Annotated in this window: 50 protein-coding genes; 31 read left to right on the top strand and 19 right to left on the bottom strand. The window is 42.7% G+C overall.

The genetic code is table 11. The features are described 5' to 3' along the window. The first annotated feature begins 184 nt into the window (after positions 1-184). The gene (locus tag ACFOHL_RS14760; RefSeq protein ID WP_376921010.1) at positions 185-940 is read left to right on the top strand and encodes a hypothetical protein; all 756 of its coding nucleotides are present in this window, start codon (positions 185-187) and stop codon (positions 938-940) included. A gap of 25 nt (positions 941-965) precedes the next feature. Here ACFOHL_RS14760 and ACFOHL_RS14765 read toward each other — a convergent pair whose 3' ends face one another. Then, a complete protein-coding gene (locus ACFOHL_RS14765) occupies positions 966-1,901 on the bottom strand; it encodes a LysR family transcriptional regulator (RefSeq protein WP_376921011.1) in 936 nt (311 codons plus the stop codon). A 333-nt stretch (positions 1,902-2,234) separates the two neighbouring features. Here ACFOHL_RS14765 and ACFOHL_RS14770 point away from each other — a divergent pair, with 333 nt between their 5' ends. The 4 genes from ACFOHL_RS14770 to ACFOHL_RS14785 all read left to right on the top strand — a co-directional run bounded on the left by ACFOHL_RS14770 (position 2,235) and on the right by ACFOHL_RS14785 (position 7,729). Further along, a complete protein-coding gene (locus ACFOHL_RS14770) occupies positions 2,235-2,939 on the top strand; it encodes a FadR/GntR family transcriptional regulator (protein ID WP_376921012.1) in 705 nt (234 codons plus the stop codon). Positions 2,940-3,085: 146 nt separating this feature from the next. Then, complete coding sequence (dgoD, locus tag ACFOHL_RS14775; RefSeq protein ID WP_376921013.1) at positions 3,086-4,243, top strand: galactonate dehydratase; 1,158 nt, start codon at positions 3,086-3,088, stop codon at positions 4,241-4,243. Positions 4,244-4,529: 286 nt separating this feature from the next. Next, complete coding sequence (locus tag ACFOHL_RS14780) at positions 4,530-6,413, top strand: methyl-accepting chemotaxis protein (protein ID WP_376921014.1); 1,884 nt, start codon at positions 4,530-4,532, stop codon at positions 6,411-6,413. A 44-nt stretch (positions 6,414-6,457) separates the two neighbouring features. Continuing rightward, complete coding sequence (locus ACFOHL_RS14785; RefSeq protein WP_376921015.1) at positions 6,458-7,729, top strand: porin; 1,272 nt, start codon at positions 6,458-6,460, stop codon at positions 7,727-7,729. Positions 7,730-7,800: 71 nt separating this feature from the next. Here the strand turns inward: ACFOHL_RS14785 and ACFOHL_RS14790 are convergent, their stop codons facing one another. Further along, positions 7,801-8,265, bottom strand: a complete 465-nt coding sequence (locus ACFOHL_RS14790) for an Lrp/AsnC family transcriptional regulator (RefSeq protein WP_376921016.1) — start codon at positions 8,263-8,265, stop codon at positions 7,801-7,803. 138 nt (positions 8,266-8,403) lie between these two features. On the opposite strand from ACFOHL_RS14790, the gene ACFOHL_RS14795 reads away from it, so the two are divergent. Further along, positions 8,404-9,240, top strand: coding sequence for a PhzF family phenazine biosynthesis protein (locus ACFOHL_RS14795; protein WP_376921017.1), 837 nt, complete (start codon positions 8,404-8,406; stop codon positions 9,238-9,240). A 192-nt stretch (positions 9,241-9,432) separates the two neighbouring features. Here ACFOHL_RS14795 and ACFOHL_RS14800 read toward each other — a convergent pair whose 3' ends face one another. Then, positions 9,433-12,747: a S41 family peptidase gene (locus ACFOHL_RS14800; protein WP_376921018.1), complete on the bottom strand. Its 3,315-nt coding sequence runs from the start codon at positions 12,745-12,747 to the stop codon at positions 9,433-9,435. 210 nt (positions 12,748-12,957) lie between these two features. Here ACFOHL_RS14800 and ACFOHL_RS14805 point away from each other — a divergent pair, with 210 nt between their 5' ends. Then, a complete protein-coding gene (locus tag ACFOHL_RS14805) occupies positions 12,958-13,905 on the top strand; it encodes a hypothetical protein (RefSeq protein WP_376921019.1) in 948 nt (315 codons plus the stop codon). Between the two features lie 17 nt (positions 13,906-13,922). After that, a complete protein-coding gene (locus tag ACFOHL_RS14810; protein WP_376921020.1) occupies positions 13,923-14,861 on the top strand; it encodes an alpha/beta hydrolase fold domain-containing protein in 939 nt (312 codons plus the stop codon). Between the two features lie 34 nt (positions 14,862-14,895). Here ACFOHL_RS14810 and ACFOHL_RS14815 read toward each other — a convergent pair whose 3' ends face one another. The 3 genes from ACFOHL_RS14815 to ACFOHL_RS14825 form a co-directional block, all read right to left on the bottom strand. After that, complete coding sequence (locus ACFOHL_RS14815) at positions 14,896-17,556, bottom strand: sensor domain-containing protein (protein ID WP_376921021.1); 2,661 nt, start codon at positions 17,554-17,556, stop codon at positions 14,896-14,898. Positions 17,557-17,765: 209 nt separating this feature from the next. Then, positions 17,766-19,736, bottom strand: coding sequence for a methyl-accepting chemotaxis protein (locus ACFOHL_RS14820; RefSeq protein WP_376921022.1), 1,971 nt, complete (start codon positions 19,734-19,736; stop codon positions 17,766-17,768). Between the two features lie 108 nt (positions 19,737-19,844). Further along, positions 19,845-20,462 (bottom strand): GGDEF domain-containing protein, encoded by a 618-nt coding sequence (locus tag ACFOHL_RS14825; RefSeq protein ID WP_376921023.1) that lies wholly within the window; start codon positions 20,460-20,462, stop codon positions 19,845-19,847. Between the two features lie 116 nt (positions 20,463-20,578). Here ACFOHL_RS14825 and ACFOHL_RS14830 point away from each other — a divergent pair, with 116 nt between their 5' ends. Both ACFOHL_RS14830 and ACFOHL_RS14835 read left to right on the top strand, forming a co-directional pair. After that, positions 20,579-21,016, top strand: coding sequence for a BLUF domain-containing protein (locus tag ACFOHL_RS14830; protein WP_376921024.1), 438 nt, complete (start codon positions 20,579-20,581; stop codon positions 21,014-21,016). Positions 21,017-21,090: 74 nt separating this feature from the next. Beyond that, positions 21,091-21,540, top strand: coding sequence for a YHS domain-containing (seleno)protein (locus ACFOHL_RS14835; RefSeq protein WP_376921025.1), 450 nt, complete (start codon positions 21,091-21,093; stop codon positions 21,538-21,540). A gap of 174 nt (positions 21,541-21,714) precedes the next feature. On the opposite strand, the gene ACFOHL_RS14840 is transcribed toward ACFOHL_RS14835, so the two are convergent. The 3 genes from ACFOHL_RS14840 to ppnP all read right to left on the bottom strand — a co-directional run bounded on the left by ACFOHL_RS14840 (position 21,715) and on the right by ppnP (position 24,632). Continuing rightward, positions 21,715-23,250, bottom strand: coding sequence for a hypothetical protein (locus tag ACFOHL_RS14840; RefSeq protein ID WP_376921026.1), 1,536 nt, complete (start codon positions 23,248-23,250; stop codon positions 21,715-21,717). Between the two features lie 68 nt (positions 23,251-23,318). Next, complete coding sequence (locus ACFOHL_RS14845) at positions 23,319-24,260, bottom strand: DUF547 domain-containing protein (protein WP_376921027.1); 942 nt, start codon at positions 24,258-24,260, stop codon at positions 23,319-23,321. An 87-nt stretch (positions 24,261-24,347) separates the two neighbouring features. Continuing rightward, positions 24,348-24,632, bottom strand: coding sequence for a pyrimidine/purine nucleoside phosphorylase (gene ppnP, locus ACFOHL_RS14850; protein ID WP_376921028.1), 285 nt, complete (start codon positions 24,630-24,632; stop codon positions 24,348-24,350). Positions 24,633-25,006: 374 nt separating this feature from the next. On the opposite strand from ppnP, the gene ACFOHL_RS14855 reads away from it, so the two are divergent. Then, entirely contained in the window at positions 25,007-25,525 is a 519-nt protein-coding gene (locus tag ACFOHL_RS14855; protein ID WP_376921029.1) for a DUF2058 domain-containing protein, read from the top strand. A 36-nt stretch (positions 25,526-25,561) separates the two neighbouring features. Then, the gene (locus ACFOHL_RS14860; protein WP_376921030.1) at positions 25,562-25,825 is read left to right on the top strand and encodes a hypothetical protein; all 264 of its coding nucleotides are present in this window, start codon (positions 25,562-25,564) and stop codon (positions 25,823-25,825) included. A gap of 21 nt (positions 25,826-25,846) precedes the next feature. Here the strand turns inward: ACFOHL_RS14860 and ACFOHL_RS14865 are convergent, their stop codons facing one another. Further along, on the bottom strand, positions 25,847-26,140 hold the full coding sequence (locus ACFOHL_RS14865) for a hypothetical protein (protein ID WP_376921031.1): 294 nt from the start codon (positions 26,138-26,140) through the stop codon (positions 25,847-25,849). Between the two features lie 153 nt (positions 26,141-26,293). Between ACFOHL_RS14865 and ACFOHL_RS14870 the strand changes: the two genes are divergently transcribed. From ACFOHL_RS14870 to ACFOHL_RS14915, 10 genes are all read left to right on the top strand, one after another. Next, the gene (locus tag ACFOHL_RS14870) at positions 26,294-27,415 is read left to right on the top strand and encodes an S-(hydroxymethyl)glutathione dehydrogenase/class III alcohol dehydrogenase (RefSeq protein WP_376921032.1); all 1,122 of its coding nucleotides are present in this window, start codon (positions 26,294-26,296) and stop codon (positions 27,413-27,415) included. Continuing rightward, positions 27,408-28,250, top strand: coding sequence for an S-formylglutathione hydrolase (fghA, locus tag ACFOHL_RS14875; RefSeq protein ID WP_376921033.1), 843 nt, complete (start codon positions 27,408-27,410; stop codon positions 28,248-28,250). The genes ACFOHL_RS14870 and fghA overlap by 8 nt, the downstream gene beginning before the upstream one ends. Positions 28,251-28,775: 525 nt before the next feature. After that, entirely contained in the window at positions 28,776-29,342 is a 567-nt protein-coding gene (locus ACFOHL_RS14880) for a hypothetical protein (RefSeq protein ID WP_376921034.1), read from the top strand. Between the two features lie 72 nt (positions 29,343-29,414). Next, on the top strand, positions 29,415-30,740 hold the full coding sequence (locus tag ACFOHL_RS14885; protein ID WP_376921035.1) for a hypothetical protein: 1,326 nt from the start codon (positions 29,415-29,417) through the stop codon (positions 30,738-30,740). Positions 30,741-30,748: 8 nt separating this feature from the next. Further along, the gene (locus ACFOHL_RS14890; RefSeq protein ID WP_376921036.1) at positions 30,749-32,185 is read left to right on the top strand and encodes a hypothetical protein; all 1,437 of its coding nucleotides are present in this window, start codon (positions 30,749-30,751) and stop codon (positions 32,183-32,185) included. 42 nt (positions 32,186-32,227) lie between these two features. Continuing rightward, entirely contained in the window at positions 32,228-34,249 is a 2,022-nt protein-coding gene (locus tag ACFOHL_RS14895; RefSeq protein ID WP_376921037.1) for an SUMF1/EgtB/PvdO family nonheme iron enzyme, read from the top strand. 17 nt (positions 34,250-34,266) lie between these two features. Continuing rightward, entirely contained in the window at positions 34,267-34,398 is a 132-nt protein-coding gene (locus tag ACFOHL_RS14900; RefSeq protein WP_376921038.1) for a hypothetical protein, read from the top strand. Between the two features lie 72 nt (positions 34,399-34,470). Then, entirely contained in the window at positions 34,471-35,238 is a 768-nt protein-coding gene (locus tag ACFOHL_RS14905; protein ID WP_376921039.1) for a MotA/TolQ/ExbB proton channel family protein, read from the top strand. Between the two features lie 58 nt (positions 35,239-35,296). Beyond that, on the top strand, positions 35,297-36,367 hold the full coding sequence (locus ACFOHL_RS14910) for a VWA domain-containing protein (protein ID WP_376921040.1): 1,071 nt from the start codon (positions 35,297-35,299) through the stop codon (positions 36,365-36,367). Further along, on the top strand, positions 36,364-37,320 hold the full coding sequence (locus ACFOHL_RS14915) for a hypothetical protein (RefSeq protein WP_376921041.1): 957 nt from the start codon (positions 36,364-36,366) through the stop codon (positions 37,318-37,320). The genes ACFOHL_RS14910 and ACFOHL_RS14915 overlap by 4 nt, the downstream gene beginning before the upstream one ends. Before the next feature lie 77 nt (positions 37,321-37,397). Here ACFOHL_RS14915 and nagA read toward each other — a convergent pair whose 3' ends face one another. Next, a complete protein-coding gene (gene nagA / locus ACFOHL_RS14920; RefSeq protein WP_376921042.1) occupies positions 37,398-38,531 on the bottom strand; it encodes an N-acetylglucosamine-6-phosphate deacetylase in 1,134 nt (377 codons plus the stop codon). A gap of 85 nt (positions 38,532-38,616) precedes the next feature. Here nagA and ACFOHL_RS14925 point away from each other — a divergent pair, with 85 nt between their 5' ends. Both ACFOHL_RS14925 and ACFOHL_RS14930 read left to right on the top strand, forming a co-directional pair. Next, entirely contained in the window at positions 38,617-39,480 is an 864-nt protein-coding gene (locus tag ACFOHL_RS14925) for an ATP-grasp domain-containing protein (protein WP_376921043.1), read from the top strand. Positions 39,481-39,494: 14 nt separating this feature from the next. Then, positions 39,495-40,460 carry a carbon-nitrogen hydrolase family protein gene (locus tag ACFOHL_RS14930; protein WP_376921044.1) on the top strand — a complete coding sequence of 322 codons (966 nt, stop codon included), beginning with the start codon at positions 39,495-39,497 and terminating at the stop codon, positions 40,458-40,460. A 37-nt stretch (positions 40,461-40,497) separates the two neighbouring features. Here ACFOHL_RS14930 and ribA read toward each other — a convergent pair whose 3' ends face one another. The 4 genes from ribA to ACFOHL_RS14950 are packed head-to-tail and all read right to left on the bottom strand — an operon-like array spanning position 40,498 to position 45,935. Further along, positions 40,498-41,115, bottom strand: a complete 618-nt coding sequence (gene ribA, locus ACFOHL_RS14935; protein WP_376921045.1) for a GTP cyclohydrolase II — start codon at positions 41,113-41,115, stop codon at positions 40,498-40,500. 54 nt (positions 41,116-41,169) lie between these two features. Beyond that, on the bottom strand, positions 41,170-44,085 hold the full coding sequence (locus ACFOHL_RS14940) for an EAL domain-containing protein (protein WP_376921046.1): 2,916 nt from the start codon (positions 44,083-44,085) through the stop codon (positions 41,170-41,172). Between the two features lie 54 nt (positions 44,086-44,139). Then, a complete protein-coding gene (locus tag ACFOHL_RS14945) occupies positions 44,140-44,493 on the bottom strand; it encodes a DUF3630 family protein (protein WP_376921047.1) in 354 nt (117 codons plus the stop codon). Continuing rightward, complete coding sequence (locus ACFOHL_RS14950; protein WP_376921048.1) at positions 44,481-45,935, bottom strand: protein adenylyltransferase SelO; 1,455 nt, start codon at positions 45,933-45,935, stop codon at positions 44,481-44,483. Before ACFOHL_RS14950 ends, ACFOHL_RS14945 begins: the two co-directional genes overlap by 13 nt. 142 nt (positions 45,936-46,077) lie before the next feature. Here ACFOHL_RS14950 and ACFOHL_RS14955 point away from each other — a divergent pair, with 142 nt between their 5' ends. Both ACFOHL_RS14955 and ACFOHL_RS14960 read left to right on the top strand, forming a co-directional pair. Then, complete coding sequence (locus ACFOHL_RS14955; protein WP_376921049.1) at positions 46,078-46,455, top strand: c-type cytochrome; 378 nt, start codon at positions 46,078-46,080, stop codon at positions 46,453-46,455. Between the two features lie 4 nt (positions 46,456-46,459). Next, positions 46,460-47,131 carry a glutathione S-transferase family protein gene (locus ACFOHL_RS14960; protein ID WP_376921050.1) on the top strand — a complete coding sequence of 224 codons (672 nt, stop codon included), beginning with the start codon at positions 46,460-46,462 and terminating at the stop codon, positions 47,129-47,131. A 229-nt stretch (positions 47,132-47,360) separates the two neighbouring features. Here the strand turns inward: ACFOHL_RS14960 and ACFOHL_RS14965 are convergent, their stop codons facing one another. After that, positions 47,361-48,242, bottom strand: coding sequence for a LysR family transcriptional regulator (locus ACFOHL_RS14965; protein ID WP_376921051.1), 882 nt, complete (start codon positions 48,240-48,242; stop codon positions 47,361-47,363). A gap of 127 nt (positions 48,243-48,369) precedes the next feature. Here ACFOHL_RS14965 and ACFOHL_RS14970 point away from each other — a divergent pair, with 127 nt between their 5' ends. Together ACFOHL_RS14970 and ACFOHL_RS14975 are read left to right on the top strand one after the other, a co-directional pair. Further along, a complete protein-coding gene (locus ACFOHL_RS14970; RefSeq protein WP_376921052.1) occupies positions 48,370-49,044 on the top strand; it encodes a type 1 glutamine amidotransferase domain-containing protein in 675 nt (224 codons plus the stop codon). Between the two features lie 105 nt (positions 49,045-49,149). Beyond that, positions 49,150-49,776, top strand: a complete 627-nt coding sequence (locus ACFOHL_RS14975; RefSeq protein ID WP_376921053.1) for a glutathione S-transferase family protein — start codon at positions 49,150-49,152, stop codon at positions 49,774-49,776. Here ACFOHL_RS14975 and dcm read toward each other — a convergent pair. Next, positions 49,773-51,071: a DNA (cytosine-5-)-methyltransferase gene (dcm, locus tag ACFOHL_RS14980; protein WP_376921054.1), complete on the bottom strand. Its 1,299-nt coding sequence runs from the start codon at positions 51,069-51,071 to the stop codon at positions 49,773-49,775. The two genes, ACFOHL_RS14975 and dcm, sit on opposite strands and share 4 nt — an antisense overlap. 107 nt (positions 51,072-51,178) lie before the next feature. Between dcm and ACFOHL_RS14985 the strand changes: the two genes are divergently transcribed. Continuing rightward, positions 51,179-52,192, top strand: a complete 1,014-nt coding sequence (locus ACFOHL_RS14985) for a hypothetical protein (protein ID WP_376921055.1) — start codon at positions 51,179-51,181, stop codon at positions 52,190-52,192. Positions 52,193-52,264: 72 nt separating this feature from the next. Here the strand turns inward: ACFOHL_RS14985 and recQ are convergent, their stop codons facing one another. Further along, entirely contained in the window at positions 52,265-54,106 is a 1,842-nt protein-coding gene (recQ, locus tag ACFOHL_RS14990) for a DNA helicase RecQ (RefSeq protein ID WP_376921056.1), read from the bottom strand. A gap of 144 nt (positions 54,107-54,250) precedes the next feature. Then, positions 54,251-54,619 (bottom strand): YbaN family protein, encoded by a 369-nt coding sequence (locus ACFOHL_RS14995; protein WP_376921057.1) that lies wholly within the window; start codon positions 54,617-54,619, stop codon positions 54,251-54,253. A 220-nt stretch (positions 54,620-54,839) separates the two neighbouring features. Between ACFOHL_RS14995 and ACFOHL_RS15000 the strand changes: the two genes are divergently transcribed. Continuing rightward, the gene (locus ACFOHL_RS15000) at positions 54,840-55,340 is read left to right on the top strand and encodes a DUF6491 family protein (RefSeq protein ID WP_376921058.1); all 501 of its coding nucleotides are present in this window, start codon (positions 54,840-54,842) and stop codon (positions 55,338-55,340) included. A gap of 193 nt (positions 55,341-55,533) precedes the next feature. After that, entirely contained in the window at positions 55,534-55,716 is a 183-nt protein-coding gene (locus ACFOHL_RS15005) for a response regulator (protein WP_376921059.1), read from the top strand. Positions 55,717-55,830: the final 114 nt, after the last annotated feature.

Genomic DNA, 55,830 nt, shown 5'->3' on the forward strand with positions numbered 1-55,830 from the left:
AGATGGAAATGACATATTTTTATGGCTCTCAAAAGAGAGTAATAGATCAAGAATGGGGATCTGTGTCAAGAGAAAAGTTTAAAAAAGAGCAACATCACATCCAATCAGTTTGAAATCCTGAAAGTGAGTGCGGAATGACAGCTACCTGCAACACGGGAAATAATTAATTTAAGAGGAGTTAGTGATGAAGAAAAGCTTGGTGTTTTTACTAAGTGCTATGTTTGTATGTTGTTCGACAACGCTTTTGGCTCAAGACCAAGTATCGGGTAAGGATACGAAATCTAATAAAATGACAAAAGACGATTACGATAACTATTGGAAAGGAAAGGGCAATCCAGACATGTCCGCTGCTGCAGTAGCTATCACTTCGCCAAAATCTGTGTATTTAGAAGAAGATGGGTACATTGTACTTGAATGTGAAGATGCTCAACACAACGAAAATTGGGTGCGCATGGATTCAGGCAAAGGGTATTTTGGGAAAGCTTACTTAAAATATGTGGGTAAAAATCTGCAGGGTAACTTTGACGGACACAATACCGATGTAAACGTCAAATATCAGCAAGACATAGAGGATAGGCTGGTTTTTCCAATACGCATTACCCATCCAGGTACCTACCGCGCTAGATTGCACTTGATTCACCATGATGCTGATGGAGACAATGATGCTTGGGTAAATTTAATGCGCACGCCGCGCCGAGCGACTCGCCTTGGTGGCAAGCAACCCAGTGTTTTCCATTGGAACAAGTTTGGTTGGGATGGCGAAAATCTTTGGAATGGGAAATTTAATACCTTTGAATTTACTGTGCCAGGAGATTACTTTATTTATATTGCGGGTCGTTCAACAGGATTAGGTGCGGATCGTCTTGTGCTTCATCTGGATGATAAACAAGAAATAGCAATGAGCAAATCAACACCGCCGTCTAAGCGAGTAGCTAAGTAGTGGCAGCTTAGGCGCATATGCTGTTTTATTTACTCTCAAGCGCGTCGATATTTTTTTGCACAGACAATTGAATATCTGTAAATACTTGCCGCCAATAACTCAGGCGGGAGGATTTATTGTGGCGCGCATTCCAATACAAGGCTAGTTCTAATTTTTTGTCATCCCACGGTACGGGACTAGTTTGATAATTCTTAAATGCACCTAATTGACAAAACGATGGCAAGGTTGCAATGGTGTCGGTGTCTTTTATCAGGCTTGCTAATGATTCAAAGTCGGATACTTCTAGACGAATAAAACGCTTTGTTCCGATGCGAGCGAGGCGTTCATCTATGCTTGATTTTGGATTCGGACCAAACAGAATACGAGCGTGTGGGCGCAAGCAATATTTTTCGAGCGTGTTGGGTGGAGCGCCAAAGTTGGGATCAGAAAAGATGACATTGCTGGCTCGAATAACCACCTTTTGCATTAGGCCGTCGCCTTTCAGTAAATTAGTGGGAAACAAGGCGAAGTGAACATGGTCATTTTTCAAATTATCAGATAGTTGAAATGCAGAGCCAGTCGGTTCAATGCGCAACTTAAGTTTGGGTGCTCGAATCGCCATTTGTGTCATAAAGGGTTTGATTAATACGTCACGCTCGGCACTATTGGCGGCAATACAAAGTTCACCTTCATCTGTTTTGGGTTCATATTCCTCAGGCTCAGAAAACTCGCTCAGTGTTTGAATCAACATACGTGCTTTGGGGATAAGTGTTTCTGCGCGAGGTGTGGCGATGATCCCTTGTCCTTTTCTGATGAACAAAGGGTCGTTAAAGCGCGTACGCAGCTTTTCTAACCAATAACTGACGGTTGATTGGTTTATTTCTAGCAATTCGGCTGCACGCGTTAATGAACCGCTGTCGTATATTGTCACAAACAGCAGGAGTTGTTTGCCGTCAATATCGAGTCGATTAATTGCTAACATATGGTAGGTATTTTAGGTTACATGACTTAGCCTAATATACACAAATTTGTGCATTCCTAGCAGTATTTTTTGGCTAGGGTTTCAGCGTAATCTAAGACGGGATTGTCGTTGGCAGGTTTGTGGGTGGGCTGGGGGATGGCGAATCAAAATTTGTTTTTCTTGGATGAAAAACCAACGCGTATATGGATATACTTGCCGCGGTTTTGATTCCTCATCCCTCAGCTCACCCTCAAACCTACCTCGACAATCCCATTATAAGCGCTAACAATTATGCTACAGCCACATATTGTGATAACTTTCGGTATCTTCTAATTCGTAAATCAATACTGTTAAATGCCACTCACCAAAACCGATATTGCCATTAATCACATCGCACGCGACGTGGTTAGTGAAAAAATACAAGCTGGTAGCTTGTTAAAAAGCGAGAATGAACTTGCGCTAAGTATTGGTGTGTCCAGAACTTCTATTCGTAGCGCCTTACAAACCCTATCAAACAAAGGCTTGATAAACATCGTCCCTAAGGTGGGTAGCCTTGCTAATGCTGCAGAACAATGGAACTGGCTGGATCAAGATGTATTGCGCTGGGTAACTAAACTGCTTCCAATGGATACGTTTTTGCCTCATTTATTGCAGATTCGCTTGATGATAGAGCCTAAAGCTGCGGCGTTAGCGGCCAGCCATGCAGCAGGGCAAGATTTAGCAAACTTAGAACGTGCGTATGAAGACATGGCGCTTGGTCTTCGGGAAAATGACAGAGTACGGATTAATAGCGGCGATATGGCATTTCATAAGTCTATACTTGCTGCCACCAAAAACCCTTTCTTAATTTCTTTGGGAGATACCCTTACCACTACAATGGCAGTGTCTTTTTCAAATACGCTCGAAAAAAATCTGCAACTGAGTCAGCCTGCGCTACAGGCGCATTTTGTCGTACTTGATGCAATCAGGATGCGCAATGCAGAGTTGGCCAGAGAAACGATGCAAGATATTGTCCTCAGTGCCGCCAATAAATTGGGGCACTCTCTCCAAGCTTCTTAAATTCATATTACGGAAATCGTTTTAGCTTTGATTCGCTTGCCAAACATTGCAATCGCAATTCGTTTGGCATAATTGCTAAGTATGTGAATATCTTGTAATACATGCTAATGTATATGTATTACTAAAATGTTTGTGCAAGGAAAAAAATGAAAATCACAGGTTATCAAACTTACATTGTGCCTCCCCGGTGGGGCTTCATCAAAATTACGACGGATGTGGGTATCGATGGTTGGGGAGAGCCTTGTTTAGAGGGGCGAACCCACACCGTACATGCATGTGTGGACGAACTGATGGAGTATCTAGTGGGTAAAGACCCTCGTGATATAGAGCTGCACTGGAATTATATGCACCGTTCGAGCTTTTACCGCGGCGGGCCAATCATGATGAGTGCGCTAGCCGGCATAGACCAAGCGCTTTGGGACATTAAAGGCAAAGCACTCGATGCGCCTGTTTATCAGTTATTGGGCGGAAAGTGTAGAGATAAAATTCAAACCTATTCTTGGATTGGCGGAGACCGACCAGATGATGTTGTGCGGATGGCACAAGAACGCAAAGCATTAGGGTTTAATGCAGTAAAAATGAACGGTACTGAAGAGCTAAATTTTATTGATGAGTTCTCTAAAGTAGACGCATTGTTGGATCGCGTACAAAGTGTCAGAGATGCAATGGGGAAAGATTTTGGGATTGGCGTTGATTTTCATGGACGTGTGCACAAAGCAATGGCAAAAGTGTTGATGAAAGAGCTTGAGCCTATGCATCTTATGTTTGTTGAAGAACCCGTACTTGCTGAGCATTTTGAAAGTATTCACGAAATTGCTAAGTATGGCGCGATTCCTATTGCCACTGGCGAACGTATGTACTCTCGTTGGGAGTTTAAAACACTGCTTGAACGCGGTGGCGTCGATATTATTCAGCCCGATGTCTGTCATTGCGGGGGCATTACAGAATTGAAAAAAATTGCCTCTATGGCAGAAGCATACGACGTGGCACTCGCTCCCCATTGCCCATTAGGACCCATTGCTCTTGCGTCTTCAGTGCATGTCGATACCACCTGTCAAAATGCGATAATTCAAGAGCAGAGCATTGGTATTCACTATAACAAGGGAAGTGACGTACTTGATTATATTACAAACAAAGAGGTTTTCGCCTTTGACCAAGGGTACTGCCACAATATCGAAGGTCCGGGACTTGGGATTAATATTGATGAAGCATTTATGCAGTCTCAGCACGAATTAGCTAAGACACAAGCTAAGTGGCGCAACCCTTATTGGACAAACGAGGACGGCTCATTTGCAGAATGGTGAGTTAAAAAGTTAAGAGCAGGAGTGGTGCAGTTATTCAGTGAAGCGCACCGACTCCGCAGTGATTTTTCTTTCCCTATTTTTTATACAAAACACCTCAGTAAAACGCTTTGTAGGCCGAATACCTATATTAGTACGGAAACTTTCATGCGCTCGTTCTATTTTTGAGTGCAATTATCTTCACGGATGGCGGCGACTGAGCTAAAAAAGTACATAAGCCCCTTTCATGTGTAGCTTGTCACTTTTTTGTTCAAAGTAATATTCACGTTACGAACAGAGTGAAAGATTGATGACTGCAAAAGCAAAAATATTGGCAAGCATTACTGCGTTGCTATCCATTATCGTCATAAGTATGGCGACGATCAGTTTTATAAACTTCCGATCAAACTCCTTAGAAAACCATAGCCAAAGTTTAACAAACAGCGCAAATTTGATTGCCAGTTCTGTTGAACAGAATATGGGGCGCTACTTTACCACGCTCAATCTTGTCGCCTCACTTTTACCGATTGACGCTAGCGGGAGCATAGACGTAGATTCTACTGTTGAAAAGCTGATATCTACTCAGTCTGAATTGGCTTCGCTAAATGCCTATGTAGGGCTTAAAAGTGGTGTTACTTACTCCGCTGTTAAAAAAGGGGTGATCCCAGATTTTAATGCTAAATCGCTAGGTCGTGAATGGTATACCCGTGTATTTGGTGGAGAAAGCGCCATCATTACTACGCCCTACAAGAGCGCTGCGGGAAATTTGATTATGGCGGTTGGTGTGCCGGTGGTCAGGGATGGTCAAACTGTTGCCGTCTTGTGCGTAAATATTGCTTTAGATACCTTATCAAACTTTATTTCTGAACTGTCGCCAAACAACCAAGTGTATACCACTCGAGGCGACGGCTTTGTGCTGTCGTCTCAGCGAGGTGGCGATATCGGTAAAAATATCTTTGAGATGCTGCCCACTTATCAACAGTACAAAAACGAAACAAACAGCGAACACGAGTATGTGTTTGAAGAGCAGGAACTATTTGTTATTTCCTCAACGCTTGAGCAGTTAAATTGGAAAGTGTGGGCGTGGGACTACAAAGAAAATATTACGGCGCCTTCTCGAGAGAACTTAGTGCTCACTTTTTCAATAGCGGTATCTTTGATATTGGCATCACTTGCCATTACTTATTTTATTGTTATTAAACTGATGTATTTACCTATTGGTGGAGAGCCGAGTGAGATAGAAAGCACGGTTGCCACTATTGCTAAAGGCAACTTGGCTGCCCGCGAAGCAAATGCATCAGATACCGGCATCTTTAGTGAAATATTAACCATGGCTGCCAGTTTGCGGACGATGGTGTCAGCCATCAATCATTCGGCAAAAGAAATTACAAAGGGCAGCGACAGCATGAGTGGCTCTACTCAAAATGTCGCGGATCGCGCCTGTGAACAAATGGAGATGCTGGAAAAAACTAAAGTCGCCATGGACGAAATGGCAATCACCATAAACGAAATCGCCAAAAATGCCAGTAAGGCCTCTGACGTGGCGAACGAAACCTCTGATCACGCGGCCAAAGGCGGCGTGGTTGTTGATAACATGAATGTCAGTTTAGATACCTTATTGGGCACGATTGATAAAGTAGTCGCGGTGACCAAACGCTTGGAAGAAGAAACGCAGAGTATTGGCAGTATTCTTGATGTGATTGACAGTATTTCTGAGCAAACCAACTTACTAGCACTCAATGCTGCGATTGAAGCGGCTCGCGCAGGTGAGCATGGTCGTGGATTTGCGGTGGTGGCAGATGAAGTAAGAAATTTGGCAACCAAAACCAAAGAGAGTACCAGCGAAATTCAGTCAATGATTGGTAAGTTACAAAGTGAGTCAAGTAACTCTTCATCGTTAATGACTGTCATAATTAATGATGCCAACAACACCAAAGAGCAATCATCCGCAGTGAATGCTTCTTTGTCATCTATTCAGGCATCTATCTCAGATATTCTCGATATGAACTTGCAAACGGCTACCGCAGCGGAAGAGCAATCCCATGTGGCAAAAGAGATCAATCAGACCATTTCCAGCACTCGTGATTTAGCAGAGATCACACAACAGATATCGATAGAAACTAAAGAGGAGTCTGCGCATTTAACTACTGTTGCACAAAACCTCAAAGATTCCGTGGTGATATTTAAGTTCTAAGCATGCTGTTCAGCATTTTTAGGCACTCAGAAAGGTATAAAAGAATGATCAACACACGCATTAAAAAACTTGCTGCATGTACTTTGTTGACAGGGATTGTTGCGTGTCAATCTATGGGATATGCACAACAAAGTGAAGACTTAGAAGCCCGAGTAGCGGTGCTAGAAAAGGCACTGGCTGAGCATCAAGACAAGAAAAATGGCTTACATATATCCAATAACCTGCGCTTTGCTGGCTTGGTGCAAATGGATGCCAACTTGTTTGACGGCGTTTACAACACCGACGCTGAGGGTGCGAATGCCTCGGATATCTTTGTTCGTCGCGTACACATTCGATTGTTCCACAAGTTAAATGATGATTTGGATTATGTATTATTGCTATTGGCTGATGACGACAATACCGAGTTTTTGGTCGGCTTTATACGTTACCAGTTGGGCAATAATACCGAATTTCGACTGGGTAAAATTAAAGAAGATAGAAGCTTTTCTGTCGCCTACATTGGTGAAGAACTCACCGGTGAACGGCCGATGGTGACCAATGCATTTGCGACGGCTTTTCAATGGGGCGCACAAGTTCACAGGCTATTCGATAACGGTTTGAGAGTTTCTTTTGGCGCGTTCAAGGACAGAAAATTCAACACCGAAAGGGATGGTTTAGATGAAAATAATTCATTGTTGCTGTCATATAACACGCGTCTTACATGGTCAAAGGCTCGTGAAGACTGGTTGATTCACCTTGGAGCTTCTTATGGCTTAAGGGACGTGGCTGGCGACGGTTTATCTATTAATATGCGGGGCGACGTGTGGAAATCAAATACGCCACTTGCACAGTCGGGTACGCTGCTCTCGGTTGACCATGCTGACATTCTGATGAGTGAGTTTGTGGTGCAAAAAGGCGCGTTTCGTTTTGAGAGTGAATACGGCAGCTTGCAAGCAGAGAGCCTTGACGCAAGCCAAGATGATGCATCTTACAGTGGTTATTACTTTGGTGTGCACTACTTCTTAGATGGTAGAACGCAACAAAGTTACGACAGTAAAAACGCGAGATTTAGGCGCCCCACCAACGAAAACAACGTATGGGAAGTATATGCTCGCTACAGTTCATTGGACTTAGTTGGCAATAATATGGGCACCAAAGCGAATGTAGCAATGCTAGGAGCCACTTACTTCTTAAATCCAAATTTGCATTTTCAGGTGCAGGTGTATGATGCCGAGGTATCAGGCCCAGGGCTGAGCAACGCGCCATTTACTTTACAAGATGGTCGCGTGTTAGACCAAGGTAATGCTATTGCCGCCAGAGCTTCTTATCGTTTTTAAATCAGCTTCACTATGGAGTGTAGTTAGCGTATTCGTTCCATCTAGATTGATTATGCTGCTAAATGAGTCTCTTATTTGGGGATAAGGGGCGGTAGCCGAAAGTCAATTAATGACGACTTTATAATAGACGTGTCTGTGTCTGCGATTTTGTGCAAGGTACTGAGTATATCGTCGAGTTCAGCAACATTCACCAGTGCTAATTTTGCAACATAGCAATCACTACCCGTAACGCGATCGCATGACATAAATCGCGTTTGTTGACAGATGGCTTTTTCGACTGCTTTATGTTGACCGCTTATTGGTTTTATGCGTACTAGAGCGACAATAGAATAGCCTAAAGTTTCGAGATTTATTCGTACGCCAAATCCGTCAATAACTTGCTTGTCCTTGAGACGTTTGACTCTTTCTCCTACCGCTGGCCCAGAGATCTCTAGTTTTTTACCAATATAGCTAAAACTCACCCTAGCATTTTTCTCTAGTGCATTGATGATATCAGTATCAATGTAATCAACCATTCGTGATTTTTCTTTTATCATGTAAGTTACTACTTAAAAGTAAAATATTAAAATTTATAACATATCAAAGGCTAAATAAAAAATATGCTTTTTAAATCGCAGTGAAATTGGAGTTTGTCAAGATGTATAATAAATTTAACAATAGCTACGGGGAAAACAATGGAATTACAACGCATAGCAGCATTCTGTGAAGGTCAACTAGGTGGAAACCCAGCTGGCGTCATGTTGTTGGACACACCGCTATCAAGCAAAGAAATGGCTCGGATTGCAGCCGATGTAGGTTATTCTGAAACCGTATTCGCTACACCATTGTCATTAGATAGAAAAAGCTGGAAGGTTCGTTATTTTTCACCAGAATCCGAAGTCCCATTTTGTGGGCATGCAACTATCGCACTTGGTGCAGCTCTGGGTGAGCGTGAAGGGGAGGGAACTTACCAGTTAGTGCTAAATGATGCACATATAAGTGTAGAGACAGAGCAGACGGAACAAGGGTTTTCCGCTCGACTCCAATCACCAAACACTCACAGTCAAGCCTTGCAAAAGGACGCGTTGTTGAATGTGCTAAATTTATTTTCACTTTCGATTTCAGATCTTGACCCGAGATTAGCGCCTAGTCTCATTCATGGTGGTGCTAACCATATTGCTATAACACTAAAATCCAGACAGCGGTTGAAGTCGATGAGCTATAACTTAGATGAAGGACGGTCGCTCATGCGAGAGTTGGGGATTGTTACGGTGATGCTAGTTTTTATTGAAAGTGAGCAAATATTTAACGTTAGGAATGCGTTTGCTTCTGGTGGTGTATTTGAAGATCCTGCAACCGGCGCAGCTGCCGCAGCATTTGCTGGTTATTTGAGAGACATAAATTGGCCTCACGGAGGTAGCTTTACCATTAAACAAGGGCAAGATATGGGGCAACCTTCGATTATTCAGGTTGATTTAACAAATCAACAAGGCAGTCCTGTATTTGTGTCAGGCTTAGCTCGAACAATATAATGCTGGCTGAAATGTGGTTTTTTCTTAAACGAGATTCGGGTTAACTAAGTCTGCTAGGATAGGTTATCAAAAGGCTATAGATTTGTTCAACAGATTGCAGATAGATTGATAGCAGTCAACAACCAATGTGTTGAAATCAAGCCCGCTTCAGCGGGCTTGGTATTTTGGGGACTTGCGGATTTAATTTAAAACCTACTTCACTATATCATCTGCAGGCACAAGACCTTTGGGGAAGGCTTCTGCCTTTGTAGGTTTCACAGGGTTTTTCTTTATTTTTTGTTTCAACAACTTAATCGCTTCGGCAAGTTGCGCATCTTCACCATTAAAGGTTTGATGCGGTAAATTATCGACTTCAATATCGGGTGAAATCCCTCTGCCCTCTGTAATCCATCGACCATCCATTGCAAAGACTGGGAACTCTGCGACTCGCGCCATGCCGCCATCACTTTGCCTATTTCGACCTGTTAACCACACACCTGCACCTGCTGTTTGTTTTCCGATTACGGTGCCAAGATCTAAAGCTTTAATACCCGCGGTGAAGGTTTCACCATCAGAATAGGTGTACTGGTCGGCCAGCACAACTAAGTGCCCTCTAAAGGTTTGCTGCATGTTGGTGTAGCTTTCTCCATTGGTAAGTTGCCAAAATGACCATGCGCGTCTTAGCAGTTTTTCAATAATCCAGCTGTCTATGTTGCCACCGTTATTGCGCCTTACGTCGATAATCAACCCTTGTTTTTGGTACTGTGCATAAAAGTCTCGGGCAAAGTTTTCAATATCGTTGGCGCCCATTGCTCGAATATGCAGGTAGCCTAGGTTGTCGCTGGCAGCCGAAACCTTTTTCAAATTTTGATTAGTCCAGTCGTAGTATCTGCTGTAATAATCATTCAGTGTAGAAGTGGGTCTCACTATTGTGTTTATCTGTTCATCGCCTCGTATTAGCGTCAATAATACTTGCTTACCTGCTTGATTTTGCAAGGCTTGAACTAGATCGGCGCGGTGTTTAATGGGTTGACCGTTGACCTTGCTGATGATGTCCCCCACTTTTGCATCAACCCCTGGTTTGGCAAGAGGAACCATGCGACTAACTAGTTCGGGGTCACTCGAATAAATTCGGCGTATTTTGAGTCCTTTATCAGTTTGTTGATACTCGGCACCTAATGTCGCTGCACTGGGCATATCTTTGTCGCGCGGGATATCTCCACCTCTTACCTGCGAATGCAATATACTGAGCTCACCTAACATTTGTTTGAACACATCATTTAGTTCGTTACGGTGGGTCAGTCGAGTTAATAGAGGTTGATACTTCTCTTTTACTGCTTGCCAATCGACACCACGCATATCTTTGTCGTATAGCGAGTCGCGGTGCATCAACCAAGCATCGTGGAAAATTTGTTGCCATTCTTTTGCGGGTTCAATTTTGAGTCTCCAACCGCCAGTGAGGACTTTGGTCTCTTTTTCACCTTTTGAAAAGCTGGCTTTTGCTGAGGCTAGAAACATATCTTTGTTCGTGCCGGTTTTTTGAATGAATAGCGTTTTTCCATCATTCGACAAACTAAAATCTTGCACGCCAGTTAAAAAATGGGCGGGTTTGGATTTAGGTGCTAGCTTGATCGACTTCAAGCTTGCTTGACTATTTGGCTCTGTCACTCTGTCCAATACATAAAGGTAAGCACTATTTGCTAAGAGCTTTGAGTAATTCCCCGATGCAACAGGCACCTGCCACAAACGTTGTGAGATCCCTTCCCAATCAACCAGTACTTCGGGTTTTTCAGGGGAATCTTCTGTCTCTGTTGCGCTCGCGTCTTCTGAATCTTTGGACGTGCTTTCTTTTTCCACTTTGTCATTTTTAGACGTATCTTCCTCCAAGGCATCGAGTTCGCTGGGCAATGCAAAAGGAAATTCGGCGTCTTCTTTCAGCGCAATGGCAAATATTTGTCCGCGCCTGTCGAAAGTAAGACCCATATTGCGGTCACCCCAAGGAGAATTTGGGAAGGCGTCAAAATGACGGTCTGATATAAAGTACAGCCAGTCATTGTCCTTGGAAAAGGCCGGTGAATATGATTCATATTTATCGCTGGTCAGGACTTGGCTTGTATCGCTGGTGGTATCGATCAACAATATCTGGCTGCGTTCAGCGCCTAATTTGTTGCGCGTTAAGGCGATAAGCTTACTGTCACTGGACCAGCTCAGAGAGGCAATTGGGTATATACCAAAGTTGTCTGAAAGAATTTTTTTGTTTTCTTTGGTTTCAAGATCTAGCAACCAAAGATCACCGTTTTTATCGTCATGAGCAATTTGTTTGCCGTTTGGTGAAAGATAGAGATTCCAACGAAATATACTGCCATCTGATGTCAATTGAACGGCTTCCTCACTGCCATCGGCTGGGTATTGCCAAATTTCCATTTCTCCCGAGCTGTCGTTTAGGGCAAACACTGATTTTCCATCTTTGCTCAGTATCGCTTGACGAGTTCGAGAGTTAGCTTGTGTGGCGATTTCTACCAGCCTTGAACCATCTGTACCTGCAATAGCCACTCGCCCTCGAGCCGTAAGGACGACTTTTTTATGGTCTCCGGCTTGCTTAGCGGAATTCAGGTAATTCAAGGGTTTGCTTATCCACCGTTCTCTCAATTGCGGAAAGTCAGATGTGAGTTGAATATCGATAGTCGTGCTTTGTTTACTCGCAATATCAAATAACTTGATGTCTGCACCGAGTTGGTAAACGATGCGAGCACCAGATATTCTGGCAGCCATGATTTGCCAGTCTTCGTAAAAAGTAAGTTGCGTCTGGTTTTTGCCATTGAGCTTCATTGACCACAGATTATCACTGCCACTTTGGTTACTGATAAAAAACAGGCGGTCTTCGTATAACATGGGGGAGCGAACCGAGCCTTTATGCTTGTTGGTGAGCTTTTTAGCCTCTTTGTCATTCTCTAAGTTAAATTTCCACAATTCGCCTTTTGCTCCACCTTGGTAGGCTTTGGCGTTGTCACTGGATATTTGCAACCCAAACTGTGTAAAGTAAATCGCACTATTGTCTTGTGCGAGGGTGCCTTCTACAGCATCAGCTAGGGGTACGGTATCAGTCACAAGTGTTTCAGGGTCAACCATTCGCAGTGTCCAATTTCCTGCTGGGCCGACTCGACCGTTGTAGCTGTAAAGAATTTTATTGTCACTTGTCCAAGCATGCACTTTTACGCCCACACTTTCGAAGGTGACGCGTTTGGCAACACCGCCGTGTATGGGCATGACATGTACTTCGGGCGTACCAGAGTAATTGGCAACAAAGGCAATATGACTGCCGTCCGGAGAAATGACCGATTCGCGCTCTTCTGCAGGGTGCGTGGTGAGTCGCTGTGCATATTTCTCACCAATTTTGACCTTCCAAAGATCGCCCTCAGCCGTGAATACCAAAGTATTGTCGTGTAGGGCGGGGTAACGGTAATAGCCTGGCGCGGCCATCGCATTCAAACACACCAAGCATAAAAGAAGAGCACTTAATTTGAGCATAAACCGGCATCCTTTTTTTTGTTATTTTTTTCAATGTTCTCAAGGGGAACATTGCCATTATTTTTGAGTAACGACTTTATTGAACCACAGTCTTTTTAGCGTATAAGTATATGACAAAGCTTAACGGGTTTAACCTCAGTAATTGTTACAATTATTTTTAGAATATGACATGCTAGGTACTGTTTCTATTCAAAAATTAAGGCCTGCTCTATGTTTAAAGCCTGCTCTCTATTGCTCACTAAAGCTATTTGGAAAATAACCGTGCTGTCAACTACTCTGATAACAGCACTGGCTATTAGTGCTGTTTGTCATGCACATCACGATAAAGATACGGTCAATAAATCCATTTGGACTGAACCATATAAATCCTACTGGTATAGTGGGCAAGCCGAATTAAGCTCGTATCGTCTAAAACAAGCACGCTATGGCGAGATCCACGAAGGGACAGCAGTGTTGGTGTATGTGACTGAGCCAGTCAATCCCCAAACACAGATAAAGGCCGATGATTACAATGCGCCAGACAATATCCCTGTACTTAAACTAAATACCACCCGAAAATTTAACACCGGTTTATACCCATATTCGATGATGACCAGCGTGTTTTTTCCGGTGGAGTCGAGAGATCACGCGCTAAAAATTACGGCGAGCACACAAGAGTGGTGTGGGCAGGTATTTACGCAGCTAAATTACCGAGAACAGTTTGAGATCAGTGCTTATTCCTACTTTGAATCCGAAGGCGATTTTTCTGTTGTGTTGCCAGCCAATCACTTAGAAAATGAAATTTGGACAAAATTACGTATTGACCCAAGCGCTTTGCCACAAGGTAATATCCAAATGTTGCCCTCCTTTGAATATCTGCGTTTACGCCATCAGCCAGTCAAAGCCTACGCCGCTAAGGCTAAGCTAGACGAAAAAAGCGAAGAGTATGTCTATACCCTTGAATATCAAGACCTTGATAGAAAAGTCAGTATTCGGTTTGAGCGCGCATTCCCTCACAAAGTCCTCGCCTGGGAGGAACAATACACAAGTGGATTTGGTAAAGACGCTAAGCCAATGACCACCTCCGCCACCTTAATCAATACGATTAACACCGATTATTGGAATAAAAAACGCAATGTTGACAGAATGATGCGCGAACAGCTTGGCTTAGAGCAATAGCAAGGGTAAGTTTGAGAATGAAAGCCTCTTTTATACGCGACTTTGCCAATTCATGTAGATTTAAGGTTTGCTCTTTGCTGACGGGCTTGTGTCTAGTTATGGCGTTTACCTGCAGCACAGTACATGCTTTTGAGAGCGACGAAAACAATCAAGCTGTATTGGAACACGGACTCCTAGTTACAAAAAACATAGCCTATGCTTCTTATGATAAGGGAGAAGTACACTTAGATTTGTATCAACCCGCCGGCAAGGATGTCTACCCCGGTGTGGTTTTAGTGCATGGTGGGGGATGGAGTGGTGGGTCACGCCACGCACCTGGCTATATAAAAACGGCCATCGAACTTGCCCAGCGAGGCTATGTCGTCGCAAATTTAGACTACCGTTTAGCTGGTGAGGCGGCATTCCCAGCCGCTGTTATTGACGTAGCCAGCGCTGTCCGCTGGTTACGTGCGAATGCAAGCAAGTATAAGGTCAATCCAGATAAAATTGTTGGCATCGGTGGTTCAGCCGGTGGGCATTTGCTAGCTATGGTCGCGACTAACGACCATAGCAAAAAGTTTGTGGATCCAAATCACTACCCGCAGATATCGCAGCAACTACAAGCTTCAATTATTCTGGGATCTGGCGTCGATCAAGTCGATATCGTTCACGAATTTGGTAACAACGAGAATCAAATACTGTTTTTTGGTGGGAAATATCAACAAGTGCCTGAAACTTATCGCGAAGGTTCGCCGATAACCCATGTTAGCCCGAACATGCGGCCCATCTATATGATTGACGGTAGTCTGGATTTACCGGGTTGGCGCTACAAAAAATTCAGAAAACGCTTGCACCAAGCGGGTGTAACGCATCAATTTGATATTGTAGAAGGCGCTAAACACGGTGAATGGATAGGCGATAAATTTCGAGCGCAATACATAGACCTTTATGAGCAATTTTTTAAAAAGTACTTATGAGTTTTCTTGCGTGCGTTTATACGTTTTGTTAGGTCTAGTGGTCAAGAGTGAATATGTTGCTCCTCCGGTTCTGCACTAACAAGCGCTCCATCAGTTGATTTTCCAGGGGTTTATAATAGTAGTAACCTTGATGTATGAGGCAGCCATTTTTCATCAGCCAGTTTTTTACATCAGTATTGTCAACACCCTCTGCAACTAATTTGAGATCGAGCTTTTTGGTAAGCATTATTATGGCGTTTACTATTTTGCCGTCCTCACTGTCATGAATAACGTCCTTTACAAATGAACGGTCAATTTTGACAGTTTCAAGAGGCATTTTTCGTAAATGCACTAACGATGAGTATCCAGTACCAAAATCGTCCAGGGCAATGCTGAAACCATTATTTTTAAGTTGTCGCAGTGTTTTAGAAGCCTGTACTGGATCTTCCACTATTGCTGTCTCGGTTAGCTCCAACACCACCCACTTTGGGTCTACGCTGTAATGTAGAAATTTATTTGTAATATAAGCGGATAGATCCGTATCTTTAAATTGCTTCGCAGACAAGTTGATTGATATTTTGACCGAGGCAAAATCTGCTCCGTGATTACGCCAATCGGCAATAGATTGTAGCACTTCGTCAAGCAACCAAGCTGCAAACTTTGCCATCAGCCCGCTATCCTCTATTAAGGGGATAAAGACTTTAGGGCTGATGGTATCAAGATCTGGGTGTCGCCATCTAGCTAGCGCTTCAGCGCCGACGACTTCCATAGTAGCTGCGTTTACTTGCGGTTGATAAACAACCTTAAAAAAATTATCGCGCGGTGTCTTGAGGCTATTGCGGATACAGACGTGAAGTTTAGTTTCGTAGTCTAATTCAGCAGTATAAAATTTGTATTGATTTCTACCGGCGCTTTTTGCTTTTGTGAGCGCAATGTCAGCTTGTTTTAGTAGCTCAGTCGGGTTGGAGTTTTTATCATTAGCAATGGTAATACCTATGCAGCAAGTAACGGATATAGAGCGTTCGTCAAAATAAAAGGGTTCAGCGAGAGCTAGAGTCAGTTTGTCCGCGATTGCCATAACACCTTGGTGTTCGTGCACATTGTTCAAAATCACTGTAAATTCGTCTCCGCTAATACGCGCAATTGTGTCATTTACCCTGAGGGTACTGGACAAACGTTCGGCTACTTTGCGAAGTAAGGTGTCGCCAGTGCTGTGACCAAGGGTGTCATTAACATGTTTGAATTCGTCCAAATCAACAAACATGAGGGCAAATGGCCCTGTCCGATTAATACCTCTAAGTGCTTGCTTGATGCGGTCATTAAAAAACGCTCGGTTAACTAGGCCAGTCAATTGATCTTTTTCCACAATGTCTTTTAGGTTTTGCGCAGCCGTGCGCTCTTTAGTCATATCTCTGAGTGTTAAAATTGAACCGGTAGTTATGCCACCGTCTGAATATAAGCGACAGGCATTTGCATTGACCCAAGTAGTTTTACCTACGGGTGACATCAGTCGGAATTCGCCAGTGTACTTGCCTCTTATTGTGAGATCTCTCTGTAAAGCAGAGAACATTGAGTCCGCTTCATGTAAGTGCAAGCTTTTTTTCCATCCCGTTCCTTTTGATTCGTCAGCTGTCATTTTGCTCAATTCACACCAAGTCTCATTGGCGTATATACACTGCCAGTCTTGATCAAATTGCAAGATAGCTATGGAGGCTAGATTAGTAAGAACTTGAAAATGTTGCCAGTTGCTATGATATTCTTCCGTCAACCTTGTTTGAGTTGGTACGCTGTCTAACACCAAACCTTTTAGTACTTTGTCTCCTTCGTGTAATTTAAATTCACTGATGTCAACTAGTGCAGTTTGTCCATTCGACTTAACAATAGATACTTTATTCATTGACGAACTGTCTTCATCAATCATATTTGTGAGACTGCTTTTGAATGATTTTTTTGAAATTTGGTCTACATCAGTCAGTAAATCGGCGATTTTACTCCCCACAATTTCTCTTTTGGGATGAGCAAATAAGCTTGAAGCTGCTTGATTACATAAGGTAATAATACCGTCGTCATTCACGACAATCACACTATTGCGCATGGTATCTAACAGGCCAGACAGTAGTTCCTGCTTAAATAAGTTATTGGAATCGCTGGTTTTAGTTTGAAACTGTTTTATTTTCTCAGTGCGGCGCAACAAACAATTTGCTGAGGCAATAAACGGACGGAGTCGGGTATCGATATCTTGATCCAACAAACTGGGAGCATTGCATAAAAAAATAATACCGTAAATACGATTGGTATCTACAATAGGTACAGCTAACCAGTCTTCAATAGTTGGATGATAGTGTGGGAATGCGCTGCCTAATTCTGAGATATTTTTGCCTTTGATGCATTGCCTAGACCCTAGTTTGTGTTTTAGTGAAAGCGGAACAACACTACTCGTCGAATAATTCGCATATTCCTCAAAAGTCTTTAAGTTTTCATTGTATTTATAGGATGAAACAAATTCCCATGGTATTTGTACTTCCCTAGGTGTATTGGAGCGATCATCGGGGATCGCATCTTGACATGCATAGACAAAAGCAAAAGGTGCGTCGAACAGTGTTGCTAGTTGAAAACAACAGCTGTTGAGTATTGGTTCGAGCTTTGGAGCATCGACTAGCAATCCCTCTAATACAGAGATAGCCCTTCGAAGGCTCGAATCTGTTCTTTTAGTCATAGGCGAGTGTTTGTTGACATTACAACTTTCACTCTAGGTAGGGCTTTGAGCTAAGTCAAATTAAATCAAATTTTTCAAGCGATTTACGTGATTTATTACCTTAAAAAGGAATATTAATAAAACTTTAGTCTTATAAATAACCTTGAAATCGCTTCCTAAGTATAAAAAATTATATTGCTTAGGAGTGTATACGCTTTGTTAAAAGCGCACTATGATACTTTGTAGCGCTTAATATTATCTAACATGCCATCTGCAACTTTTGATAGTTGATAAGCGGCTGATGCGACTTGTTGTGAGCTATGGCTATTGCTCTTTGATACTTCGTCAACATTTCGTATCGCGTCGGTAATTTGTTTTACTGAAAAGCTTTGTTGTTGTGCAGATTGATCCACATTTTCAGTTAATGATTGCAACTGCCGCATATTGTCAGCGACATGAGACAAAACACGGTTTATATCGTCTGCCAGTTCGACTGATTTTGTAGCGGTTTCTGATCCTGCTGCAATCGCGCTAAATGCTTGATTGGAGCTCTCGTTTAAGTCATCTACCACACTGGCGATTTCTTCTGTCGAATCTTGTGTGCGCTGGGCAAGCGCGCGTACTTCGTCTGCTACGACAGCAAAGCCACGACCTTGTTCGCCAGCACGCGCGGCTTCAATTGCCGCATTTAAGGCAAGTAAGTTAGTTTGGTCAGCGACGGCGCGAATAACGTCGACCATCTTGAGTATTTCGCCCACTTTATCATTCAGCAATTCTATAGTGGCACCGACTTTTTTGACTTCTTCTGCTGTATTGCGGATCCCCATCACTGCGCTCTTAACCGTGTTTTCACCGTCATTGACTGTTTTGGCAGACTCAGCCGCATATTCGGCTAATTTTACAATGCTTTGCAAATCTTCGTTGATACCAATATTCAATGTTTCTGCCGAAATTAAGCTGTTTGAAATGTTTTGTTGTTGTGAGCGAATATTGTCATTAGTCGTGGCGGCAGAGGTAGCGGATTGATGACTAGCCGATGCAATATCGTTTGCAGCAGTTTGAAAAGTATATAAATCGTTTTTAAAACGATGTATCAAATCATTCGTTAGCACGGTGACTTTGCCAAGTTCATCGTTAGAAATATGAGCGATCTCTAGGGTCAAGTCTGCATTGTCCGTGATGGTTCTTAGTTTGTGTTGTAATTCGTTCGACTGTGCTTTACGTATTTTTAATACTAAGAAAGTTGCACCGGCAATGACAATAGTCACAACAAGCAACACGATGTCCAAAATGACAATATTCAAAGCCAGTTGGCGTTCGCTTTGCGCACGCGTAATCAATTGCGAAAATAAGTTATTTACCATATTTGCAATTTCGCCAATTCGCGCTGTCGCTGCACTAAACCAGACTTCGCTATTGTAGTTGAGTGCTTGCTCGGGAAAATTTTTGATTTGCTCTCTATATTGCCAAGTATTTTGCTCAGGTCGACTGTTAAGAAATCCTTCTAACACCCATAAAAACTCTTCCGTCGACAGCATTTTCAGGTCGTGCAATGCCGTTTGCTGCGCATAGCTTAGGGTTTCAAATTTGGTTTTTTGCGCCGGTGTCACGTTTTTTGTCGCAAACAATGTGCTTAATAAGGCTCTTTCAAGCCCCGAGCTCTCTTGCAGTAAAGCGAGTTTGTACAAAATCACAAAACCTTGTTTACCCAAGGCACTGTCCGAGGTATTAACCAATTTGCCATTAAAATCGAGTAAAAGTTGTGTTTTTAGCGAGTATTGTGCGACGTTTTCTGCCGCCGAAATACTCAGTGAATCAACATTTCTGCGAAGTGTAGGGAGTTTATCAACTTGGTCGGAAAGGGGGTGGACAAGGATTGTCTCAATGTTAGGTATATCATTTAACTTTTCGAATGCAAACACGGCAGAGATGGCATTATCGACTTTGTTGCGTTGTGCGCGCAATTTTTCGCCAAACGCCGTCCCCTGACTACTAATAAAGCCAGCACTCATTCCGCGTTCTTTTTGTAACTCGGTGGTTGCGGCATTGGTCAAGACCGCCAAACTCGCTTCCGTCTCTGTTAAAGCTGCATTATGCAGAGTCTTGTATGAGCCGCAGAGCGAAAATAGGATAAATAAAACTAATAGTATTGCTGGCGCTAATGACAGCCCCGCGATCCGTTTTGACAACCATGATTGCATATACAAGTTCCTTTTAATGCGCGGCCAGGGCTACTGCATTGAAGTTGGATAGTTCGTTCACTTACCTTGGTAGTTTGTATATCGGCAACTTTCTGTAAAACTAAAACATTACATCAATTTCAGCTGTTTGTTTTTATACATTGCCTCATCTGCTGCTTTATATAACTCTTCGGTATTCATGCCATCCTTTTCAAACACCGATACGCCAAAACTACAGGAAAAATTACATTCTTCGTTCAAACGTATTTTGTGTACTTGGTTTTGCAGCCGACTAATCACGATTTGCACTTCTGCGTTCGAATCACCAGTAATGATAATACAAAACTCATCTCCTCCAATACGGGCTATCACATCGGTTCCACGCACTGAGTGTTTTAACAGTTTGGCGAGTTTAATAAGAGCTTGGTCACCAGCGGCATGTCCTTGCGTATCATTTATTTGCTTAAAATTGTCTACGTCTACGAATACCAAGTTTAGGGTCTTTTTAAATCGTTTAGCGATAGAAATTTGATGTTCGATTTGTAGCAGAAAAGATCGGCGATTGTGCAATCCAGTGAGCTCGTCAGTAAGTGCCAGCGTCTTCCACATCAGCAGTTCTTCGTTTGATTTTAATGCATCCGTTATTCGAGATTTACCGTAAGCAATAACGTGCTTTGTGCCAAAACCAAGGTAATGGTAAAGCGTCGAAACATAGCTACCGGTAGTTATGGAATTGGCGAGTGCCATAAAATACTCCCGCGTGTGCCCTGATTATAGCAATAACTTGAGAGGGTTGTGTGGTTGTATTGTACAGGTAATACTTTTTTATGTAAGCTTTATTCAAAGGCTCATTGCAAGGAGGAATGTTGTTGATAGAACTGGTATATGTCAGTCGCGCAAGTATTGATTTTTGCGACGATGAGTTAGTAAATTTACTAAAGGTAGCGAGAGCCTTTAATAATAAAAATGGTATCACTGGACTGTTGCTATTTGATGGAAAATCGACGTTTATACAAGTCTTAGAAGGAAGTAGAGTGACTGTAAACAGTTTATTTTCGACCATTGAAAACGATCGCCGGCATGAAAATGTGGAAGTTCTGTCCAAACGATTAGTATTTAGACGAAGTTTTGACCAATGGGCTATGGATTTCAAAAGGATAGAGGAGCAAGATAACAGGAGTTTGGAAAGATTGAATGGTTACATCAATTATCTTAACTCTGCGCAAAGCGAACTTGATAACAAAAAAGGTGTAGGCATTGAGTTACTTCAACACTTTAAAGAAAAAACTAATTGCGCTTGACGAAAAACACATTCATTTTAAAGTATGCTCTGGTAGGTTTACTCACAAATTAACATAACACGATGGACACAACTATGAATTTTGCACGACTACTGCTTTTGCTTGTCATTACATCTTTTTCACTGAATACGCTTGCTAAAGAAGATGCGATAGAAACTGGTACATTCAACAATTTTGCCATATACGGCTATGATACGGTGGCTTATTTTACTGAAAACAAAGCAGTAAAAGGGAACAAAAAAATCACTACAGAATGGCGGGGAGCAGAATGGCATTTTTCTTCGGAAGAAAACAAGGCCTTATTTGTGGCTTCGCCTGAAAAATATGCCCCGCAATATGGTGGTCATTGTGCTTACGCTATGTCGAGAGGCAAATTTGTCGGCATAGATGAAGATGCATTCACCATTCGCGATGGCAAGTTGTACCTCAATTACAGTAAAAGTGTTCGCGAAGACTGGTTGGAAGATCCCGAAGGCTATATTCAAAAAGCCGACATCGAGTACGCAAAAGAAGTGGAACTATAAAAAGACAAATTAGGTTCTTGGAAAGTATTGGGTCGCAAAAGCAAAGTCGTCTTGAACCCATCCTTGGGACTTCAAAAAGGGATTCTTGCCTCGTAGGATCTGTTTTTGCTGCCCGATACGTTTCCGGAACATGGCACATCTATTAATAGACAAGTTACTTGCATAGACTAAAACCTAATGAACGTGCTGTTCATTTTTGTGCTTGTATTGTAGCCAAAGCAATGCGGCTAACACGGGTAAAAAAGTAATGGTGACGATCCACGTTTCAAAGACTTCAGCACTAGGCTCCGGGTAGCGCAAGTCGTATAAATGGAGGCTCATACTCAACAACAGAATCGGCCAGTTAGTGCGATTGATACTTAAGCATAGTAGTGGCATAAACCAAAATGCGTACCAAGGGTAGCCTGTAGGCGACAAGATAAATAGCAAAAAGGCAAGCCAAAACCAATGATTGGCGAGTGCTAAGGGATCATGAGGCCTCACATTTTTGTTTGCCAGCGTTGTAATCAAGTGGCTGAGTGATTGCTTGCCTATAAATATCAAAATGGTGAGTGAGACAAGTAAGCGGCTAAGCTCATTTGGATCTACTAACCAATCTGAGGTGCTGAGTTCGTACGCTGCCACCAAGCCAGAATCAAGGATGGAAAATATAAAACTGTTTACTTGCCAGTATTGGCTGTATTGCTGCAAGCCAGACTGTGAGCTTAAGCTCAGCAGTTGTGGAAGCAGTAACAGTATTGTCAAACTCGCAAAAGCAAAGCAGAAGCCTAAAATAGAGTGAAGGCGATGACCTCTTTCGTATTTGCTCGCAATGTAAACAACCGCGAAGGGGACGAGTAAAACAGGCCAAAGTTTAACGCCAACCGCCGCTGCCAATAACGCACCGGCGAGGGTATAGCGTTGTGTTTGTATCATTAAAAGCGAGGCCAAAATAAAGGGCACTAGTATGACGTCCATGTGTGCAGCATTGATACCCTCAACTATCAACAACGGATTTAACCAGTACAGGCTAATGAAATAGATTGGCCTTCGATAGACAGTTAAGAGTTTGACAAGCAGGTAAAAGCTTATGATTTCGAAAAGGAGCAATAAGCTTCGCCAAATGCTTAAGTCGTAGGGGGCAATGTAGGATGACAAGGCAAAGAAAAACTGTGCCACTGGTGGATAAATGGTGCTGATATCAGGGTATGCAACTCGATAGACAAGTGAATTGACCACGGGCTTTTCCTTGTCTTGTAAAAGACCGGATGGCTCTTGTATCAATAAGCCTTGGGAGTCATTCAAAAAATCATTGGGTGCATGCTTATATGGATTTGCTTTGAGCGTGAGCAGTTCACCATCAAAAAAGTAGCGATAGAAGTCGTCTTCTAGCACGGCATTGGTCGGTATAAATATAATGCGAGCAAGTAAGCCAATGACAAAAATGCTACGAATCGATATCAACCATTTTATTGAGCTAGTTTTTGTTGCGGTGCTTTTTGAAACCTTATTTTCTGGTGAAACATTGTAACTGGCGCTCTGTTTTGCATGTAGTAAGTAGCAGAAAGCAAAAAAGCACATTGTCGCGAATATCATGGACGCAACATAAGTATAAACTTGCGTGTCTTCCCAGACGGCTGTGTAAGCAAATTCGGTGCTAATTAAGACTAATAATAAAATACTCGCGCTAAAAAGCGCGAGTGATATAAATAGGACTTTGTTTGATCGCATATTCCTCAATAAAGAATATCGACGCTGTGTAGGCTTGCTAGAACCAAGCATTATTGCAAAACGGAGGCTTACGAGCCTCCGCGGTATACCGGTCCTGCCGAGCCTGCGCTTGCTCCTGCTCCGTTTACAGGTCTTGTTTGTCTGGGAGGGCGTTGATTCAAGCTTTTCCAATCAAACTTGTGCTTTTGGTTCACACTTGTCACAGCGGCCAACTGCGAAGCCTTGTCACCTTGGGCATAGTCCTGTAGGTGCTTGATCAAGTTTTCATCACTGTTGTCAAACAGTTTTGCTTTGTGCCAAGCCAATAAGCTTGATACGGCAATTTCCGATTTCTTAACGTCGATGTTGCGATCACTGTCAATAAATTTTGCCGCTAACTTAGCTAGTTGTGATTGTACTTTTTTCCCAGTAAAACTTTGCGTGCCAGAGAATCCTTGTCCTCTTACCCCATAAAATAGGCCATAGAGAAATAAAGGTTCGTCCCAATGGCGGGCGAGAATATTGGTTTCGATATCGTTTAAGGACAGGCCGATGCCTTCTACCGTGGCTAATTTTTCAGACCACCAAGCGCCAGCATTATCTGGTGTGCCTTTCTTTTTCTTTAAACGTTTGGCTTGTTTTAAGTTAGTGGCGTACTTTTCGATAACTAGTACGTTATGCAAATTAAGCCAATAGGCCAACTGCTCATTTTTATTAAGTTTAGAAACCGGCACATTTTCTAGGTATGCGCGGTAATCTTTTACAAACTTTAAGGCCGGACCTTGTAACTTGAAAAAGCTATATTGATCTTGGCTACTGCTTTCCGCAGTAATATAGGCCAGTATTTGATTGAGCGGCTGGTGGTCAACTTCAAATGGTTGGCTTTCTACATTTGCTGCCCATCGTTGGTGTATATCGTCTTGAGCAAAGGTATTTGCAGTGACGAAAAATACAACCAAACTCACAACATAACTTAAAAGATTACCTATATGTCTTGTGTTTGTCTGACGACGTGAAAATGGATATTGCATTAGACTACCCTGTATTGTCCAAACTTGAATATGCTGTTTTTTATAGAACGGTATTCGCGCCAGTTTATTTCACTTTAGACTTAAACCTTACTTGCCGTAGGTGCACAAGTAAGCAGTGTCAGTACTGACCTTAACTAAAAACTCCTTATTTGCTTCAACCGTAAACGTTTCACCAGCATTGAACTTTTGCCAGTCGCTTTCATCGGGGAGTTGAACAATAAGTGCACCTGATACCACCGTCATGGTTTCAAATTCGGACGTGCCAAAGGTGTAGTCACCCGGTGCCATTACGCCTACTGTCGCGGGCAGTGATTCACCTTTAAACGCCACTGACTTGACCTTGCCATCAAAATATTCGTTCACTTTAAACATACATTTATCCTCATAGAAATAAGCGTGAGATTGTATAGGAAGATTCTTCGTCGGTATATGATCTAAAGGCATCAACACAAAACGTACATGGCGGTGTTACATCTGGTGCTTATCCCTTGTTTATCGCAAAAACCGCTGCGAGTATCTCCATATACGCTTTGATTTTGCATTTAAGAAAAATAAATTTTGCAACAAACAAGGGAGAAGCGCCATATTTGACCTTGCCGCGACAGAACGCGGTGATGCTATCAACTTTGCCTTTCAATCCAAAGATCTAACATTTACACTTATGCAGTTAGGGTCGATGGGTTTCTAAAGACTCATGTTTCCTAAATGAAACTTAGTCTTATAAAAAGTTAGGATGGGTATAAGTGATGGCTAAATTATCGCTACAAGATCAAATGTTAAAAGCTGGTCTGGTCAATGAAAAAAAACTGAAAAAGGCTAAAAAAGGCTCAAAGAAATCTCGACAGCTGGCTCGAGAAGTAAAGGCAAGTGTAGAAGCCAATAAGAGCGAAAAAGCAGAAAAGGACAAAGCCTTAAATCAAGCACAAAAAGCCGAACTGCTTACCAAGGAAATCAAGGCGCAAATACAGCAGTTGATTGCTTCAAATAAGATAAGTGTATCTGGAGAGCTAAAATATAACTTTAAAGATGGTACACTTATTAAAAGCATGTTGGTTGATACAATAACTCGTCAACAACTGCTGAATGGTATTTTGGCGATAGCACGAGAGAACGACTCCTACGTAGTCATCCCAGGCGTTGTCGCCGATAAGATTGCCGCTCGTGACGAAACACAAATTGTTGAGCATAAAGTACCTGAAGAAGAGATACCGGATGAGGACGATCCCTATGCAGACTTCGTGGTACCTGACGATTTAATGTGGTAGTTGAGCGATACAGGATCGTTAAAAAAGGAGAGTATAATGTATTGGATTGCAGCCAGTTTAGGCTTGTTTTTTACTTGGAAGTACATGGATATCAGCGCTTCATCCATACTATACAGCAAGCTATTGCCCATCGTTTTTGTCTTTTTATGCTTGTCGCTTGCCTTTCGTTTGTTCAGTGCGATTAATTCGCTTGGGACAAGCAAAGGGCAAAGCGCCAATGGTGTTGGCGGCTACTTCGGTAGTGATGGCGGCTCATGTGGCGGCGATCGCGGAGGTGGTGGCGACGGCGGCGGCTGTTAGCTACAATGTTCGTTGCTAGCCCTATTGCCCGTCTTTATCTGTTTCCAATAAAGGCTTAATTTTAGGGGCTTCGTCGGCTTCTTTTTGCTTTTGGTCTTTTTTGAATTCTCGATAATCATCCTTGTATTCATCGATAGTGACGTTTTGCCCTTTGAGGCAGTTTATCTGAGCCATACCGACATATTGCTCACAGCGCTGCATTCGCAGTTGATGCTCATTATTGACTGCTTCTTTGCTCATACAAGCTTGGAGCCCTAAAATACACATGCTCACTATCACAAGCTTATTTGCATGTGTTTTTACTAATACTTTCATTGTTTGTCACCGACGGGATAAAGAAACAGCTTTATAGTAGACCGGCGAAATCAATTTTAATTCCATTTGCCTGTGCACAAACGCGGTTTGTCTTTGCTGATGGCTTGGGACTGATGTAAACTTTCGGCAAATTTGAACAATCTCGGAATATTTATGCCTACTATCAAAACAAAAGCGGCGGTTGCTTGGAAAGCAGGAGAGCCCTTGTCAATTGAAGAGCTCGATTTAGAATTACCCAAAAAAGGTGAAGTCCTTATTCGCTTGGTGGCGACAGGTGTTTGTCATACTGATGCATTTACACTTTCGGGTGAAGATCCTGAAGGCATATTTCCTGCTGTACTCGGGCACGAAGGCGCGGGTGTAGTGGAAATGGTAGGAGAAGGTGTGACGAGTCTAGAAGTTGGCGATCACGTAATCCCCCTATACACCCCAGAATGTGGTGAATGTAAGTTTTGCCTTTCTGGTAAAACTAACCTTTGTCAGGCAATCCGCGTTACCCAAGGTCAAGGTTTAATGCCAGATGGCACAACTCGTTTTTCAAAAGACGGACAACCTATATACCACTACATGGGCACGTCTACATTTGCTGAGAAAACCGTAGTACCTGAGATTGCAGTCGCTAAAATTCCCAAAGAAGCCCCTCTGGAAAAAGTGTGCTTGCTTGGGTGCGGTGTAACCACAGGCATTGGTGCGGTATTAAACACAGCAAAAGTACAAGCAGGCGACACGGTAGCTGTATTTGGACTGGGCGGCATTGGACTTTCAGTGATCATTGGTGCAAGGATTGCGGGTGCAAAAGAAATTATTGCCATTGATATCAATGAAGATAAGTTCGACATAGCTAAAAAACTGGGTGCCACAAGCTGTTTAAATCCAAAGCAATACGACAAGCCTATTCAAGAAGTGGTTGTTGAGCATACCGATGGCGGCGTAGATTTTTCGTTTGAGTGTATCGGTAATGTGGATGTGATGCGTTCAGCACTCGAATGTTGCCACAAAGGTTGGGGAGAATCTGTCATCATTGGTGTGGCAGGCGCGGGTAAAGAAATTTCTACGCGACCTTTCCAGTTAGTCACAGGGCGCGTTTGGCGCGGTTCTGCGTTTGGCGGCGTAAAAGGGCGTTCTCAACTACCTGAATATGTAGAACGCTATATGGACGGTGAGTTTGAATTAGATACATTTATTACGCATACCATGCCTTTAGAAGAAATAAACGAAGCATTTGATTTAATGCATGCTGGCAAATCGATTCGTTCGGTCGTTAGTTATGAGTGATGGCCTCACGCTGTTGTCCGAAAATAAATGTTTTGGTGGCACGCAACAGCGTTATTCACATTACTCCAAGTATTTAAACAGCGAGGCTATATTTAGCGTGTTTATGCCACCAGTCTCGACCCCTACAGTAGGGGTAGTATTGTGGTTGAGTGGCCTAACCTGTAACGACCAAAACTTTGTTACTAAAGCTGGGGCACAGCGGGTGGCGGCTGAATTAGGTTTGATTATCGTTTGCCCTGATACGAGTCCCCGTGGTGAAGGCGTTGCCAATGATGAGGCCTATGATTTAGGCCAAGGTGCTGGCTTTTATGTCGATGCGACAGAAAGGCCTTGGAGCGATCACTTCAAGATGTTTAGCTACATAAATATTGAACTCATCGACATCATAAAAGAACGCTTTTCTGACGGTAAAAAAGTCGCTATTTCAGGTCATTCTATGGGCGGGCATGGTGCATTAATTTCTGCGCTTAAAGCCACTGAGCACTATATTTCTGTTAGTGCTTTTGCGCCGATAGTCAATCCTGTTGCTTGTCCTTGGGGGCAAAAAGCGCTGGCTGCTTATTTAGGCGAAAATGAAGAAGCATGGCGTGAATATGACGCGTGTGAATTGCTCAACATGCGCAGCGCGGCGTTTACCTTACCCATATTGATTGACCAAGGGGCGAGTGATGAATTTTTGGATACACAGTGTTTAACCAAACCCATCGAAAGTGCGTCTAACTTAGGGCTTATCGATATTCGGTATCAAAATGGCTACGATCATAGCTACTTTTTTGTATCGAGTTTCATAGAAGACCATCTGCGTTTTCATGCTGAACATCTCTCTGCAATGTAAAGTTTTTAGCAGTACTATTGCTGCTTAATTGACTGTTGATTAATTTGTTGTTGAGCAGCATGTAATGGTGTTCGAGGGAGGTTTGCATAACGACGCTGTAGCCACATTCTTAGTGGCTTCGCCAAGGCTTCCAGGCCTTTTGGGTTTTATGCTTTCCGACCTCTATTGTTAAGACGTTATTACGCTGCTTGATTGCTTTTAGGAAGTAGAAACAATTCGACATGGGCTTCTTACAAATTCTCACAATTCTCCTACAATTGTCTTGTAGGTCTTTTACGTTTTAACAGATAACATGAACCTTTGTGACTGAGTACAATCAAAAGTCATGTAATGATGGCTAAATGGCTTAGGAAATACTCAGATGGCAACAAAATCAGAGCGAGTAAATCCACCTTTGCTTTGATTTTTCTTGAACGAAAAATATATTTTGTTGCTACCTGAGTATTTCCTAAGCATTTTGGTTTACTACTGATACGCAACCCAGCATACGCGCCTTGTTCGCAGGTTCTAGGAGATAAATATTCGTTGATAAAAAATAGTTTGTGCAAATTGGCAATACAAAAGTACTTTTTATTGCTCATTATCTTTGGGCTAGTAGAGGTAAATGGGGTAAATGCCTTTGAGAGTAAGGATGAAGCAGGGCAGGCTTACGAGTGCACGCAAGTAAAAATTGATGAACTCGATCCGACCTTACTTACTCGAGCCGAAAAGATTCAGCGCATGGAACGGATCCTCCATGATTCAATTGACAGCTATGCTACTTGTATCAATGTTGTTCAGAAGAATATGGCTAGCAGTGGGAATGAAACAAACAAGGGCGACAGTGTGGGACAGGGTGAAGCAGAGAGTGCACGTGCAGAAAGCGAACAGAAAATAACTGAAGCCACTGACCCTGTCAAAGAAACAAAAGAAGTTGAAGCATCCGAATCACAGACGCCGCATACTCAACAAAAAGCCACTAAAAGAGGATTGATAAAACCGAAGAACAACGACGCGATCATTTGTCAATTACTCTGGGAAGAAATCCAAAAAGCGACGGGCACCGCTCGCAGTGGTTTTGAAAAACAGTATCGCCAATATAAATGTGGATAATGAACTAGGCTATGTGCCCTTCAATTACGAAGGCTACCTAGCAGGTAACAAGATTATTAAGGATATCCTACAATGACATCAGCCCACTTTACGTTTTTGATATTGGGTATAGCCACACTGCTATTGTCGGCTTGCCAAAGTACAACTAGCCGACACAGCAATACGCCCTTGTTGGTTGGGCCGAGTGAGCCCATTAGTAATACCACTGCGCCGTCAAAATACAAAAAGTTGCAGAATGCAGAGATCTTCTTAGATGTGGCCGTGCCGACTTTTTCTCCGGGCTTTCCTCTATTGAAAAACAGCACAGAAATCGATTATGAAGAATTAGATGACTCTGGCATTTGGCCTCAATTAAGGCGCACTGAAGCCAAGTTGTTTGCGGTAGAAACCAAAAATGCATTAGAAGAAACAAAAGCCTTTGGCGCAGTAAGGGTAGTGCCTAACGCCAATACGACAGCTGACATTTTTGTACTCGGGAAAATACTTAACTCTGACAGCGAGCAAGTCGGCATGCAACTTACTGTTGTTGACAGTACAGGAGAAGTATTAGGCATCAAATCCTTTGAGCATGAAGTGTCGGAGAGCTATTTTAGAGATCAACGAAACAAAGATAAAAACCCCTATCAACCCCTCTTTGACAAAGGTCGAGACTACGTACTTGAATTATTGAGTAAGCTAGATACCGAGACCAAGCAGAAAATCAAGGAAACCGCGTTGCTCAGATACGCGCGTTACTATAGCCCTGAAGCCTATGGCAGCTATTTATCCACCGAAATTAAAAAGAAGCAGGGTCAACGCTACTATAAGTTTGAACTAACAGGTTTGCCGGCCGAAGATGATGCAATGTTGGCTCGCATAGAGGATTTACGTGCGCAAGAGCTGCTCTTCGTAGACCGTTTGCAAGATCAATATGACACATTTTATGCTGAAACTAGTGACGCGTATGAGCAATGGCAGCGTGAGACTTTACCCGAAATTGCTGCACGCAGAGAGGCGATACGCAATAGGAATATAAAGGCAGGTGTGGGTGTGGGACTAGCTATTCTTGCCGGTATTCTTGCCTCTGAGTCTTCAAAAGACAGCCGCGACGCTGATCGTACCGGTAGTGGAACTGAGCGGGCAAAGGCTGGCGCAAAAGGCGCCGGTGCCGTGATAGCGGGTTTAGGTTCTATTTATGCTGTTAATGACGCGTTTCAAAGTAATTCCGAACTAAAAGTTCAAAATGCGATTATTGAGGAAAAAGGCCAAGCGGTTGACTTGTCCGTCAGTAGTACTGAAATGAAATTTGAAGACCAAGTTATTGAATTACAAGGTACAGCAACAGAACAGTACCTGCAGTGGAAACAACACTTGCGTAAAATATATGAATTAGAAGCCACACCTGATGTTCAGCTATAAGGACGCTTGTGGACAATAAAAAATTATCAGCTGATCAACAGATAGCCGCTCGCCAGCGCGCTCTGCAAACAAAATTGAAACGAGGTGTGTGGGGCGGTTTGGCACTGATTGCTGTCATGTTGCTGGCTTACGTCATCTGGCAGCATTTAACGGACAAAAATATCGAATTTGTTGAAGTGGAAGAAGTATCTGAAAGCCAACAAAAAAGCGTGTCGACTGAGGAATGGCGTGAACAGGTGATGCAAAAGTTAGCGGCATTTGACGCGGAGCTTTCTACTGAAATAGATCAGGCTGGATTTGCCGATTGGGCAGGGACGAGATTGTCAGAGACTTTGGGCATCAAAAATCAAGCCTTGTCGAGCTTCGCCGCCTCTGATTTTTTGCAAGCGCTCAAGCTTGCAGAGCAGTTTGAAAAAGAAATTCGGGCTTTGTTAGAGGAATGGCAAAACGATTATCAAGAAAGCATTGCGAATGCATGGCGTTATCTGGACGAAGGTAAAATTCAGCAAGCCCAGCTTAGTTACAATCAAGCGAAAAACATTGCCCCCGCAGATCCTGATGGTGAAACCTTAGATATTAAGTTGAGTAGTTTTGCTGAAGTAAAGGAGCTGCAACAATCATTGCAGATTGCCGAAGTTGAAAACAACTATGCCAAACAACGTGATTTTTTGCGCCAAATCCTTGCACTCGACCCTTCATTATCAAGCGAAAACGAGAAGTTACAAAAAGTAGAAGAAATACTCAAAAAACGTCGCTTAAGTGAGGTATTGCAGCAAGCAGACAAGGCAATTTCAAATAAGCAAATAAGCCGTGCGGACAAGCTATTGCAAGAAGCCAGACGTATCGATAGCAAGGCTTTGGGTATCACATCCTTAGATACCAAATTGAGCGCATTAAAGCGTGAACAGGATTTACTAAGTCGTATCACCGCTCTAGAGAAACTGGCTGAAACTCAAGACTGGTCTGCAGTGGCAAAACGCGCGCAAGCGAATTTAAACGTGCATCCAAATACACGAGTATTTGAAGAAACACTGGCAAAAGCTACGTACATTCTCGAGCATCAACAAAAAATTAAAGCGCTGACTGCTAACACTGACCGTCTGGAAGATGAAGGGATAAGAGAAATTGCCATCAACAGACTTAAAGAAGCCCTCCCTTTTTCAATTTACTCTGCGCCATTAGCAAACGAAATCGGTAAGTTGTCTGCCGCGTTGGAACAGTATCAGTCAGAGGTTGAGGTAAATATCCAGTCGGATGGGCAAAGCTATATACTGGTATTGGGTGTCGGCCACGTGGGAAAAGTAGAGCAAAAAAATATTCGTTTAACACCGGGTACCTATACTTTTGAAGCTAAACGAGAAGGGTTTAAAACAGAGCGTATCAGTGTCCAAGTTAAACGAAATGCGACGAACATTGTGCGCATAGCAAACACGAGTGAAATTTAGCAAGGCTAACATGGTGAAAACAGCATATATAGGGCGTAGCAGTTGGAAGAATTAGACAACAGGATAAAGCAGGCACAAAGAAAAGGCGTGTTGTCATATCTATTGATTGGTGTTTCTACATCCGTTTTGTTAGTGCTGGTGTTTACTTGGCTGTTTTTTGTTAAGGGGTATACCTTAATAGTGGCACCTGAGATAATCAACAATGATTATTCAACGAGTGTCTTATCTGGCAAGGTGTTTAGGCGCAACAACAGCCTGTACATTCTGGGTACTAAAGCCAGTTTGCGTGTGTCTGCGGATAAATTTGAAGCGGTTGTTGTCAATATAACTGAAGATTCCCCTCCTAACTTGAAGATCGAACTTCCGCCCAGCCCAGCCAGAATAAAAGTGGATTTAAGTCTCGCTTTTCCACCAGATAAAACTGCATCACATTCAGATAAAGACGCGAACTGGTATATTGATGGCACACTTATCCATGTTGGTAATAAACTTGATTATGCCATTGCTCATGGTGCGTACCGATTAAGGCTCGAACACCCTTACTATGAGCCACAGGAAATGAGTTTAGATTTGGCGCAAGGCGAAGTATACAACTTGTCTCCTGAACTAGTGTCTGTAAAAGGTAGCTTGGATTTATCAAGCAGTGTGAATGACGCGTTAATCGCCGTCAGCAGCGATAGTTTTACTGAACAGGAAAGTCCGTATATTAGACATACTGTCGAAGGCGGATCGTATCGAGTTAATGTGTCAGCACAGGGGTATCAACCGATCTCGGATACTATAGATATCAGTTGGCAGACTCCCAAGCAAAAGCGTCAATATATACTTGAACCACTCCAAGCCAAGGTGCAAGTGAGTGCTGTACCTCTGGATGGCAACTTGCTTATAAACAAACTAGAGAAAGCATTAGGCACTCATCAAGTCAACGCGAGTGAAACGATAGAAATACAGTATACTAAGCCTGGTTACTATGCCTTTAACGAGAAGTTTAGTTTGACACCTGGTGAGACAAAAACCGTCAACATCAAACTAAAACCGGCAAAAGGCACCTTGCTTGTTACAACGCAGCCCCAAGCAGAGGTCTTTGTTGATAATAAACGAGTAGGTACTAGCCCCGTGACCATCACATTGCCTGCGGTGTCTCATAGCGTGAGCGTGAAAAAAGCAGGGTACAGAGCGGTCACCCAAAAGCTTAGGGTAGAGGCTAATAAGCAGTCGACGATTTCTGTTGATTTGATGACGGAGTTTGAAGCTCGCAGAGCAGAGGGCTTACCACTTTTTGCCAGTACCTTGGGTATAGAGATGCGTAAGTTTGCGGGTGGAACGTTTACTCTTGGTTCAGCAGTAAATCAGCCCGGTCGTCGACGGAATGAGCACCAGATAGAAGTCGATTTACAGCGTCCTTTTTGGGTATCAAAACACGAAATTACTGAAAAACAGTATGCTGCATACTTAGGGCAAGGCTCTGGCGGCAACAAGCCTATTCGCAACATAACTTGGCAGGAAGCGGCAAAGTTTGCAAATTGGTTAAGCGAAAAAGAAGGTTTGCCCCCTTTTTATCGTTTTCAAGGCAATCGTTTGGTTTCTGTGAACGCAAGCTCTAGCGCTTATCGTTTACCTACCGAAGCTGAGTGGGAATGGTTAGCAAAAAAAGCAAAGAGATCGGTCTCTACCGTGTATGTGTGGGGAAATGCAGATAAAATCCCCACAAATGTCGGTAATTTCGGTGATAAGCAATTGCAAGGGAGCCAAGCGATTTATCTGAAAGAATTTGAAGACAAACACAAAGGGGTCGCCGACGTGGGAAGCTATCGTGCAGATAGATTAGGCCTATTTGATATAGCGGGTAACCTCAGTGAGTGGGTGCACGATCGTTATACAACGACCTTACCTGACACCTCAAAATTGTACGTGGATTATATGGGTCCCGAAAGTGGAGACTTACATGTCACGAAGGGCGGAAATTATACCACGGGTCGTTTGCGTGATTTACGTGCCGCCTACCGTGAACCCGCAGGCAGTGCTTCCCCCACCATTGGGTTTAGGATTGCCAGATATGACTAGCCTTTTGAGGTAAAGATATGAAAAAGATGCCACGCCAAAAAATTTGGCGAATTATTTTACTACTCGGCTTTTGCATTAGTTTGACTGCGGTAGCAGCGGCTGTGCAAATTAGTCTCGATTCTCCTGCGACCTTGCCCAGTGATATTTAATCGAATAGCCAGAGTAAAAGGCGGTCTTTACCAATCGGACAGTCGAAGTTAACCGTATAAAGAGAAAAATAAATGAAAAACAACGCAAATATGAATCCATCGCCTTTGGTATCCATGGTGGTTTTCATTGCTATTATTGCCCTTGTACACCTATTTTACCAAGGTATTGTTCGGCCTAGTGCGGCAGCTGCGGTGCTCAGTGAAGGAAGTGGCGCAACGACAAACTTATGGGTTATTTTCAAAGATTTTGAGCAGCAGGCTTGTGTCAGTATCGGTTTGTTTTGCGCTTTTTTAATCATTTACAAATACCAACGCATAGTGTTCAAAGAAGAGCCTTTGTTCACAATGGATTATTTGGCCAACTACGATAAATCTGCGCAGCTTGATGTGAGCGATGCACTTTCTTCCCTAGAATCCAGTGCCTATGCGCAGAATTCGTCCATGCAAACGTGGATCAATTGCTTACAGCGTTTTAAAAATACGCAAAATGTCCAGCATGCAGCGGATGCGATCAGTGACAGTGTCGATACCTTGGCTGCTCAACTTGAGTCGGGAAACAGTATGATCCGCTACATAATCTGGGCGATCCCAAGTATTGGCTTTATTGGTACTGTTAGGGGTATCGGTTCGGCGCTTGCCAAAGCGGAAGAAGCGGTAGCAGGTGATATTTCTGGCATGGTGGACAAGTTGGGGGTAGCGTTTAATTCGACACTGGTATCGCTGATCATTTCTATCATATTGATGTATATCTTGTACGTGCTCAACAATAGACAAGACGAAATGGTTATTAATACGCGTAAAAACTGCGAAAAACATCTGCTTACTCACCTGCATCAATAATTGAGCTTCATGATGTTTGAGTACGGTTTGACAAATCACACTATCTTAAGTTGTTGGTATGAATAAACGCCGCAAAGAAGAAGGCTTTAACCTCGCATTTTTGGATGTCATGGCCTGCGGGCTGGGTGCAGTAATTCTTATACTCATTCTTGTAAAGTTCAGTAGCAATACGGATGTTCCCGTAGAGGAGTTAGCGCGCTTGCAACAGGAGCTTGCTGCACTGGAAAACCAATCAGATGATTTAGCACAAAGTTTACAAGACGAAGCACAGATAACCGCAGCGAAAACTGCGACAGTGGAGGCACTTCGCGCCCGTATTCAACAATTAACAGTCCAACAAGAGGCAGTGTCAAAAGCGCTCCAAGATCAAATTACTGTAGTTGCAGACTTAGATTCAGCGATTGCTGCTGTCGCGCCACAAACAGCGGACGATGTGATCAGTACGCCTAATGTTCAAGAAGAGTCGTATTTGTTAGGATTAAAAGTCGAGGGAAAAGGCATTGGCATCTTAGTTGACACGAGTGCCTCTATGGTAGACGAAGCCTTGATTGGTATTATCCGCAGAAAAATCGGCTCAGATACGGACAAACGACAAGGGAAAAAATGGCAACGGACGCTCCGAATAGCAAGGTGGCTATTGGCTCGACTTCCTGAAAATGCAGAGTTTTCTGTCATGGCTTTCAATAATAAAGCTCAGGTAATGGGTAAACGCGCCATCAATCGTGCTGGCAGTACCGACGATCTGCAGGCTGTTATAAGCGATATTAACAAGTTGACCCCCAGTGAGGGGACAAATCTGGAAGTCGCTTTAAAACATATGGCACGCACTTTTCCTAATATGACAGACCTATATGTGATCACAGATGGTTTGCCCACTCTGGTGGAAAAAAACAGTGGTTTTCCTCAAAGTAGAAAATGTAAACCCATCGAAGGTTTACAAAGCACGATCACCGGAGAGTGCCGCATGGAGGCCTTTGCACATACCTTGCGCACAAATCCTTTAGCGGGGGTAAGAACCAATATCATTTTGTTGCCTCTGGAAGGTGATCCAACCGCGCCCGGTGCCTATTGGAGTTGGGCAGAACGCACTCAAGGAACCTTTATTGCGCCAGCGAGTACTTGGCCATGAAAAAACAACGTGCGCCAATTGAGGTATTTAGCTTATCGTTTTTGGATGTAATTTCCTGCGCGTTTGGCGCGGTCGTCATGCTAATTTTACTCGCGCAAAATGGTGAAGAGGGGGAATATAGCGATCTTAGTCAAATAGCAAGTCTACTCAGAGCTTTGACTCAGGCAGAGGCGAATGTATCTGCACTTGAAAATGATGTTGATAGTGAGCACACACTACAAAATCAAGCTGAGGCGCAAAGCGCGAGTCTAAAAAAAGAGGCGCAAGCCTTAGAAGCGAAAATTGCAAGGGCGCAACGAGATCTCCAAAGCTTAACCGACAAAGCGAGTGGTTTAGAGAGTGTGAAGTTGATGCGTGAACGCGCGGCTATTTCAGTCGGGAGTGCCAAAGAGCGCGACGAAGAAGTAGGTGGGATCCCAGTAGACAGTGATTACGTCATTTTTATTGTGGATACATCCGGTAGTATGAAAAGTATCTGGCAGAAGGTGATGAATAAGTTGGATGAAGTCCTTGAAATACACCCGCAAGTAAAGGGATTTCAGATCATGTCTGATAATGGTCAATACTTATTAAAAACCTCGGCTGGGCGGTGGCGTTCTGATACGCCAACCAGCCGTTCTGCTGTACTGAAAGCGATGCGCTCTTGGCGTGGCTCGTCGAATTCTTCGCCAGTCGAAGGTATTCAAACTGCATTGCGTACTTACGGCAAAACCACAGAATCCTTAGCGCTATATGTATTTGGTGATGATTATAGTGGTGGTTCATATGATGCAACGCTCGCGCAAATTAACGCGTTAAATACGAACAAACAGAATGGTAAAAAGTATGCCCGAATTCATGCCATAGGGTTTAAACAAACTAGCTTTGGTTTAACAGAAGAACTTGTGCGTTTTTCTACATTGATGCGCGAGGTAACGGCGCAAAACAATGGAACCTTTATTGCGCAAAAGTAGTGGCTCAATACACAACTAGGCTTAGCGAGTTAGCGTAGTTTAGTCACTAACTCATTTGTATAAAAGCCGATTCAAGTTTAACTTAATAGCGATTTCCCCGCACATATCGCCGTGTTTACTTTGTAGTTGTCGTCAAAACTAACAAAGTCGGCTTGGAAGCCAGCCTTAACTTTCCCTAGCTTTTTCGACAACCCCAAAAACGCTGCAGGACTCGTACTAGCCATTTGAAGCGCAATCTCAAGCGGCACGTTTAGCCATTGGTGTGTGTTTTTTACGGCGGTAATCATGTCTAAAGCGGAGCCTGCTAAGGTACCGTCAGGTGTCGTGAGCTTGCCATTTTCCAATACAATTTGTTCACCGTTAAATATAAGTTCGGCCTCAGGTGCGTCGGCGTGATTCATGGCGTCAGTCACAAGCATCAAGCGATCGGGGGTTTTGCATTTAATGGCTATTTGGCAATTGGCTTGGTGGACATGGTGGGTATCAACAATAATACCGGCAAAGGTGTTTTCTGTATCCAGTGCTGTGCCCACAACACCTGGGTCTCTAGCTTTACTCATAGACATAGCATTAAATAAATGTGTAAACCCAGTTGCACCCGCATCAATGGCAGAGAGAGCTTGTGTATAGGTCGCGTTTGAATGTCCTAGTGAGATAATGACCCCTGCTTCTTGTAAGGCATGTATTTGTTCTAAAGGCACGGTTTCGGGTGCGAGAGTGAGTAAAACTTGGCCAATATCTTTGCGACAAAATAGCGACATTTCTTTATTGCTGATTGGTCTGATTTGCTTGGCAGGATGAATGCCTCGTTTGGGTAAGCTTAAGTGAGGACCTTCAAAATGGATACCAATAAAACCTTTGAGATGCATATCTTGCATACTTGCCATCGCATCGGCTGCTGCCTGCATACAAGCATAGTTATCGGTGATAAGTGTCGGCAGCATTTGTGTCGTACCAAACTTAGCATGCGCTCTCAACATGCGCATCAAGGTATCGGCTGTGGGGGTATGATTGAACAATTCACCTCCACCACCATTGACTTGGGTATCAATGAATCCAGGCGTTGTGTACGAGCTAAGCACCTTATCAGCTTGTTCTGGGGTACCGTCTATTACGTCTTGAATTATGTCCTGTGCAACAATGATAAGTCGATTCTGTTGCCAGTTTTCGCCGTTATATAAGTTTTTACAAAAATAGCGTGTCGTAGCCATTGCCTATATCAAAAAGTGCGTAGTTTGGCTTAGTATATTGTGTTAAAACGGTGCAATGTGCAATTTATAGTTGGAGTATCTAGGCATGAAACGCTGTGCGTTTTTATCCACTGACAATCTTGACGATTTCTTTGTTTATGATGATATGCTTAAACCTTACTTAGCTGAGTTTGGCTGGGAGGTAAGGGACGTACCGTGGCAGAATACTGCGGTCGACTACAATGAGTTCGATCTCGTTATTGTACGCAGTACTTGGGACTATCAAGCCCATGCAGAGAGCTTCCTCAATTGTTTAGAACGGATAGATGCATCCAGCGCGATACTTGAAAACCCCTTGTCATTGATGCGCTGGAACTTGTCTAAATCTTATTTGCAAAATCTGCAACATAAAGGCATTCCTGTTCTACCGTCCATATGGTCAGAAAAAATCAATTACTCAAAATTCAAGTCGCTTTATCATCGTTTTCACACCGATGACCTAGTTATCAAGCCCTTGGTCAGTGCGAATGCGGATTTTACTTATAGAGTGAATATTGAAAAGCTCGAGCGCTTGTGGGAAGAGCTAGAGGGCGTTTTTTCTATTCGCCCCTTTTTAGTCCAAGCTTATGAAGAATCGATTGAAACTGTCGGTGAGTACTCGTTGTTTTATTTCGAAAAAAATTATAGTCATGCTATTTTGAAACAGCCAAAGGCAGGGGATTTCAGGGTACAAGAAGAGCATGGCGGGCAATTGATAGCCCTTGACGCAAGCGATGAAATGAAGAAATTGGCGATGCGAGTACTCGCGTCATTACCAGAGTTGCCTCTATATGCGCGCATCGATATGCTGAAAACTGAGCGTGGTTTTGAAATAATTGAAGTCGAATTAATAGAACCATCTCTTTATTTTAATATGGCCGAGGGTTCGGCAGAGCGTTTTGCCACGTTGATTCACAAAAAATACGGATAAAAAAAGGAGAAAAAATGGCAGAGTTAACGGGCTGTAGTCGCCTAAAAGTCGCCTTGGCGCAAATTGCACCTGTATGGTTAGATCGGGTAGCGACGACGAAAAAAGTGGAATCGTACATCAGTGATGCAGCTGAACAAGACGCAAACCTAGTTGTATTTGGTGAATGCCTTTTGCCTGGGTATCCATTTTGGCTCGATTTTACTGGTGGTGCCGAATTTAATTCCAGCAAACACAAAGAGATCCACGCGCATTATTTGACGCAAGCGGTCAATATTGAAGAGGGGCATTTGGATTCGATTTGCCAATTAGCAAAAGAAAAAGAGATTGCTGTGATCCTAGGTATTGCCGAGCGCGCTACCGATCGCGGTGGCCACTCTATTTATTGCTCTTTGGTATACATTGACAAAGCAGGCGTCATTCAAAACGTACATCGAAAACTAATGCCTACTTACGAAGAACGTTTAACTTGGGCACCAGGTGACGGGCATGGTTTACGCACCTTCCCGATTAAAAACTTTACTTTAGGTGGTTTAAATTGCTGGGAAAACTGGATGCCCTTACCTCGAGCTGCTTTATATGCGCAGGGCGAAGATTTGCATGTGGCTATTTGGCCAGGTGGTGAGCACAATACCTATGATTTGACGCGGGTATTGGCAAAAGAAGGCCGAAGTTATGTGATTTCGGTATCTGGCTTAATGCGCAAATGTGATTTCCCAGCAGACACACCATATATTGAAGCATTGCTTGAGGCACCAAAGGATTTGATCGCAAACGGTGGTTCATGTATTTCTGCACCCGATGGCGCTTGGGTTATCGAGCCACAAGTGGGCGACGAAGGGCTGTATATTGCGGAGATTGACCATAAAAACGTATTGAGAGAACGACAGAATTTTGATCCCGTTGGGCACTATTCTCGCCCAGATGTCACGCAACTCATAGTCAATCGAGAAAGGCAAACGACTGCGCGATTTAAAGATTAGATAGCGCTAAATTCGAAAGACTTACTTGCGTCTAAAATTATTTGAGTTTGTCAGGGTTGAAGACGTGACCAAGTTTAGCCGTTTTAGTCATTAAGTAATGCTTATTGTCATCGGTAACGCCGTGATCAATAGGCTTACGCTTAACCACATTAATGCCCATTTTTTTAAGGGCATTAATTTTTTTTGGGTTGTTGGTCATCAGTTCAACGTTTTGGATACTTAGGGTATCTAGCATGAGTTTGCATATACTGTAGTCGCGTAGGTCTGCATCAAACCCCAAGTGTTCGTTTGCTTCAACCGTGTCCATACCGGTATCCTGCAGGCTGTAGGCTTTTATTTTGTTCAGCAGACCAATGCCTCGCCCTTCTTGACGTAGGTACAAAATGACGCCGTGACCATATTCGACGATGTTTTGTAGTGCTTTTTCTAACTGAAAACCGCAATCACAGCGAGTACTAAACAGGGCATCGCCAGTTAAGCACTCGCTGTGAATTCTGATAGGGACGACAGCATTCGTTTTCCAAGTCCCATAAGATAGGGCGACATGCTCCTGTTGAGTAGCTGTTTCTACAAAGCCGTGAATAGTAAATTCACCAAATCGGGTGGGTAATTTCGCGCGACTGACAAATTCATACGCGGGGGATGGATCACTCATTTACTTCGACGCTTTGTTTTGTATGTAGCTTGTAAGGTGTGCTAAGTATGGGGACTAGAGCTTAGAATGCAACATTTTTTTATCTGTTTGCTCTTGCTGCGTATATGACGTGTATTCTGACAGGGGTAAGGGTTGCGCAATACAAAAGCCTTGCGCAAAGTCCAAGCCAAGTTTACCTACTTGAACCATGACTTCACTGGTTTCGACAAACTCAGCCACTGTTTTTAAATTCATTGCTTCGGCGACATCGCGTATAGAGGTCACCATAGCAAGGTCAATTTTGTCACTAAGAATATCTCGAATAAAGTTCCCGTCAATTTTTAAATAGTCGACAGGTAGGTTTTTCAAATAACTATAACTAGAAAAACCACTACCAAAATCATCCAAAGCGAAGGTGCAACCGAGTTTCCTAAATTCGTTGATAAATTCAATGGCGTCTTTCATTTTAATAATCGCCATTGTTTCAGTAATTTCAAAGCAAATTTTATCGTAAGGTATTTGATATTTTTCAAAAGCGTTGAGTAAGAAAAATCTAAAATCGTCGTCAGATAAAGAAAAACCCGATAAATTGATATTCGCTTTGGCCAAAGTGAGTATGTTTTCTGAATGGGTATTTAGCCACTTAAAGTAGTTTTCGATGACATTCTTATCAATATTGTGACTGATGTGCGCTTTTTCGGCACTTGGCATAAAAAAGTCGGGCGCTACTAAATCATTGTCTTGAGTGCGTAGTCGCACCAAAACCTCGTAATAATCTCGCTCATCTTGTTCGTTTAAAGGTCGGTAGTGTTGGTAAAATAGTTCAACCCCGTCGTCTTTTAAGGCACTTCTAACCTCATTGATCCAGTATAACTCGCGCTGGTAAGAAGAGTGCATTCCCAGCTCTGGGCTATAGACATGAATTTTGTCACGACCGCCTTCCTTGGCAATTAAGCAGGCCGTATCAGCGTAACTTAATAGTTCTTCTGCGCTGGATACCTCTGTTGTATGCACCGCAATGCCAATACTCACACTTTGATTAAATAGATGCCTGTCCCACCTAAAGCCGAAATTACGTACCTTTTCCAGTAATTTAGAAGCAAAATGACGTAATTTGTTGCCATCTTCGTATTTTACTAAAATCCCAAATTGGTCAGCACTCAAGCGTGCAAAGGGGTATTTGTCACTTACTACATCGAAAAGTTCGAGAGATAATTCTTTTATATAAATATCCCCAGCGCTGTGACCACAGGTATCGTTGATAATTTTGAATTGGTCGACATCGAGAAATACAAGTGCAAATGACTGACCTGATTCGGCAAATTTGTCGATCTTTTCGGTCATTATTTGTAAAAAATGACGACGATTGTACAGGCCAGTGAGTTGGTCGTGCGTGTTTAAATACTGTAAGTTTATTTGATGAAGGCGGCGTTCTGTAATATCGAATAGTGAACCAAATTGTAGGGTTTGATCCTTCACTTTTTTTAGTTGGCAAGAAATAGAAAACCAAAATTCGCTTTCATCGCGACGTTTGCCTTTTACTTCTTTGCCTAATACGGTTTGTTGGATGCTCAATTCACCGAGTAGCAAATCGACATCTTTGGTGTCGACAAATAAGTTAACTAGATTCTTGTTGTGTTTGAGAAATTCGGTATTGTTTTTATAGCCAAACAAGCCGCACATGGCAGGGTTGACGTGAATAAAATCGCCATTAGGGTAGGCAGTAAACAAGCCTTCCGCGGCATGCTGAAACAGGTCATTATATTGTTCTAAATGACTGATTTGCTCTATTTGATTGGCGCTGTTTTTTGCTTGAATCGACTGTTCACGACTGATAATCGCTACGCCTATTAGCATTACCCCCAAGCAGCTCAAGGCAAAGGGATAGGGCGCGGCAAAAGACAAATGACTGGCCTGTTGGATAAAGGTAAAAAACTCGATGGCAACCACTAAACCCAAGGTGAGCCACCCTATAAAATATATGATTGCGCTGCGGAGATCGATGGCTTTTCGATAAAATACGGTCGCAGTGAGTTTGCTGGCGAAAAAAATCGCAGCAAAAGATATCAACACAATAAGTTGATAAAAATCATCCAACAATACGATGCCAACAAGCGGCAGAACTAGTAAGACGTAGTGCGCGCGTATCCACACTTCTGATACCGGAGCAAATACGATACGTGTGATCTTTATGGCTGCAAATAGTGTCGATATCAAGCTGATAGCCGTTAGCTCTGCGGCAAAGCTTGGCAACATGAACAAAACCGGCAATATACCTTCTGCGCTTAACATGGTTGTCATGGCCGATACTGAAAAAACACAAAACCAAAAACGAGAAGGGGCATTGCGCAAGATGTAGGTGAACAAAAAATAGGTGGCGAGCAAAGACAAGCCACCTGACATTGCTCCGATTAAGATCAATCGCATACTAGATTGTTTGGCATAGCTCTCTGACTGCCAAAGCTCAATCGGAATAAGACTCAGTCCATCATCCTGAATTTGCAGATATATCGTAAAGCGAGACTCTGCTCTGGAGGTAAAACTCATTTTAAAGCCATTTCGACTCAGATTAGCACTGTTGGACAAGTCATTCAGAAGTCGAGAAGATTGGATAATTCGCCCTTGCTCGTCGAGCAGATATGCTTCAGCTCTATCAATAAAGGTGTTGCCGGCAATTAAGGTGAGCATTTTATTGGCGGTCGATTCGTTAGTCACGCTAAAGCGTAGCCATAAACTGGTATTGGCAGGAATATTGACGATGTCTCGATGCTGTTTCCAATTCGATTTATTTAATACATCGGACAGTAACATACTCTGTTCAGTCAATAAGAACTCGGTACGGTCTGCTAAATTTATGGACGCATCAAAGTCGGCGATGACAGGTTTAAGTGCCGTTTGTGCCCAGCTTACATTTGACCAAGCTATGATTGCGAGTAAAAAGCTAAAAAGTAAATGCCGCAAGTCCTTGCTCATTTTCAGTTTTTTTCTCATTTAGCCAGAATTTACATGGGAAGTGAACACTTATCTTAAATTTTGCCTGATTTTTCATTTAATTGTTAGGGCGGGATTAAACAGTCCAATTGTCATTAAGTTAGCGTCGATATGATCGAATAAATGAAAGAACAGACTTTCGCGATGTTTAGCGAGTTCAAACCACATATCCTCAAGCGTATAGTTGAGCTTTAAAAAAAGCATTTCGTCCTTAAATTTGGCTGCTACCATAATGAGATCGGCAGATATTTCACTTTCGATGTACTTAAGCCCCAATAATTCTAGTAGCTGCTTTGACCAAAGGGTGGCATGTTCAAAATCGGGAAGACTTAGTCCTTTTAGGACAATTGCGTTTTGTATGATGACACATTGACTTGTTTTGAGTAAATCTGGGCTTAACTGCTGCATGAAAGAGCGATACCTTTTTGGTTTTGCTTGGGTGCTTTAGAAAATATTTCAAACTCTGGCTTAAAAAGAGTGGGTTGTGATACAGCCTTGAACAAGCTGTCGCAATAGGTGAAGTCTCCCGTTTCGGCACGGTTAATGGCCTCTTGCATGAAATGGTTTCTGAGGACGTAACGCGGGTTGACTTGATACATACTATTTTGAATAGTATGCCAATCTGCCTTCCCGTTTAAGAGGACGCTTTTGTATTTTAATGCCCATTCAGAAAATGCATCGGAATTTTTGAAATGCTTGGCAAATTCATCTACCTCGCCTTTTTCGATGTCTAACAAATGTTCGGTGAGGTATAAAAAGCTAAGGTGATAGTCGGCAGCTTCGTCGCGCAACAGCGCTAAAAATCCGTTTATGCATGCTGAACTACTGGCGGTATCGTTAGTGTTTAGTCCCAACCTTTGTTGCATTAGATAGCGATAATGTTGCAAAAAGCTAGGTTCAAATGTGGCAAGTGCTTTTTTCAGTTCGTCTATGTTGAGCTTTGAACTAAAAGCATGGGCGAGCGCGTTTAAATTCCAAAGTGCGATACTCGCTTGCTTGTCGAAAGCATAACGGCCGGTGTGGTCAGATTTATTGCATATATAGCCTGGGATATAATCATCTAAGAAGGTATAGGGACCGTAATCAAAGGTAATGCCGTGAATTGACATGTTATCGGTATTCATTACTCCGTGGTTGAAACCGTAGGCTTGCCAGCAGGCAATCATGTGGCCTGTACGCTGACAAATATCTGTGAGCATGGCTAAGTAAGGCTTGTCTTTTCGCGTGCAAGTTTGGAAATAATAGGTGAAACAGTAGTCGAATAGTTGATCGAGTAAATCCCACTGCTTACTGTGAAAAAAGTACTCAAAGTGCCCAAATCTTATATGGCTTGGACAGGTTCTGATTATCATTGCAGCGGATTCCATGAAATCGCGCTTTAAGGGTTCTTCCGACGCGATTAAGCAAAGTGCGCGGGAAGTCGGGATATTGAGTTTGTGCAGCGCTTCACTTGCTAAGTATTCTCGTATACTTGAGCGCAGTACTGCTCGACCATCAGCATGTCGACTGTAAGGCGTTTGCCCAGAGCCTTTGAGATGCAGATCCACAAAAGTGCCTTTTGGGGTTTTTAATTCGCCGAGCAGAACGCCACGCCCATCGCCCAAATGTGGATTCCATTGTCCAAACTGGTGACCGCCATATTTTTGGGCAACACTCTTGATCGCAGGATTATGCGTATCATTGAACAATAAACTGAATAAATACTCACCTTTTAAGCATTCTGTTGAAACGCCTAGTTCATTCGCTAGGCTTTTATTCAGCATGGCTACCCTAGGCGCTTTGACCGGAAAGGGTTTTACAGCATGACAAAGCTCAGGAAGCTGCTCTGCAAAGCGATGGGATAACTGCATATATTTCCTTATTTAATTGCGGAAGGATTAGAGGCTGTTTATCCTTGTGCACATCACATAGTCCCGCCCCACTAGTGCAATGTTGTCTAAGGTTGTTCATTATACGGGTAAACTAAATCAGACTATAGGGAGTAATGATAGTGTGAAAAGGAACAAAGCCATGTTTAACGAAAACAAGACAATGGGCATACTTATCATTTTGACTTGCAGTTTTCTAGCCAGCTGCAAAGACAAGCCTCTTATTGGCATGGAAGACCAAGGTCAAACTAAAGCTGAGCGTTGTGCTGCGTGTCACGGCGATAACGGTATTTCAACCATTCCTATCATCCCTAATCTGGCCGGTCAAAAAGCCGAATACACCGTTTTACAGTTGCAAGCTTTTCGTTCGGGGACTCGCATAAATGCTGCTATGACACCCCATGCAAAGGATTTGAGTGACCAAGATATTGTTGACTTAGCGGCCTACTATGCTGCAATGGATCCTGCAGGGCAATTGGCTACTAATGATTCAAAGGAGTAATTTTATGTTTACAGTACATCACCTCACCGATTCTCGTTCTCAGCGGATTGTTTGGCTCCTTGAACTCATCGGGGTAGCATACGAAATTAAAGCTTATGGCAGGGATCAAAAGACGCATCTTACTCCTGAAAGCTATAAAAAGCTGCATCCACTGGCGGCTGCACCTGTGCTGGAACACAATGGTTTTTTACTCGCTGAATCGGGTGCGATTTGCGAATATGTCATTCAACAATGTGCCGAAGAGAGCAGCTTCTTGCTCCCTGCGCGAGATTCGAAAGCCTACATCGACGTGCAGTTTTGGTCACACTTTGCTGAGGGTAGTTTTATGCCACCTTTGGTTGCATCACTGGTGCTCTCAAAAGTTAAAACCAAGGTTCCTTGGTTGATAAAGGGTATTGCTAGCAAAATAACTAATGGCATTATGGATGCGTATTATGGCAAGGTTATCAAACGGAACTTTGCCTATGTTGAAGCTCATCTAAGTGCCAACCTTTGGTTTGTAGGAGATGAGATAAGCTTAGCTGATATACATATGAGCTATGGTCTGGAAAGAATTTACAATTCAGGGATGATTAAGGATTATCCAAATATGTGCGCGTATGTGGAACGATTAAATAACGAGAGCACTTACGAACAAGCAAAAAATAAGATTAAATTAGCCGAGTCTGCTCTGTGAGATAGCTACCATAGAGCTGTTTAGGTAGATAACCCTTCACAGTATCCTTATACTCAAACGTGTCCCTATTTTGCCGTAAAATTTATTTTTCACGGATGAAAAATCAAAGCGTATATGGATATACTAGTAGCGGTTTTACGGCAAAATAGGGGCACGTCTAAGTGTAAGCGCGCCGTGAACACCCTAAAATTTGTTTTAAATTTTTAATAGCCCAAAAGTATAGTAACTTTTACTCTTGCCAAGAGGAAAAGTACCCCAGTAAATAGTCAATTGCCAGCCTTGCTCGCATAGGTAAAAATCGACGGTTTTGGTAAACAATCCAGCTACTAATTTGCGTATTCCAATAAGGTTCTAGGATAGGAACCAATGTGCCTTGACGAATTGACTGGGTAAAATTGCTTCGGGGTAAATATGCGATGCCAAGCCCTTTTTCACAGGCATTAACCACCGCTTTTGCATGGTTGCATTGGAATTTTCCGTCGACTTTTACACTGCTAACAGTTTTATCAATTTCAAAATTCCAATGGGCATTATTACTGATAATGCATGTGTGTTTTTTTAGTTGATCAGGTTTAGTAGGGGTGCCGTGGCGCTTGAGGTAGTCGGGGCTGGCGGCCGCTAACATGGTGCGATTGACTAGTTTTCGGGCGACCAAACCAGAATCACTTAATTGACCGTAACGGATCACAAAGTCGAAGCCATCTTCAACAAAGTTGACCAACCGACTATTGACATCAATTTCAATTTTTAACTCTGGGTGTTCTACTGCAAAATCAGTGAGAGCAGGTATAACATGTTGCTCAGCAAAAGTGCCGGCTGCGCTTACCTTTAATACACCGTTTAAACGGTATTGTTGAGACATTACTTGCTCGTTGGCGTTTTGTAATCCAATTACTAAGTCTTTGCACTGCTGATAATACAGTATTCCCGCCTTTGTCAGGTTAACTGAGCGTGTTGTGCGCGCCACTAAGTTACATCCCAATCTTTGTTCCAGTCTTGCAATCTGCCGGCTAACATGACTGCTGCTGCACCCGAGAGATTTCGCTGCAGCGGAAAATCCATGTTTTTCAGCAACGGCAACAAACTCAGTAATACCATCAAAACTATCCACGATTAGAGTCCTCTTGTTAATTGTTGCTATATGGCAATAGTAAAATGCAAATATTATATATTATCGATCATATAGAAATAATATATTATTGTGACTATGTAAGCATTTCAACTCAAAGAAGGTCTCTATGAAAAAAGTACTTATTCCCGTCACTAACCACGGAAAGCTGGGCAATACAGAGCAGGAAAATGGCACCTATTCGCCTGAATTGACTCACGTTTTGCACTTATTGACTGAAGCTGGCATTGACTATGACATCGCCTCTATTCAGGGCGGCAAAGTGCCAATTTACGGTACCGACATAGAAGGTGACGATATCAATGACAAGATACTGAGTGACGAAACGTTTCAAATTCGTGTAAATAACAGTATTCCTGTATCGCAGCTAGATATCAAAGACTATCAGGCAATTTTTTATCCTGGCGGATATGGTTTGTTGTCTGACCTTGCAAGCAATGACGAGTTTGCTAAATTGGCAGCCGAGCACTACGAAACTGGCGGTATTTTAGCGGCTGTGTGTCATGGTCCAGCGGCCTTGCTTCCCATCGTGTTGAGTTCAGGCGAAAAACTACTTGCGAGCAAGTCAGTGACCGCCTTTACCCGAGAAGAAGAAATTGATTATCAAACAATTGATCATGTCCCATTTTTGTTGGAAGAATCGTTGGCTCGCAATGCCGCGAGGTACAGTAAGGTACAACCTTGGGGTGAGTTTGTGATTCAAGATGATCGTGTGATCACCGGTCAAAACCCGAGTAGTGCCCATGCAGTAGGCAAAGCGCTAGTTGAGGCATTGGTAGCTTAGATTGCTCTTGCCCCCTATTAGAGGCTAGACTATGTGGGAAAGGGATCGAGCACATGCCTTGGGGGGCAATGCAATTTATCGACAATACTGGTTGAAGGAACAAAAGTGATTGAAATATTCGGTGCTTGCACTTCAATAAATGTACGAAAAGTCCTTTGGGTATCTAAAATACTTGGGGTTGACTACAAAGTTTGTGATATCAAAAAGCTTGATAGAGAAGTGTTGCACCAGCTTAATCCTAATGGATTGGCGCCTGTTATCATCGATACAAATGGCGAAAGCCAGTTTGTCTTATGGGAGTCCAACACTATTATTCGATATCTGGCAGAACGGTACGCAAATGATGATGAGTTTTACCCGACAGATTCAATAAAAAGGGCGCACATTAATCAGTGGATAGATTGGCAGGCTTCAGACTTAAACGCCGCATGGCGACCGGTGTTTCAAACGCGCTTTCGCAATGACAGCAGCTTTAGCGAGCAGCAAGTTGCACAATCCATCCAAAATTGGAACCGACTTATTGCAATACTAGAGGGACAATTGCAGTCAGGTCAGAAATACATAGCAGCAAATCACATCACTCTTGCCGATGTTGGCATCTGTTTGTCAATAAACAGATGGATAGAAAGCAAGGTGAGTCAACCCTCGGCATTCCCTTGTATTATGAATTACTTCAATAGTTTTAATGAGGTATCGGGATTCACTGAATATGTAAACAATGGCGTGCCTTAGGCTGCCTGCTTTTGCTTTTGAAAATTTTCCATAAATGTAAGCATTGAATCAGCAATATGTTCAATCACAGTCATACAAACTGAGTTTCCAAATTGCTTATATATTTGCACTTGAGACACCGCATCAATGATAAAGTTTTCTGGAAATCCTTGAAGTCGAGCACACTCTCTCGGTGTTAGTTTTCTGGGGTTTTTATTCAAATGCGATTGGTCAATGAGTACTTCCGAGCCATCTTTATAATATCTAGCACTTATTGTGTTGGTATACCTTGAATCGCGATTAAACAAAGAATAACCAAATCCATTACCTTTTGCCGCATGTTGTAATTTCCTATTTTGATGACCTTCCCACAATTTGTCCGAAATTGTATACTTGTCTTGCCTTTGAGAAAGGATCAAATCATCTTCTAGGATATCATCAACTTTGGTATCCAACATTGGTGGTGTTGGCCATTCAAATATGCCTTCAAAATCGATATCACCAAAATATTCTCTGTCAAATCCAACAATAAATATACGTTCTCTATTTTGCGGCACACCGAAATCCGCAGCGCGTAAGACCTTGAAATCTACCCAATAGTTTAATTTGTTTCCTAGGGTCGCTTTTGCTTCAGTGCTAATATCGAGCTCTTCACCTAAATGTTCAACTGATTCGCCTCTTAACACATTCAATATTGTCTTTAATGTCCTACCCTTATCATGCCCTTTTAACTGCTTAACATTTTCAAGTAAAAATGCTTTGGGGCGTTTATTTGCTAGAATACGTTGTATTTCGAAAAACAGCGTTCCGCGAGTATCATTAAAGCCTTTTTTTAAACCTGCTTGACTGAATGCTTGGCATGGAAATCCTGCTAGAAGCACATCATGATCCGGAATTTCAGAAGTTTTGATTTTGGTGATGTCACCGCGTGGCATTTCGCCAAAATTCTTCAAATATGTTTTTTGCGCAAATTTATCCCATTCGGAGGTAAATACACATTCTCCGCCAAGTTTTTGAAAAGGTAATCTGATGCCCCCAATACCTGCGAAAAGATCAATAAACTTGAACTTCGAAGTATTCGAGTTACATCTAAAAGGAGCTGAATTTAAGTCGGCTTGCAATTTTGATTCAAGGTTTTGAATATCTTCTAGTTTCTTTTTTGATGGCTTATGTTCCCCCTGCTCCCATCCTCTAACTGTCCTTTCACCTTGTCTACCCAAACCTAATAAGTTGGAAAATTCGGTTCTGCCGAGTCCCAGACGCTGCCGTATACTTTTTACTTCGTTAGACGTAAACTCTTCTGACGCTTTTGACATTTTGACAGTTTTTCCTTATCCGGTTTTATACCCTGTAAATTAGCACTGTATAAAAAGACAGTCAACAAGGAATTTGCAAATTAAATACAGACAAATAGGTTAGCTAAATGAAGATATTGAACATGGAAGTAGTAGCAGAGCCAACTAGCCCATACGATACTGAAGAGAGTGAAAATACGAGATCAATCTATAATCATTTTTTATTGCCTTTGCAACAGTTACTTGTTTCACATATTGACCCAAAAACCGAGACATATTCACACATTGATTTTGATACGATCAAGACGGGGATAGAGGGGATAATCGATAGGGTGCCCGAAGGTACTATTGCCCGAATAAAAACAATTGGCATTGATGGAAAATCGATTTCAAGCCCACAATGGAAAAGTGCAAAAGCCCACAGGGGGCTGATGTTTTTTCTTCAGTATTTTCCCGAATTTAGTAACTTGATTGCGAATGTCAATCTCCTAGCCTCCATCGCAATTAAATCTGCAGAAGTACATTTGAAAGAAAAAATTAGTGCCGAGAACTTTGTACAAGCAAAAGCATTTTATGATCAGATAAATAGGCAAAGATGGACTAGACCATTAACTCCGAGTGAACAGCAAAGTGGCGTATCAAACTTAGGCAGTTTTTCAGAGGCATTGATACAAAAAGCACTCGAAGGATTTATTGATGGTAAGAATTTTTTCAAAACAAACAATCCTAAAGTACAATCCTATGGTGACTTTGTACTTATGTGCCTTCCTAACAATTTGTGGCTTTCAGTAAAGTCAAATTTTGCTCGTGAGCGACTGTTAGCGTCCGGATATACGACTGACATAATAGGGGTTGGTTTTTTCACGGATAGTAACGAATTCACTAGTTCTGCGAAAATACGCAACTTCCAAAGAGTTGGCTTTCTGGCAATGTATTTGCCTGATATTCCAATATCTGAGAATCAAATAAACGACCAATCGAACACATACAGTGAAGTGGTGAGGTTTTACAATGGCATAGACAATTTGCCGGTCAATATCAATGGAACAAAGTTCATTAGACCTCTCTCGTCACTTTCTAGTGATTTAGGACAATTGTTGAAAGAACCAAACCTAGCTAATCGAATCGCGAGTGACTTCTAGCTTTTTCTCAAGCAACATCTTCTTAAAGGCGGATCTGCTGATCTGAGCCTTGTTTCAGATAAAGTCCTTGTTTTAAAGAAACGACCTTTCAAGGTGTGAGCTATTGGCTGCTAAGTACTCTTCAATTAAATGAATAAACGGCTCACCATAGCGTTCTAGTTTTGTTTCTCCTACGCCGTTTACTCGGATAAAGTCGCTTTTTGACGTCGGAAGTTTAGCTGTCATGTCCGCAAGGCTCGCATCACTGAAAATGACAAAGGCGGGTAGATTGTTTTCGTCGGCAATTTGTTTTCGCAATTGTTTGAGCTTGGCGAATAATTGTTTATCAATATTGGTGGGGACGTATTTGTTCTTTTTAGCAGCACTTACTGACAGGCGAGGTAATGCCATTTCGATAGTCTTCTCACCTTTTAATATCGGCCTTGCACTTTCATTCAGTTGCAAAATACCGTTGCGGGTCATGTCAATGTAAACTAAGCCTTGATGAATAAGCTGTTGAATAATATTGTGCCAATAGTTGTCAGACTCTGTTTTTCCAATCGCATATGTACTGAGTAGATTGTGTTGATTGTCGATGATTTTACGAATGCTTTTTCCACGAAGCACATCAATAACGTATTGTGCAGAGGTGTCAGACTTTAAACGATAAATACAGGACAATACCATTTGGGCTTGTCGAGTAGCGTCAAACATTTTAGGTGGATCTTGGCATATGTCACAATTTCCGCATGGTTCGCCTAAATAGTCAGAAAAATAATTGAGCAATACCTGACGTCGGCAAGTTTGTGATTCGGCAAATGCTTGCATGGCATCAAACTTTTGCATTTCAATTTGAAACCGTTCCGGTGTGGCACCATCCGCAATCCATTTTTTGATCCGTGCGGCATCGCGCTCATCATATAACAACAAGGCCTCTGCTGGCATACCGTCTCGTCCGGCTCGCCCAGTTTCTTGATAAAATGATTCTACGCTTCGAGGCACATCGTGGTGTACTACAAAGCGAACATTGGACTTATTAATGCCCATCCCAAAGGCGACCGTTGCAACCACTACTTGTAACTCGTCACGCAAAAAACGGTTTTGTACGTCTTCGCGTTCGTCATTGCTTTTACCCGCGTGGTAGCCATCACATGGGATACCTGCATGTTGTAGTTTTAGAGTAAGATCGTCGACTTTTGCTCGGCTGCCACAATAAACGATACCGCCGTTACCACCCTGTTGTTCAACGAAACTGACAACTTGGTCAAAGCCTTTATATTTGCTAAGTAAATTGTAGCGAATATTGGGACGATCAAAGCCTCCACGGTAAACAAAGGGGTCATGCATGTTTAACTGATGCAATATGTCAGCTTGTGTGGCAGTGTCGGCGGTCGCAGTCAAGGCAATGATTGGGGTATTAGGAAAGTTATTTTTTAGTTGACCCAAAGCGCGGTAGTCTTGTCGAAAGTCATGCCCCCAGTGGCTGACACAATGCGCCTCATCTATTGCAATTAAACTCAAGTCAAATTCGCTAATGTGCTGCAAAAAGTAGTGCCGTAATAGTTTTTCTGGTGCGACATAGAGCAAGCGAATATCGCCGTCTCCCAAAGACTTATATATGCGCTGTTCTTCTTCCTTTGATAGTGACGAGTTTAAGTAAGCTGCTTTTACGCCTTGTTCGCTTAGTTGTTGAACTTGGTCTTGCATCAAGGAAATAAGAGGAGAGACAACCAGGGTTAAGCCCTCAAGCACAAGAGCCGGAATCTGATAGCAGATCGACTTACCACCACCGGTTGGCATGAGCACTAGTGTATCGCGTTGATTGAGTACGGCAGAGATGGCTTCCCATTGTCCTTCGCGAAAACTGTCATAGCCAAAACTTTGTTTAAGGGCGTGTAAACTTTTTTCTTGTAATGTATTTAACTCGGTAGACAAATTGGCACTGCTCTGAGAAACATCTGGTGGAATTTTTAGTGCATGATAGCACGTTTGATTTGTGCCATCATAGCTGTACCGGCGGCTATTTGTCCTTGTTCAAAACTTGTTGCTTGCACGTATTACCTTACTTTGAAAGAAGCTTTATTTACTCGGTAAGTGCCATATCCAGCTAGCAACAACTAAAAGTACTACAGAAATACTGAGTGCTAGCCATATGTTTGTTTGGCTAGTCCAAATTACAACACAGCTTATACTCATGAACACCGTAGACGCCCACTTAGCCTTTAGTGGCACAACTCTGCGTTCTCTCCATTTTTTAATGTGTTGGCCGAAGGTTTTATGTTGAAGCAACCAAATTTCGAGTTTTGGCCATCCTTTACTGGCGCACCAAGCGGCAAGTAAAACAAATGGAACGGTCGGCAGACCCGGTAAAAGGATGCCAATCATGCCTAGTGTCAGTGCGCTAGCCGCCGCTATTCGCCATAAGCTTATTATTACTAACTCTCTCATTGTACACCTTACTTGCCAATCCAACTGTTTTTCATCATGTATTATTCAAAGAATAATGAAACTAATTGGCATTATTTGTGTTCATATTATACTCAGGCATTGTAGTAGTTAAGCGTTTCAACAGACACCAATCGGCCTGTGTTAATATTAAATCGCTCTCTGTCAACTGTGTCTTATACTGAGTGTTGGGCTTGGGGGCAATAATAATGAGGTGAATCTTATGAAAATTCTAGCCACAAGTCTTGCCGTAGGCGCATCACTGTTATTAAGTGCTTGTGTAAGCACAGAAGCGCCGTTACCTAAATTTGATGAACTTCTCAGGGCAGAGACACAACAAGACGGCCGAGCCTGTATCGAGCAACGGCACATACGCGGTTTCGGTACTCTAGAGGACAGTGTGATAAGTATCGATGCAATTGGTAAAGAGGAGTATTACTTGGCGACTACCCTTTACCAATGTCATTCTTTGCTGACCGATTTTAGAGTGGGGTTTAAAGGCGCATTTACTGAGCTGTGCGGCGGGGGGCGAGACAGAGTGATAACTTCTCAGGAATCGTGTCCAATTAAAAGTATTTTTGCTTTTGAATCCAGAGAGGCTGCCTTTGCTGCTTATCAGAATACCTTAAATATCAGGCAAGAACTTCGAGAAAAAAACAAAAAGGACAAAAATACCAAAGACACCGAGTCTGAAAGTGAAGCTGTGTTGATTGCCAATAACTAGAGCAAGATTCCCAGTACTACATAAACCTTCATCGGTTCAACGCTGCTTTGTTCTGTGAATATACAGACTAAAGAATAAAGACAAGGACGTCGAGTAAACGCTACAATGCTGTATTGTCCAATGATTTGTGAGTGAAAAAGTACCTCTGTTGGTAAGAAGTCAGTCAGGTATCTGTTTTTTGGCAATTTAATATATGCAGCAGCGAGTTTTGTTGGTTGAAGATGATGAGGATTTGGGTCAGTTAATGGTGCAGTTTATACAGGCTGATGGGTTTAGTGTAGATTGGCACCGAAGGGGTGAGCTAGTTTTGTCTTCACTTGCTTCGTTGAGGCCTGATATCATTTTAATGGACGTGCATACGGCTAGCGCATTTTAACGATAGATTCTAAAAGGGTTTCACGGAGTATAAGATGGATTAACACTACTTACTACCCTCTGTGACAGCTGACTTTAAGGCTTTTTTGATGCGTTGCAGATTCAAAAACAGCGG

Source organism: Agaribacter flavus (assembly GCF_042646125.1).
Lineage (GTDB): Bacteria > Pseudomonadota > Gammaproteobacteria > Enterobacterales > Alteromonadaceae > Glaciecola > Glaciecola flavus.

Coding starts and splice junctions, on each gene's coding strand:
- ACFOHL_RS14760 (WP_376921010.1), top strand. CDS start 185: ATGAAGAAAAGCTTGGTGTTTTTACTAAGTGCTATGTTTGTATGTTGT.
- ACFOHL_RS14765 (WP_376921011.1), bottom strand. CDS start 1,901: ATGTTAGCAATTAATCGACTCGATATTGACGGCAAACAACTCCTGCTG.
- ACFOHL_RS14770 (WP_376921012.1), top strand. CDS start 2,235: ATGCCACTCACCAAAACCGATATTGCCATTAATCACATCGCACGCGAC.
- dgoD (WP_376921013.1), top strand. CDS start 3,086: ATGAAAATCACAGGTTATCAAACTTACATTGTGCCTCCCCGGTGGGGC.
- ACFOHL_RS14780 (WP_376921014.1), top strand. CDS start 4,530: ATGACTGCAAAAGCAAAAATATTGGCAAGCATTACTGCGTTGCTATCC.
- ACFOHL_RS14785 (WP_376921015.1), top strand. CDS start 6,458: ATGATCAACACACGCATTAAAAAACTTGCTGCATGTACTTTGTTGACA.
- ACFOHL_RS14790 (WP_376921016.1), bottom strand. CDS start 8,265: ATGATAAAAGAAAAATCACGAATGGTTGATTACATTGATACTGATATC.
- ACFOHL_RS14795 (WP_376921017.1), top strand. CDS start 8,404: ATGGAATTACAACGCATAGCAGCATTCTGTGAAGGTCAACTAGGTGGA.
- ACFOHL_RS14800 (WP_376921018.1), bottom strand. CDS start 12,747: ATGCTCAAATTAAGTGCTCTTCTTTTATGCTTGGTGTGTTTGAATGCG.
- ACFOHL_RS14805 (WP_376921019.1), top strand. CDS start 12,958: ATGTTTAAAGCCTGCTCTCTATTGCTCACTAAAGCTATTTGGAAAATA.
- ACFOHL_RS14810 (WP_376921020.1), top strand. CDS start 13,923: ATGAAAGCCTCTTTTATACGCGACTTTGCCAATTCATGTAGATTTAAG.
- ACFOHL_RS14815 (WP_376921021.1), bottom strand. CDS start 17,556: ATGACTAAAAGAACAGATTCGAGCCTTCGAAGGGCTATCTCTGTATTA.
- ACFOHL_RS14820 (WP_376921022.1), bottom strand. CDS start 19,736: ATGCAATCATGGTTGTCAAAACGGATCGCGGGGCTGTCATTAGCGCCA.
- ACFOHL_RS14825 (WP_376921023.1), bottom strand. CDS start 20,462: ATGGCACTCGCCAATTCCATAACTACCGGTAGCTATGTTTCGACGCTT.
- ACFOHL_RS14830 (WP_376921024.1), top strand. CDS start 20,579: ATGTTGTTGATAGAACTGGTATATGTCAGTCGCGCAAGTATTGATTTT.
- ACFOHL_RS14835 (WP_376921025.1), top strand. CDS start 21,091: ATGAATTTTGCACGACTACTGCTTTTGCTTGTCATTACATCTTTTTCA.
- ACFOHL_RS14840 (WP_376921026.1), bottom strand. CDS start 23,250: ATGCGATCAAACAAAGTCCTATTTATATCACTCGCGCTTTTTAGCGCG.
- ACFOHL_RS14845 (WP_376921027.1), bottom strand. CDS start 24,260: ATGCAATATCCATTTTCACGTCGTCAGACAAACACAAGACATATAGGT.
- ppnP (WP_376921028.1), bottom strand. CDS start 24,632: ATGTTTAAAGTGAACGAATATTTTGATGGCAAGGTCAAGTCAGTGGCG.
- ACFOHL_RS14855 (WP_376921029.1), top strand. CDS start 25,007: ATGGCTAAATTATCGCTACAAGATCAAATGTTAAAAGCTGGTCTGGTC.
- ACFOHL_RS14860 (WP_376921030.1), top strand. CDS start 25,562: ATGTATTGGATTGCAGCCAGTTTAGGCTTGTTTTTTACTTGGAAGTAC.
- ACFOHL_RS14865 (WP_376921031.1), bottom strand. CDS start 26,140: ATGAAAGTATTAGTAAAAACACATGCAAATAAGCTTGTGATAGTGAGC.
- ACFOHL_RS14870 (WP_376921032.1), top strand. CDS start 26,294: ATGCCTACTATCAAAACAAAAGCGGCGGTTGCTTGGAAAGCAGGAGAG.
- fghA (WP_376921033.1), top strand. CDS start 27,408: ATGAGTGATGGCCTCACGCTGTTGTCCGAAAATAAATGTTTTGGTGGC.
- ACFOHL_RS14885 (WP_376921035.1), top strand. CDS start 29,415: ATGACATCAGCCCACTTTACGTTTTTGATATTGGGTATAGCCACACTG.
- ACFOHL_RS14900 (WP_376921038.1), top strand. CDS start 34,267: ATGAAAAAGATGCCACGCCAAAAAATTTGGCGAATTATTTTACTACTC.
- ACFOHL_RS14905 (WP_376921039.1), top strand. CDS start 34,471: ATGAAAAACAACGCAAATATGAATCCATCGCCTTTGGTATCCATGGTG.
- ACFOHL_RS14910 (WP_376921040.1), top strand. CDS start 35,297: ATGAATAAACGCCGCAAAGAAGAAGGCTTTAACCTCGCATTTTTGGAT.
- ACFOHL_RS14915 (WP_376921041.1), top strand. CDS start 36,364: ATGAAAAAACAACGTGCGCCAATTGAGGTATTTAGCTTATCGTTTTTG.
- nagA (WP_376921042.1), bottom strand. CDS start 38,531: ATGGCTACGACACGCTATTTTTGTAAAAACTTATATAACGGCGAAAAC.
- ACFOHL_RS14925 (WP_376921043.1), top strand. CDS start 38,617: ATGAAACGCTGTGCGTTTTTATCCACTGACAATCTTGACGATTTCTTT.
- ACFOHL_RS14930 (WP_376921044.1), top strand. CDS start 39,495: ATGGCAGAGTTAACGGGCTGTAGTCGCCTAAAAGTCGCCTTGGCGCAA.
- ribA (WP_376921045.1), bottom strand. CDS start 41,115: ATGAGTGATCCATCCCCCGCGTATGAATTTGTCAGTCGCGCGAAATTA.
- ACFOHL_RS14940 (WP_376921046.1), bottom strand. CDS start 44,085: ATGAGAAAAAAACTGAAAATGAGCAAGGACTTGCGGCATTTACTTTTT.
- ACFOHL_RS14945 (WP_376921047.1), bottom strand. CDS start 44,493: ATGCAGCAGTTAAGCCCAGATTTACTCAAAACAAGTCAATGTGTCATC.
- ACFOHL_RS14950 (WP_376921048.1), bottom strand. CDS start 45,935: ATGCAGTTATCCCATCGCTTTGCAGAGCAGCTTCCTGAGCTTTGTCAT.
- ACFOHL_RS14960 (WP_376921050.1), top strand. CDS start 46,460: ATGTTTACAGTACATCACCTCACCGATTCTCGTTCTCAGCGGATTGTT.
- ACFOHL_RS14970 (WP_376921052.1), top strand. CDS start 48,370: ATGAAAAAAGTACTTATTCCCGTCACTAACCACGGAAAGCTGGGCAAT.
- dcm (WP_376921054.1), bottom strand. CDS start 51,071: ATGTCAAAAGCGTCAGAAGAGTTTACGTCTAACGAAGTAAAAAGTATA.
- ACFOHL_RS14985 (WP_376921055.1), top strand. CDS start 51,179: ATGAAGATATTGAACATGGAAGTAGTAGCAGAGCCAACTAGCCCATAC.
- ACFOHL_RS14995 (WP_376921057.1), bottom strand. CDS start 54,619: ATGAGAGAGTTAGTAATAATAAGCTTATGGCGAATAGCGGCGGCTAGC.
- ACFOHL_RS15000 (WP_376921058.1), top strand. CDS start 54,840: ATGAAAATTCTAGCCACAAGTCTTGCCGTAGGCGCATCACTGTTATTA.
- ACFOHL_RS15005 (WP_376921059.1), top strand. CDS start 55,534: ATGCAGCAGCGAGTTTTGTTGGTTGAAGATGATGAGGATTTGGGTCAG.